A 56,449-nucleotide genomic window follows, 5' to 3' on the forward strand; every position below is an offset into this window, starting at 1 on the left:
ATCCGCCGCGCCGCCTCCGGCAGCGGGTCGAACCGCGAAAACACAAAGCTGATATCAAAACCGATCTCGTCGGCCAGCGGCTTGACCACCAGACCGCTGTCCTGGGCCACGAATTCATCGATGATGGTCACGCCCATGCCTTGCTTCACCAGCGCCACCGCTTCCGGCGCATTGGTGAAGTCCAGGAACGAATTCAAGGTCACGCCGCTGCGCTCGATCGCCCGGTTGATCAGTTGGCCGAACGGAATGTCGGGGCGAAACAGCAACATCGGCTCGCGCGCCAGGTGCGCCATTTCGATCACCGGCTGGCTTTCCAGCGCGTGTCCCGGCGGCAGCACGCACACCATGCGCCCGCGCATGAAGGGCAGCGAGTACAGGTGGTCGTGCAGCACCGGCAAGGCCGAGATGGACAGGTCGACTTTCTTGCCCAGCAACTGCACGGGCATGTCGCTCATCAGGGTGGTGTGCCACTCGATGTGCATGGCAGGCACCTGGCGTTTTAGCTCGGCCAGGGCGTGGGGCAGTACCACGGTAGACAGCGATGCGCTGCAGCACACCCGCAGTTGGCGGTTGGGGGTGGTGGCCAGGGACTGGGCGCACTCGTTCACCCACAGCGCCGCCTGGTACACACGCTCCACTTCACGGTACAGCGCCTGAGCCTCGCTGGTGGGCACCAGGCGGTTATTGATGCGGTCGAACAGGCGCAAGGCCAGGCGGCTTTCAATGTACGCGATCAGCTTGCTGACCGCCGGTTGCGAGACATAGAGCATCTTCGCTGCGCCGCTGATGGAGCCGGTGAGCATCACCGCACGGAAGACCTCCATGTGACGCAGCTTGAACGCCATGTTGCCGGCTTCGGGGGTGTCCGCGGAGGGCAGAGTCTGGGCCATGAACGGGTAATTAACCTTTGGTTATGGTTTGCGCCATCTGAGTATGAGCCATGGGCGGGGGTTTTTTGTAGCCTGTTGCCATTCCCACCCGGTGCAGGCCGTGCAATGAGCATTTTTGACGAACCCAAGATCGACTGCCACAACCACCTGTTCGACCCGGCTCAGTTTCCCTACCTGGCCAATACCATTTACCGCCCGGCCGGCCAGGAAGTCGGCACCCTCAACCAGTTCAACCGAGTGCTCGACGCCTATGGAGTGCGGCACGCGCTGCTGGTGCAACCCACCAGCGGCTACCGCGGCGACAACCGCTTGCTGCTGCAGGCCCTTGCCACTGGCGAAGGCCGCTACAAGGGTGTGGTGGTGGTCGACCACGACATCAGCCTGGAAGCCTTGGCCACCTACCAGCGCAAAGGGGTGGTAGGCGTGGCATTCAACCCGGCCACCGAAGGCCTGACCGTGATGGCGGGCGCCGAAGCGCTGCTGCCCAAACTGGCGGAATTGGGCATGTTCGCGCAGATCCAGACGGTGGGCGACCAACTGGTCCAATTGCTGGAACTGATCGACCAGAGCGACGTGCGCCTGCTGATCGACCATTGCGGGCGCCCGGAGATCGAACAGGGCCTGTACCAGCCCGGCTTTCAGGCCTTGCTGCGCCTGGCCGAGCGGGGCCGCGCCACGGTGAAGATCTCGGGCATGCAGAAATTCGCGCCCATGGACAGCGTGTTCGAAGACACCCTGACCTACGTTCAAGCCCTGTTGGGCGCGTTTGGCCCCGAGGCCTGCGTGTGGGGTTCGGACTGGCCGTTCCTGCGGGCCCAGCAACGTGTCGACTATGGCCCGCTGCTCAAGCTCGCCGAACAGTTCATGCCTGACGCCCATGTGCGGCGCCAGGTGATGTGGGAAACACCGCGGCGCCTGTTCGGGTTCCGCTGAACGCTGTACTGAAATGCCTGTGCAACAACAATAACAAGAGGTAAACCTCATGAGTGCCGACCGCAACTTCGAACTCCCTGCGTACCGCGCCGCCGCCCCGGCGGTGGAAGCGCGCAGCCGCACCCGCTTCATGATCCTGGCGCTGATCGCCGGCGGTACCACCATCAATTACCTGGACCGCAGCGTGATGGGTATCGCCGCCCCAAGCATCAGTGCGGACCTGGGCCTGAACGCGGCGATGATGGGCCTGATTTTCTCGGCGTTCTCCTGGACCTACGCCGCCGCGCAAATCCCCGGTGGCATCCTGCTCGACCGCCTGGGCACCAAGCTCACCTATTGGCTGGCGTTGACCCTGTGGTCGCTGTTCACCGGCCTGCAAGGCCTGGCCACCGGCTTCGCCTCGCTGCTGGGCATTCGCCTGTTGATCGGCGCCACCGAAGCGCCCTGCTTCCCCACTAACAGCCGGGTGGTGGCCACCTGGTTTCCCCAGAGCGAACGGGCCCGTGCCACCAGCATCTACACCCTGGCCGAATACTGCGGCCTGGCGTTTCTGACGCCCTTGCTGTTCTGGGTGTTGCATGCTTACGGCTGGCGCTTCCTGTTGATGGCCGTGGGCATTGTCGGGGTGCTGTATGGGTTGGTGTGGTGGCGCAAGTTCCATGAGCCGCACCAGTCCAAACAGGCCAACCAGGCTGAACTGGACTACATCGCAGCCGGCGGCGGGGTGGTCGACGGTGGGCAGAAGGCCACGCGTTTCGCCTGGTCGCAGATCCCGCAACTGCTCAAGCAGCGCAACATGCTGGGCATTTGCCTGGGCCAGTTCGCCTGCAACTCCACCAACGTGTTTTTCCTGACCTGGTTTCCGACCTACCTGGTCACCGAGCGGCACATGCCCTGGCTGAAGGTAGGTTGGGTGGCGGTGCTGCCCTTCATCGCGGCCTCGGCGGGCACCCTGGTGGGTGGCTGGCTGTCGGACAGCATGCTGCGCCGCGGCATTTCCCTGAACCTGGCGCGCAAGGTCCCGGTGATCACCGGGCTGCTGGCGTCCTCGGTGATCGTGCTGGCCAACTACGTGCAGTCCGATGCCCTGGTGGTCGCGATTCTGTGCGTGGCCTATTTCGCCCAGGGCATGTCGGCGCTGGCCTGGATGATCGTGTCCGACATCGCCCCCAAAGGCCTGATCGGCCTCAGCGGCGGCCTGTTCAACCTGTTTGCCAACGCCGCCGGCATCGTCATCCCACTGGTGATCGGCATCATCGTCACCCTGACTGGCTCGTTCGTCTGGGCGCTGGCCTTTATCTCGCTGGTGACCCTGTGCGGTGCCGGCTGCTACCTCTTCCTGGTGACAGACCTCAAGCGTCTGCCCGATATCCCGAACCTTTGAAAGGAGCGTCACATGAGTCAACATCTGGAAGGCCAGACGGCCATCATCACCGGCGGCATGCGCGGCATCGGCCTGGGCATCGCCAAGCGTCTGCGCCAGGCGGGTGCCAACATCGTGATCTGGGACTTGAACGTCGACCATTGGGACGCCAGCGCTGCCGGCTTCACCCCCGCGTTGCGTCAGGCCGTGAACGTGGCTTCGCTTGAGTCGGTGGAAACAGCCTTTGCCGAGGTGGTCAACCAACTGGGCCGGGTCGATATCCTGGTCAACAACGCCGGCATCAACGGCCCGGTGGTGGAGTCGTGGAACTATCCGGTGGAGGCCTGGGACCAGGTGCTGGCCATTGACCTGACCGGTGTCTTCTATTGCTGCCGCACTGCCATCCCGCACATGCGTGAACGCAAGTACGGGCGTATCGTCAATGTCGCCTCCATGGCCGGCAAGGACGGTGTGCAGTACATCTCCGCTTACTCGGCGGCCAAGGCCGGTGTGATTGCCTTCACCAAGTCGGCGGCCAAGGAACTGGCCCAGGACGGCGTGCTGCTCAACTGCATTGCCCCGGCCATGGTGGAAACCGGCCTGATGGCGGAAATGACCCCTGAGCACATCGCCGCCAGCAAGGCCAAGATCCCGATGGGCCGCTTCCTGCAGATCGAGGAAATCGCCAACATGGTGACCTGGATCGCCGGCCCGGAGTGCAGCTTCACCACCGGCTTTGTCTTTGACCTCAGCGGCGGCAGGGCCACGTACTGATGGCCCTTGGCGTGGCTCATCTGACCGCGCTGCAACTGGCCCCCGCCGACCTGGTTCGCCAGGCCGCGGGGGCTGGTTTTTCTGCGGTAGGCGTGCGTCTGCACCCCGCCATGGCAGGGGGGGTGTGCTACCCGCTGGAGGCGGCCGCGCGGCGCAGCCTGAAGGCTGTGTTGGCGGAGGAAGGCATGCGGGTGGCGGACATCGAGTTCGTCGAGCTGACGCCTCAGGTGGATATTCAGGCGTTGGCACCGCTGCTGGAGGCCGGCGCCGACCTGGGTGCCGGCAGCCTGACGGTGTCTGGGGACGATCGCGAGTTTTCCCGGCTGACCGACCACTACGCAGCCCTGTGCCAGTTGGCGGCGGGTTACGGTGTGCGGGTGGAACTGGAATTCATGCGCTGGCGCGCGGTGGCGAACCTGGCGCAGGCACGGCAGATCGTCGAAGGCGCCGGGCAGGATAACGGGGGCATTTTGCTGGATGCCCTGCACCTGTTTCGCAGTGGCGGGACGGTGGCCATGCTCGAGGAAGTCGACCCACGCTGGCTGCGCAGTGTGCAACTGTGCGATGCGCCGCTGCAGGCACCGCCCGAAGAGGGGATTATCGCTGAAGCCAGGGAGGGGCGGTTGCCACCGGGCCAGGGGCAATTGCCCTTGGCCGAGTTGATGGCGGCGTTGCCGCAAGGTGTGCACGTGAGTGTGGAAATGCCCTACGGGACGTTGGGGAGCGTTGAACGGTTGGCATTGGCCTATCACGCCACCCGCGCCCTGTTGACCCCACCGCGCCCGTAGCGCTCACACCGTGCCGGAGCGCGGTGTGCCTGATAGTACGCCGCGCCTTGGACGCGCGGCCCATCGGTCAGGCAGACCGCGTTGCTCTTTTCGCCAGCAAGCGGTGCTGCAACCCGTGCGTCATGCCTTACAGCGAGGCATCACTCCACTCACCATTGACCAGACGCTTGAGCCCCAGCGGGTTGCTGTTGCGCAGGGCCTCGGGCAGCAGCGCCTCGGGGTAGTTCTGGTAGCACACCGGGCGCAGGAAACGGTCGATGGCCAGGGTGCCCACCGACGTGCCGCGCGCATCGGAGGTGGCGGGGTACGGGCCGCCATGGACCATGGCATCGCAGACTTCCACGCCAGTAGGATAGCCGTTGACCAGAATACGCCCGACCTTCTGTTCCAGCAGAGGTACCAGCCACTGGTAGGCCACCAGGTCGTCGTTCTCGCCGATCAAGGTGGCGGTCAGTTGGCCGCGCAGGCCCTGCAGGGCGGCCTTGAGTTGGGCGTCGTCCTTGGCTTCGATGACGATGGTGGTCGGCCCGAACACTTCTTCCTGCAGCAGTTCATCGCCCTTGAGCAGCAACGACACGTCCGCCTTGAACAGCTGCGGGCGCGCTTGACTGCCCGATTGCGGTTCGCCGGCCAGGTGAGTGACGCCCGGGTGGGCCGCCAGGTGTTCCAGGCCTTGGGTGTAGCTGCGCAGGCCGCCTGCGTTGAGCATGGTCTGCGGCGCCTGGGCGGCCATCTGTTCCTGCAACTGGCTCAGGAAGGCGGTGAAGGCCGGCGAACTGACGCCGATGACCAGGCCCGGGTTGGTGCAGAACTGACCACAGCCCATGACCACCGAAGCCGCCAGCTCCTTGGCCACGGCCTCGCCACGGGTGGCCAGGGCCTGGGGCAGCAACACCACGGGGTTGATGCTCGACATTTCGGCGAATACCGGGATCGGTTGCGGGCGTTCGGCGGCCATCTTGCACAGGGCGTTGCCGCCGCTCAGGGAACCGGTGAAGCCCACGGCCTGGATGGCCGGGTGCTTGACCAGCCACTCGCCAACGCCACCGCCGTAGATCATGTTGAACACGCCCTTGGGCATGCGGGTCTTTTCCGCGGCGCGGATGATCGCGCTGGCGACCTGGTCAGCGGTGGCCATGTGGCCACTGTGGGCCTTGAACACGACGGGGCAGCCAGCGGCCAGGGCCGCGGCGGTGTCGCCACCGGCGGTGGAGAAGGCCAGCGGGAAGTTGCTGGCACCGAACACGGCCACCGGGCCCACGCCCACGCGGTATTGGCGCAGGTCCACGCGGGGCAGTGGTTTGCGGTCCGGCAGCGCCTGGTCAATGCGTGCACCCAGGAAGTCGCCCCGGCGCAGCACCTTGGCGAACAGGCGCATCTGGCCGCTGGTGCGGCCGCGCTCACCTTGAATGCGGCCGGCGGGCAGGGCAGTCTCGCGGCATACGATAGCCACGAAGTCGTCGCCCAGGGCGTCGATTTCATCCGCAATGGCATCCAGGAACTCGGCACGGCGAGCTGGGCTCAGGTGGCGGAACTCATCGAAGGCCGCTTCGGCGGCGCGGCAGGCAGCGTCGACTTCGCCTTCGGTGGCTTGAATGAAGGCATAAGGTAGCGCTTCGCCGGTGGTGGCGTCCAGGCTCTGCAACTGTTTGCTGCCCTGGGCGCTGCGGCTGCCGGCGATGAAGTTATGGCCGAGAAGGGTGGACATCGTGATCTCCTGGTTCTTCAGATTGTTCTGAGAAAGCCTGACGGCTTGATGTTGACGGACATCGTACAACTAGGCGAAAGGATGTGCAATCGGTAGCCTCGTTGCATGAGCGCGCGTGCCAATGAGCGTGCCGAGGTAACGAACGGCTGGGTGCGTGACGTGGCTGTTTGATGCAGAGCCCCGGGGTTTGCCTACCTGTAGCGACCCCCTCCAGGTATCGACTCCGCCAATACCTCGCCTGCACCGAAATCGATTAGTCACTGCCCCCCACCCGCAATACGGTATCGGCTGGCCCTCTTCGAACCCGGATCCCCTCCATGCGCTACCACCGTCTCGACCTGAACTTGATGGTTGCCCTCGAAGCCCTGCTGTCCGAATGCAATGTCACCCGCGCCGCCGAGCGGCTGAACCTGGGCCAGTCGGCCACCAGTTCGGCGTTGGGCCGGCTGCGCGAGCATTTCAATGATCCGCTGCTGGTGCCCGTCGGCCGTCGTCTGGAGCCCACCGCGCGGGCGCGGGGGTTGTTGCCCAAGGTGCGCGAAGCGCTGGCGTTGACTCGTGCCCTGGTCGACCCTCCCGCAGCGTTCGACCCACGCCAGTGCCAGCGCCGGTTTACCGTGGTGGCATCCGATTATGTGGCGGCGGTATTGATGCCAGCGGTCAGCCGGGCAGTGGCGCGGGCGGCGCCAGGGGTACGCCTGGCCCTGCGTGACCTGCCGTTGCCGCGTGGCGGCGATGCGGTCAGCGAAGCGCTGGACTACCGCCGTAGTGACTGCGTGATCGTGCCCCAGCGGCGCCTTAATAACGAATACCCCCATGCGCCATTGCTGGTGGACCAGTGGTGCTGCATTGTCTGCGCCCAGGCGCCGGTGTATGAACGGGGCCTGACGCTGGCCGCGTACCGCGAGGCTGAGCACGTGGTACGCGAATTCGCAGATGGCCGCACCCTGGCGATGGACGCGGTGTATTTGGCCGAGCGAGGCATCGAGCGCAAGGTGGGTGTAGCGCTGGAGAGTTTTTCCCTGATGCCGGCCTTTGTCACCGGCAGCCAACGGGTGGCCACGGTGTTTCGCCGCCAGGCTGAACAGTTTGCCAGCACCTACCCGTTGCGAGTATTGCCGGCCCCGCTGGACTTTCCCGAGGCGCTGCAAGTGCTGCAGTGGCATCCCTACCAGCAGGATGACCCGGCGCTGGCCTGGTTTCGCGGCCTGTTGGCAGAACAGGCGGCGGGGTTGAATCAGACCTGAGCGTCACCGGTATCGGCCACCAGCCCGGCGTTGTCGATAGCGGCAAGAGCAGCGCGTTCGTCGTTGTCGGAGGTGTCGCCGCTGATGCCGATGGCCCCCAGCAGCAGCCCTTGGGCATTGCGAATGAGCACGCCCCCCGCCACTGGGATCACCTGACCATCGGTGAGGCTGTTGATGGCGTCGAAGAACGCCGGCATTGCATGGGCCCGGCGCGCCAGTTCGCGGCCACCCAGGCCCATGCCCAGACAGCCGCGGGCCTTGCCGGTGGCGATCTGCGGGCGCAGAAAACTGGCGTGTTCGTCGCGCAGCACCACCAATGGGTGGCCAGCGGCGTCGAGCACGGCGGCAGCCAAGGGGCGCAGGCCCAGCTCGCGGCCACTGGCAATGGCCTGGCGGGCGATCAGGGTGGCGGTGTGCAGGTCGAGAAGGTTCATACGGTCCATTTTCCCAGTTGGGTGACACGGTCGCGGGTGTAGAGGTCGGTCCACTTCAGCGAGTTGAAGTCCGACACCTGTTTGGGGTTGTAGGGGCTGCGCGTCAGGTTCACCGCTTGCCCGGCCTTGTACACGGCCTTGAAGCGGCTGCGGTCCTGGAGCAGGCGGATGTCGTCCAGCGGCGAGCCATCCAGCACCAGGAAGTCGGCCTGTTTGCCCACCTCCAGCGTGCCCAGTGTGTCGCCCTTGGGCATGCAGCGTGCGCCAACGTGCGTGGCGGCGAACAGGGCTTCAGCCGGGGTGAACCCCAGGCGCTTGACCAGCAGTTCCAGCTCCCGGGCATGCCATTCGCCATAGGGCGTCACGGCGAAGCCCGAGTCACTGCCGCAGGCAAAGGGAATACCGGCGGCCTTGGCGCGCTTGAGCACTGCCGAGCCCACCTCCAGGGTGCGCGCGCAGTAAGCGGCATACCCCGTGCTGATCGCCGGGTCGTGGGGTTGGCAGAAGTCCACGGTGTTCTGCGGGAAGGTCATGGTCGGCGCCAGAATGCAACCGGCTTGCAACAGCGCCTCGATGCAGTCGTCGTCCATGTAGAAGGCATGGAATACCAGGTCCACCCCGGCCTTGGCGGCATACAGCACTGCCTCGCGACCATAGGCGTGGGTGGCGACCTTGCAGCCCAGGCGGTGGGCTTCGTCGACCATTTCGCGGGTCTCGTCGGCGGTGAAGGCCGCGACGATCGAGCCGTCGGGGCGGCGGTGGGTGCCGTCCATGGCGATCTTGATCAGGTCGACGCCGTCCTTGGCCTGGGTGCGGATCTCGGCGATGGCCTCGCTGCGGCTGGTCACCAGGCGCGCGGTGAAATACTCCGGCGCACCGACGCGGCTGGGGAACCAGTCGTTGAGGCTCTGGCGGTTGGTGATCACCCGGCTGCTGGCCGCCACCCGGGGGCCATCGAACAGTCCGGCATTGATGGCGTTGCGCACGGAAATGCTCAGCTGGCCGCTGTCGCCGGGGCACACCATGCTGGTGACGCCCGCCGCCAGCACATGCTGGGCGAAGAACATGCCACGCAGGGCGCGGAATTCGTCGCTGGTCCAGATATCGATGTCTTCCTCGCTCTGGGCGTTGCCGAAGGCCAGGTGGGTATGCACGTCCACCAGGCCAGGCATGACGAAATGCTCGCCGGCGTCCACCCGGGTATCGCCGGCCCGGGGGGCGGGTGCCTGGGCGGTGGGGCCCACGTAGGTGAGCACGCCGTGCTCGGCGACCAGGGTCTGCTGGGTGCGGGGCGACAGGCTGGTGCTGTCGAACAGGGTCTTGCAGTGCAGGTGAAGGGCGCTCATCGGACCGGCTCGCTGTCATCATGGGTACGAGGCGAGGGTAGGGGCGCTTGGGGGGTGTGGGGAAACAGATTAGGTTGATGGGCAAGTATTGATGGCATCGAAACCTGGCGGCCAGGTGCATGCAGATGTTTCGCGACAACCCGGGGGAAACACCTGCATGGCTCTGGCCACCGCCAGCATTCAAGCCGCCAGCCGCTGCTCCAACCCTTGGATGATCCCGCCGATCTGCTCGCGCAGCCACCGGTGCATCGGGTCGCCTTCCATGGTCCGGTGCCATAGCATGAACTCGCGCATCAGCGGTATCTTCACCGGCGTGGGCAATATCCGCAGGGGCAGGTGCTCGGCATACAAGCGTGCCAGCCGGCCATGCATGGTGGCGATGCGCTGGGTGCCGATGATCAGTTGTGGCAGGGTGTTGAAGTCGTTGGTGATCACTTCCAGCCGGCGGCTGACGCCATACTGGTTCATGAACCATTCCTCGATGCTCAGGTGCCGGGTGCGACCGAAGCCTACCGACACGTGGCCCATGTCCAGGTACTGCTCCAGGGTCAGGCTGTCACCCACCTGGTGGTTGCCGGTCCACACGGCGCACACGTGCTCTTCCTCGAACAGCAATTGCGAGGGGTGGTCCTCCAGCACGTAGCGCTCAGGCACGATCATCAGGTCCACCTCGCCGCGGATCAGCAGTTCGCTGGAATTGTCGCCCGGGCCGAGCATTTCGAAGGTGATGAAGGGGGCCTGGTGGCTGATGCGCTCGATGACCCGGGCCAGCAGCACGGTGATCAGGTAATCGGAGGTCACCAGGCGGAAATGGCGTTTGCTGGTGGCGGGGTCGAAGGCCGGTTTGCTGGTGATGGAGGAGCGAATCTTCAACAGCACATCGCGCACCGGTTCCATCAGCTCCTCGGCATAGGGCGTGGGTTGCATCTTGCGGCCGACCTGCACCAGCAATTCGTCCTCGAAGTAGGTGCGCAACCGGCCCAGCACGCCGCTGGTGGCTGACTGAGTCATGTGCAGGCGCTCGGCGGCGCGGGTGATGTTCTGTTCCTCGAGCAGAATGTCGAGGGCGACCAACAGGTTCAAGTCCAGGTGGTTGAATCGCATGGCTCGGGCTCACGGTTTTTTGTAGTTGTTTTCACGATACCTTCACGGCAAACCATCGCCGCGTCAAGACCCCGGACGAGTATCGCGTTTGCCGATACATCCCATCCCCACACACGATTAGTCAGCTGCCAGGCCCCGCGCCACTCTGTGCCGCAACCCGGTGCGCCGGGCATGCCACCGGCCGCCACTCGCGGCTCGACAATCATTTCAATGGAGTGGTCTGCATGAACATCCTAGGCCTTGATGCCCTGGTTTTCGGCGTCGACGATATCCCTGCCTGTACCGCCTGCCTGACCGACTACGGCTTGACGCCAGTGGATGTCAGCGCCCAGGGCGGCCGATTCGAAGCCCTGGACGGCACCGCCATCGTCATTCGCCGCGCCGATGACCCCGCGCTACCGGCAGGTTTCGGGCCATCACCGTCCATTCGGGAAACCGTGTATGGCGTGGCCCGCGCCGCTGACCTGGATGCCATCGAAGACGAGTTGGGCCGCGACCGGGCCGTTACCCGTGGTGCCGACGGCGTCTTGCGCAGCGTCGACGACATGGGCTTCGCCATCGCCTTTCAGGTCACCGTGCGCCGTGAGCTGTCCGCCAGTGCAGACCTGACCAACGCGCCGGGCAGCGCGCCCCAGCGGCCGATCAACCAGATCGGCATCAGCCCCGACATGCCCGCGTTGCCGCGAACCCTTTCGCACGTGGTGTACTTCGTGCCGGACTCGGCCAAGGCCGAAGCCTTCTACCAGCGCCTGGGCTTTCGTACCACCGACACCTTCGTTGGCGTGGGGCCGTTCATGCGTCCGGCCGGCGCTGATGACCACCATTGCCTGTTCATGATCCAGACCCCGCCGCACATGAAGGGCTGTGAGCACTTCACGTTTCACCTGGGCAGCGGTACCGAGGTGCTGCTGGCCGGCACGCGCTTCGCCGCCAAGGGCTGGACCAGTTTCTGGGGGCCGGGCCGCCACCTGCTGGGCTCCAATTGGTTCTGGTACTTCAACAGCCCGCTGGGCTGCCACATCGAATTCGACGCCGACATGGACAAGCACGACGACGAATGGGCCGCCCGCCAGGCGCCCATGTCGGCCGATAACTCGCAGTTGTTCCTGTTCACGGGCCGCGAGAAGTGGGCGCCCGGCGGCCCGCCGCCGAAGCAGGGCTGACCATGGCCATCGCCTTGTGCCCGCTGGACCGGCTGGTGGAGGGCCAGTCCCTGGGGTTCGACCCCCAGGGCGAGGGCAGCGACACGGTATTTGCCCTGCGCCATGGCGGCCAGGTACGGGTGTTTCGCAACCGTTGCCCGCACCTGGACGTGCCGCTGCAGTACCGCAAGGACCGTTACCTGTCCGCCGATGGCCAGCGAATCATCTGCTACGCCCATGGCGCGCAGTTCCTGCCGCACACCGGCGAGTGCATCCACGGACCGTGCCTGGGGGAAAGCCTGCAGGCGCTGGCGCACCGCGTCGAAGACGGCTGGTTGCTACTGGAACACGCCTGAAAAGGCGGCTGGGGAGGTATCGCGCAGGCCGATACATCGCATCCGAACATGCGATTAGTCAAATCCCTCGCCAGCCTCGAAGCTCATTGCACGACAGTGGAGACAATAATGACTCATCCATCGATCGAAACGCCCTTTGCCCTGGGCACGTTTTCCGCCGCCGGTAGCCCGCGTTTCGCCGGGCTGGTGATCGCCGACCAAGTGGTGGCCGTGGGCGCCCTGGCGCACCTGGCCGACCTGCGAGGCACCCATAGCGTGCTGGGGCTGCTGGAGGACTGGCAACACAACTTCACCCACCTGGACCGCCTGGCCAGCCAGCTCGCCGCCGACCGCGCCGGCCTGCCATTCCTGAACCTCGGCCAGGTGCGGTACCACCCACCGGTGGACCTGCCTCGGCAAATCTTCTGCTCGGGTGCCAACTACCACAAGCACGTGGTGGACCTGATCGTCGATGACCCGCAGTTCGAAACCGACGGCATGGACAGCACCCAGCGCCGCGCCTATGCCGAGGACCTGATGAACAAGCGTGCTCGCGAAGGCAAGCCGTTTGTGTTCAACAAGGTGGCGTCCAGCGTGACCGGCCCGTTCGACCCGATCATCATTCCCGCCGGCTCGAAAAAGCCCGACTGGGAGCTGGAATTGGGGGTGATCATCGGCCGGCCCACCTACCGGGTCAGCCGCGACCAGGCCCTGGCCCACGTAGCCGGGTATGTGGTGGTGAACGACCTCACCGAGCGTACCAAGGTGTTTCGCCCCGACATCCCGCAAATGGGCATGGACTGGCTGAGCAGCAAGAACGCCCCGACCTTCTTGCCCATGGGCCCCTACCTGGTACCGGCTGCCTACGTGGGCAACCCCCAGGAACTGCAACTGACCCTGCGCCTGAACGGCCAGGTGATGCAGGACGAAAGCAGCGCCGACATGATTTTCGACGTGGCGCGCCTCATCGAATTCATCTCCCAGAGCGTGAAGCTGCTGCCTGGCGACCTGATCTGTACCGGCTCGCCCTCGGGCAACGGCACTCACTACAACCGTTTTCTGCAAGCCGGCGACGTGATGGAAGGCACCATCGCCAAGCTGGGCACCTCGCGCAACCCCTGCATCGACCCGGCCTGACGCCCCCATGACAAGCATACGGAGCAACGCCATGACAGCAGTGAGCAACGTCCTGATCGTGGGCGGTGGCATCGGTGGCCTGTGCGCCGCCATCGCCCTGCGGCGCAAGGGCATCGAGGTCGAGCTGGTGGAACTGAAGGCCGAATGGACCGTGTACGGCGTCGGCATCATCCAGCAGTGCAACGTGGTGCGCGAAATGGCCCGCCTGGGCGTGCTGGACGGTTACCTCAACGCTGCGTTCCCGTTCGAGGACGTGGCGCTGTACAACGCTGACGGTCACACCCTGGCGCGCATTCCCGGGCAGCGCCTGGCCGGGCCGCATTACCCGGCCAACGTCGGTATCTCGCGCCTTGCCCTGCACCAGGTGCTCAGCACCAGGGCTGCCGAACTGGGTACAAGGATTCGCCTGGGCACCAGCGTCGAGCGCCTGGACCAGGACGAGCAGGGCGTGGACGTTACGTTCACCGACTCAAGCCAGGGCCGCTACCACCTGGTGGTGGGCGCCGATGGCCTGTTCTCCAAGGTGCGCGGCCTGCTGTTCGGCGATACCTACACCCCGCGCCACACCGGCCAGTCGGTATGGCGTCACAACTTCAAGCGCGCCCCCGGTATCGACCACCTGGCCAACTATGTGGGCCCGGATGGCAACGCCGGCCTGTGCCCGCTGGCCGACGACCTGATGTACCTGTACCTGACCAGCTACGAGCCCGGCAACCCGTGGATGGACAGCGCCACGCTGGCAGAGCAAATGCGCCAGCGCCTGGGGGGCTTCGGCGGCCTGATCGGCGAGCTGCGCGAGCAGATCACCGACAGCAGCCAAGTGGTCTACAAGCCCATGGAAGTGGTGTTCGTCAGCGAGCCCTGGTACCGCGGCCGGGTTTTGCTGATCGGCGATGCCGCCCATGCCACTACCCCGCACCTGGGCCAGGGGGCCGGCATGGCCATCGAGGACGCGGTGGTGCTTGGCGAATTGCTGGGCGAGCAGCACGGCCAAGGCGTGGAGGCGCTATTGCAGCGCTTCATGGCGCGTCGCTACGAACGCTGCAAGTTCATCAGCGAAAGCTCGATCCTGGCCGGCGACAAGGAAATCGAGCACGACCATGCCTTCGACCGCGTGGGCCTGGTGCGCAAGATGCTGGCCCTGACCGCAGAGGAAATCTGAACCACCCCTTGTGACACGACTGCGTGCCCGCCCACCTGAGGCCCGCAGCGAACCTGATAACAAGAACAACAGAGAGGTTTCACCCATGGTACGTCTGCACACCGTGCTGCGTGGCGCGCACCCGCCGTACGCCCTGAGCCTGATGATGTTCGGCTTGCTGGCGAGCAACGCCCAGGCCTTCCAGTTCGACACGGGCAACCCCGATATCAGTACCCGCTGGGACAACACCCTCAAGTACAGCGCCGCCTGGCGCACCGAGGGGCGCAGCGACCGGCTAACGACCGGCACTGCGGCGGTCAATGGCGACGACGGTGACCGCAACTTCAGCGGCGGCATGATTTCCGACCGCCTGGACCTGCTGTCCGAGTTCGACATCAGCTACAAGAATGTCGGCGCCCGGGTGAGCGGCGCGGCCTGGTATGACGATGTCTATAACAAGAGCAATGACAACAACTCGCCGGGTACCAACAACAGCACCTCGGTAGACTACGACCACTTCACCGACCAGACCCGCAAGCTGCATGGCCGCGAGGGCGAGATCCTCGATGCGTTCATCTACGGCAAGGCCGACTGGGGCGATGTGCCAGTGTCCGGCCGCATCGGCCAGTACGCCATGCAATGGGGCGAAAGCCTGTTCTACGGCATGAACGGCATCGCCGGTGGCATGGCGCCCATCGACGTGGTCAAGGGCCTGTCGGTGCCCAACACCCAGTTCAAGGAGCTGATTCGTCCGGTACGGCAGATGTCCGGCCAGTTCCAGTTGACCCCGGACGTGTCGGTCGGCGCTTACTACCAGTTCGAGTGGGAAGCCAACCGCCTGCCGGCGGCGGGCAGCTACTTTTCCAGCTTCGACAGCATCGGCAACGGCAACGAACGCCTGTTCGCCGGCGACGCGGTGATCCCTGGCGGCCAACCGCTGGCGTTCTACAGCGGTGGCAACAAGAACGCCAAGGACTCGGGGCAGGGCGGTGTGCAACTGAAATGGCGCACCGAGACGGTCGACTATGGCCTCTACGCCATTCGCTTCCACGACAAGAGCCCGCAACTGCTGGTGCGGCCGGACTTCGCCAACCTCAACCCGGTCACCGGGCAGGCCGGCGAGTACTACTGGGTGTACCCCGAAGGCGTCGAGGCTTTGGGCGCGAGCTTCTCCACCACGGTGGACCAGTTCAACATCGCCGGTGAACTCTCCACTCGCTGGCACCAGCCCCTGGCGTCCACCAACCAGCGCACGCTGCTGGCCGGCGAGGCGATTTCCAACGAGGCCGATGATGCGCTCTACGCCACAGGCCACACCCTGCACGCCAACCTGTCATGGCTGGCCAGTTTCGGCCCGACCTTCATGGCGCTGGAATCGAGCTTCATCGGTGAACTGGCCTGGAACCGCACCCTGAGCGTCACCCGCAACCCCGATGCCGTGGACCCCAACGCCGACCGCGATGCCTGGAGCTTTCGCACGGTGTACGAGCCCATGTACCGGCAGTTCTTCCCTGGCATGGACGTGAGCATTCCCGTGGGCATCAGTTACACCCACGGCGCGTCGGAATCCTTGGGCACCGCCTTTGGCACCAACCGTGGCGGCGACATGAACATCGGCATCAAGGGCAACTACCTCAACACCTGGAACCTGGGCCTGACGTACACCCACTACTACGGGCCGGCCAACACCTTTCTCGATGCCAACAACAACTACACCTTCGAACAGTCGCTCAAGGACCGGGATTTCGTGGCCTTCAGCGTCAGCCGTACATTCTGAACCGAGGACATGACGATGAAACCAATGATCTTGCTCCTGGCCTCTTCGCTGTTGCTGGCCCATGGCGCCCAGGCGGCGGTGCCGGCGAGCGAAGCCGATACCCTCAAGACCACCCTCACGCCCCTGGGCGCCGAGCGCGCGGGCAACGCCAGTGGCAGCATTCCGGCCTGGAACGGCGGCCTGACCCAGGCCGACCCGGCGTACAAGGATGGCGGCAAGCGCGGCGACCCCTTTGCCGCGGAAAAACCGCTGTTCACCATCAATGCCCAGAACGCCAGCCAATACGCCGACAAGCTGTCCCAGGGCACCCTGGCCATGCTCAAGAAATACCCGAATAGCTATCACCTGGACGTCTACCCGACCCACCGCACCGCCGCCGCGCCCCAAGGTGTGTACGACGCTACCTACAAGAACGCCCTCAACGGCAAGCTGGTGGACGGTGACGCTGGGCCCATGCCCCAGGACGCCCAGGGCGGTATCCCGTTCCCGATCCCGAAAACCGGCGCCGAGGCCATCTGGAACCACCTGCTGCGCTGGCGCGGGGCCTCCTGGCACGCTGACTTTACCCAGTACCTGACCACCGCCGATGGCAAGCACGTGCTCACCAACGACTCGCGCTCCGACCTGCAGATGCCCTGGTACCTGCCCGACGGTGGCAAGAAGGACGGCGTGTTCTGGACCATCCGCATGGTCAATGACGGCCCGCCGCTACGCGCTGGCGAGGCCATCACCGGCCGCGAGAACCTCAACGCCAACAACGCTGGGGTGTGGACGTACCTGCCGGGCCAGCGCCGGGTTCGCCGGCTGCCCAACGCGTGCTGCGACACGCCGACGCCGGCCACCGCCGGGGTGATGAGCTTCGACGAACTGTATGTGTTCAACGGCCGTATCGACGGCTTCGACTGGAAGCTGGTGGGCAAGCAGGAGCTGTACATCCCCTACAACTCCAACAAGGTCTTCACGGTCAGCAACCCCACCGACCTGCTGGGTGAGCACCACCTCAACCCCGCTGATATCCGCTGGGAACTGCACCGTGTGTGGGTGGTGCAAGCCACGCTCAAGGCCGGCAAGCGCCACGTGATGCCGCGCAGCACCTACTACCTGGACGAAGACACCTGGGCCGCCGTGCTGGGCGAACGCTATGATGCCCAGAACCAGTTGGCCAAGGCGCTGTGGACCACGCCTGTGGTACTACCGGACATGCCTGGCGTGGTGACCCTCACCAACGGCTTCTATGACCTGCTGTCGGGCGCCTGGTTTACCGGTGACATCTTCGCCGGCAAGAACGAACAGTACCGGGTGGTACAGGCCTACAAAGACTCGGTGTTCACCCCGGATGCCCTGGCCGGCGAAGGCGTGCGCTGAGATGAACACTTCCCTTGTCGTCAGCGCCCTGTGCCTGGCCTTGGCCGGGCAGGGCGCCCAGGCCGCTGAACTTCTCGACGTGCTCACCGTGCCAGCCGTGCAATCGCAACAGGCCCTGCACGGGGTTTTGCTTGGCATTGGCCGCGCCGGCACGCGGCTGGTGGCGGTGGGCGAGCGTGGCATTATCCTGCTGTCCGATAACAACGGTGTCAGCTGGCGGCAGGCAGCCGTTGCGGTCAGCACCAGCCTCACCGCCGTGCAGTTCGTCGACGCCCAGCGCGGCTGGGCCGTTGGCCATGGCGGCGTGGTGCTGTTCAGCGGCGATGCCGGCGAGCACTGGCAACTGCAACTGGACGGCCGCCGCGCCGCCGCGCTGGAACTGGCGGCGGCGCAACTGGCCGGCGACGACGCGCGCCTGACGGCCGCGCGCCGGCTGGTGGCCGACGGTGCCGACAAACCGCTGCTGGCCTTGAGCTTCAGCGACGCGCGCCATGGCCTGGTAGTCGGCGCCTATGGCCTGGCCCTGGCCACCGAGGACGGCGGCGCCACCTGGGCCTCCTGGGCTGGGCGCCTGCCCAACCCCCAGGGCCTGCACCTGTACGCGGTGGCCCGGGACGGCGGTGAAGTGGTGGTCGCCGGCGAGCAGGGTCTGGTGTTGCGCTCCACTGACAACGGTGCCCACTTCGATGCCCTGGCCAGTCCCTATGACGGGAGCTATTTCAGCCTTGTCCGGTTGCCCTCCGGGGGCCTGTTGCTGGGCGGCCTGCGCGGCCACCTGTTCAGCCTGCGCGACGGGGCCTTCAAGGAAGTCGGCAACCCGGTGCCGGTGTCCATCAACGCGGCCCTGGTCAGCGGCCAGCGTCTGCTGGTGGTCAACCAGGCCGGTGGCGTGCTGCAGGGCCACCTGGATGGCAGCGGCCTGACACCCTTGCCGCTGGCCGCCGCCGCGCCGCTGTCGGCACTGGCCGAGGGCGCCGACGGCAGCCTCATCGGCGTCGGCTTCGCTGGCCCCTTGCGCCTGAGTTCGGCGCCCACTCAAGCTTTAGCGGAGTAAGCCCATGCACGCCCCCAGTGCTTCCCCGGCGCAGCGGCCCAGCGGCCGCCTGGCCGATTTCGACAGCCGTTCCGGCTCGTTGCTGGAACGCGCGCTGTTCAACCAGCGGCGCATCGTCTTGCTCCTGTGCCTGCTGGCCACGGCGGTACTGGGCTGGCAGGCCACGCGCCTGACCCTCAACGCCAGCTTCGAGAAGATGATCCCAGGCGACCAGCCCTTCATCGCCAACTACCTGGCCCACCGTCAGGAGCTGTCGGGGCTGGGCAATGCCGTGCGCATCGCCGTGGTCAACACCCGAGGCAGTGTCTACGACAAGGACTACCTGGCCACCCTGCAGCAACTCAATGACCAGGTATACTTGCTGCCCGGTGTCGACCGTGCCTACATGAAATCGCTGTGGACCCCGGCCACCCGCTGGGTGGGCGTGACGGAGGAGGGCCTGGAAGGCGGCCCGGTGATCCCCGAGGGTTACGATGGCAGGGCCCCCAGTCTGGAGGCCCTGAAACGCAACGTCGAACGCTCCAACGAAATTGGCCAATTGGTGGCATTCGATCAGCAGTCGAGCATTATCTACGTGCCGCTGCTGGCTACCACCGCCGACGGCAAGGCGCTGGACTACAGTGCCCTGGCCACGCGACTGGAGGCGTTGCGCACGCAGTACCAGGGCCACGGCATCGAAATCCGCATCACTGGCTTCGCCAAAGTGGTGGGCGACCTCATCGATGGCCTGCGCCAGATCCTGCTGTTTTTCGCTGCGGCCATCGCCATCACTGCCGTGGTGCTGTACGGCTACACCCGTTGCCTGCGCAGCACCGCGCTGGTGATGAGCTGCTCGCTGGTGGCCGTGGTGTGGCAACTGGGCTTGCTGCCATTGCTGGGCTTTGAACTGGACCCGTACTCGGTGCTGGTACCGTTCCTGGTGTTTGCCATCGGCATGAGCCACGGCGCGCAGAAGATGAACGGCATCATGCAGGACATCGGCCGTGGCATGCACCGCCTGGTGGCCGCGCGCTTTACCTTCCGCCGGTTGTTCATGGCCGGGCTCACGGCGCTGCTGTGCGACGCGGTGGGGTTCGCGGTGCTGATGATCATCAAGATCCAGGTCATCCAGGACCTGGCGCTGATCGCCAGCCTGGGCGTGGCGGTGTTGATCTTCACCAACCTGATCCTGTTGCCGGTGCTGCTGTCTTACGTGGGCGTCAGCGCCACGGCGGCCAAGCGCAGCCTGCGCGGCGAGCAGGCGGATGCCGCGGGCGCCGTGCGCCACCCGGCCTGGCGCTTTCTCGACCTGTTCACCCAGCGTCGCTGGGCCAGCGTTTGCGTGCTGGCGGCGGCGCTGCTGGCGGCCGGCGGCTATCTGGTCAGCCTGCACCTGAAGGTCGGCGACCTGGATGCCGGTGCCCCGGAGCTGCGCGCCGATTCGCGCTACAACCAGGACAACGCTTACCTGACGGCCCACTACGGCGCCAGCAGCGACGTGTTCGCGGTGATGGTCAAGACCCCCGCCGGTGGTTGCTCCACCTATGACACCTTGCAGCGGGTGGACAACCTGGACTGGCAACTGCGCGGCTTGCCCGGTGTGGATTCGACCAACTCCCTGGCGCTGCTCAACCGCCGGGTGCTGGTAGGGCTGTCAGAAGGCAACCCGCGCTGGTACGAGTTGCTGAACAACCAGGCCACCCTGAACATGGTCACCGCAGGTGCCCCCCGTGGCCTGTACAACGAAGACTGCAGCCTGCTGACCCTGTACGCCTACCTCACCGACCACAAGGCCGACACCCTCGCCCGGGTGGTGGACAGCGTCCAGGCCTTCGCCCGGGCCAACGACAGCGACCAGGCGCAATTCCTGCTGGCGGCCGGCAGCGCGGGTATCGAGGCGGCCACCAATATCGTGGTCAAGCAGGCCAGCCATGAAATGCTCTGGTACGTGTATGGCGCCGTCGTGCTGCTGTGCCTGGTGACGTTCCGTTCCTGGCGTGCGGTACTGTGCGCGGTGTTGCCACTGATGCTCACCTCGGTTCTGTGTGAAGCGCTGATGGTGGCCCTGGGCATCGGGGTCAAGGTCGCCACCTTGCCGGTGATTGCCTTGGGTGTAGGCATTGGCGTCGACTACGCGCTGTACGTGATGAGCATCGTGCTGGCGCAGATGCGCGCCGGGGCCAGCCTGTCCCAGGCCTACTACCAGGCGTTGCAGTTCACCGGCAAGGTGGTGATGCTCACTGGCGTGACCCTGGCCATCGGGGTCGGCACCTGGATGTTCTCGCCCATCAAATTCCAGGCCGACATGGGGGTGCTGCTGGCATTCATGTTCGTGTGGAACATGGTCGGTGCGCTGATCCTGCTGCCGGCGTTGGCCTATTTCCTGCTGCCCCGGACGCAGCGCGAGGAACCGCTGGGCGCCGCCCAGGCCACCGCCTCCCGCGCCGAAGCCGTGCGGCCGCTGACCTTGGAGGTGGCCCATGAAGGCTGACCGCCAGGCAGGCCTGCCGCAGTCGCTGCTGTTGTTGCTGGGCAGTTGCCTGCCGGTGCTGGGGGCCGTGTTGCTCGCACCCGTGCTACCGAGGATGCAGGCGCATTTCGCCGACACCCCCGGCGTGGCCGTGCTGGTACCGGTGGCGCTGACCCTGCCGGCACTGATGGTGGCGTTGCTGGCGCCGTTCGCGGGGGTAATCGCCGACCGGGTAGGGCGCCGGCCGCTGCTGCTCTGGGCCATGTTGCTGTACACCCTGTGCGGCACGCTGCCCTTGTGGTTGCAGTCACTGCCGGCCATCGTCGCCAGCCGGGCCGGCATCGGCCTGGCCGAGGCGGCGATCATGACCGGTTGCACCACCTTGATGGGCGACTACTACAGCGGCGCTCGACGCGAACGCCTGTTTGCCTTGCAGATGGTCGCGACCTCGCTGTCGGCGGCGGTGTTCATGGGGCTGGGTGGGCAGTTGGGGCAGGATAACTGGCGTGCACCGTTCGCCCTGTACGCAGCAGGGCTGGTGTTCCTGCCCTTGATGGCGCGCCTGCTGTGGGAGCCCGTCGCCCCGGTACAGGTGGCCCGTGGGCAGCAGGCGCTGCCGTGGCGTGCCCTGGCGCCGTTGTATCTGTTGGCGCTGCTGGCAGGCGCGAGCCTGTTCATCGTGCCGGTGCAGGCCGGGTTCGTCCTTGGCCTGCTGGGTATCGATGCTCCGCAACAGATCGGTCTGACCATGGGCGCTAACCAGTTGGCCGTGGTAGCCGGTGCCTTGAGTTTTCGACTGATCGGTCGAATCTCGCCCGCGCGGCTGCTGCTGCTCGCGTTCGTGCTCGCCGGTTGCGGCGGCGTGTTGATGGGCAGTGCCAGCAGCCATCTGCACGTGGTGGTGGCCGTGGCCATCAATGGCCTGGGCATCGGCCTGATGCTACCCACCTTGATCACCTGGGTCATGGCGCAGGTGGGGTTCAGCCAGCGCGGCCGGGCCACCGGGCTATTCACAGCGGCCATTTTCGCGGGCGAGTTCGTCAGTCCTTTGCTGGTGCTGGCCATCAGCGCAGGGCAGGTGACGGCGGTGCCCCATGCGGTGCTCGCAATCGGTCTGTTGCAGGGGGTGGTGGCGTTGCTGTGCATGGCGCTGCCCCGCCTGGAAGGGCTGCTCGAGGCGGATCAAGGGCTTCACCCATGACCTGTTCTCATCGAGAATCTCCAAGGACTCGTGTATGAAACTAGCCACACTCAAAAACAACGCCCGTGATGGTCAGCTGGTGGTGGTTAGCCGTGACCTGAGCCAGTACTCGGTCGCCACGGGTATCGCGCCCACGCTGCAACATGCCATCGAGCACTGGGCCGAGACCGCGCCCTTGTTGCAGGCCCTCTATGAGCACCTGCAAGCGGGCACCGCTGACGCTGCCCGGCCCTTCGACCCCGCTCAGGCCATGGCGCCGTTGCCCCGGGCGTACCAGTGGTGCGACGCCTCGGCGTTCCTCAACCACGGCACCCTGATGCAGACGGCCTTCAACCTCGATCCCATCGAAGGTGCCGAGCGTATCCCGTTGATGTACCAAGGCGCAGGGGATGATTTTCACGGCGCCCAGGACGACCTCAAGCTACCCAGCGAAGCGCAGGGCATCGACTTCGAGGGCGAGTTCGTGGTGCTGGTGGATGACGTACCTCTGGGTTGCAGCGCCGAGCAGGCGGCCGGGCACGTCCGTCTGATCCTGCAGGTCAATGATGTCAGCCTGCGCGCCCTGGCCCCTCGGGAAATGCTCACCGGCTTCGGCTTCCTGCAGGCCAAACCCTCGTCCAGCTTCGCCCCGGTGGCGGTCACGCCGGACGAACTGGGGGCAGCCTGGGCCCAGGGGCGCGTGCAGTTGCCGTTGCAGGTGGCGCGCGGCGGAGAATGGTTCGGCCACCCTCACGGTGGTGAAATGAATTTCAGCTTCGGCCAGTTGATCGCCCATGCGGCGCTGACCCGTCGCCTGGGGGCCGGGACGCTGGTAGGCTCAGGCACCGTGTCCAATAGCGACCGATCGGTCGGTTCGGCTTGCATCGCTGAACGCCGGGCCATCGAGATGATCGAGCACGGCAGTGCGCGCACCGGCTTCCTGCGCTTTGGCGAGCGGGTGCGCATGGAGGTCATTGGCCTGGATGGCCAGTCGATATTTGGCGCCATTGACCAGCGCGTGGTGTCGGCCCATGACTGATCGCCCAGGCGTTCGGGTGTTGATCACCGGCGCCAACGGCTTCCTCGGCCAGGGCCTGGTCAAGCGCCTGTTGGCGCAGGGCCAACTGCGTGGCCAGCCGATCGCGACGCTGCGTTTGCTGGACATGAACCTGGACGCCGCGCCCGCCGATGCGCGCGTACGCCTGCATATCGGCAGCATCACCGACCCGGCCTTGCTGCGCCGCGTATTGGCCGACGGCATCGATGTGGTGTTCCACCTGGTGGGCATTCCAGGCGGGGCGGCCGAGCGGCAGTACGAGCTGGGCTACGAGGTCAACCTTCAAGCCAGCCTGCAATTGCTGCAGCAGCTGCGCAACCGTGCCCGGCCACCGGTACTGGTGTTTGCCAGCAGCGTGGCCGTGTATGGCGCCGATTTGCCCGCGCGCCTGGATGAAAGCGCCGTACCGGCGCCGCAGTCGTCCTACGGCGCCCACAAGCGCATGGTGGAAATCGCCTTGAGTGACCTGGCCAGGCGCGGTGAAGTGGACGGCCGTGCCCTGCGTTTGCCCGCCATCGTTGCCCGTCCTGGCCCCGGCTGCGGGCTGTGCTCGGCGTTCATGAGTGAGCTGCTGCGCAGGGTCGCCGCCGGCCAGCCGTATCAATGTCCCGTATCACCGGCCGCCACGGCCTGGTGGATGTCGGCCCGCTGCTGCGTCGACAACCTGATGTGCGCCGCAGAGCTGACGTTGCCGACTGACGCCCCGCGGGTCTGGCAGCTACCCGTCCTGCACCTGTCCATCGCCCAGGTCATGAATGCCCTGGCCGAACGCTTCGGTGATGGCTGCCGGGCCTTGGTCAGCTACCACCCCGACGCCCAGCTGGAAGCCCGGTTCGGCCGCCAGCCACCCTTGAAAACCCCCCAAGCCCGCGCCCTGGGCCTGCGCCACGACGGGAGCGCCAGCGCCCTGGTGCGCCGTGCGCTGGAACTGCCGGCCGTGACTCGTCGCCCCGCACAAGGAAACCCCTGCCATGAAGCCTGAACGCCGCCTCATCGACTTGTCCGTGACCCTGGAGAACAACCCCTGGACCGACCCGCCCCCGTTGCTGCCACGCATCGACTACATGGACCACCAGCAGGGCTGGCCGGAGATGGCCGCGATGTTCCCGGGCCTGACCCTGGAGCAGTTGCCGGGCCAGGAATCCTGGGCCGCGGAGCGCCTGACCCTCACCACCCACAGCGGTACCCACATGGACGCGCCCTGGCATTACGCGTCCACCACCGACGGTGGAAAACCGGCCTGGGGCATTGATGAACTGCCGCTGCAATGGTGCCTGCAACCCGGGGTGAAGCTCGACTTTCGGCACCTGCCGGACGGCCATGTGGTCAGCGCCGCCGAGGTCGAGGTTGAACTGCGGCGCATCGGCCACGTGCTGGCGCCCCTGGATATCGTGCTGGTCAACACCCGGGCGGGCGCGCTGTTCGGCCAGCCTGGCTACCTGGACGCGGGAGTGGGCATGGGCCGCGAGGCCACCCTGTACCTGCTTGACCGGGGGGTGCGCGTGGTGGGTACCGACGCCTGGAGCTGGGACGCACCGTTCAAGTACACCCGCGAGCGGTTCGCCGCCACTGGGGATGCCGCGCTCATCTGGGAAGGGCACAAGGCGGGGCGCGACATTGGCTACGGGCAGATGGAAAAGCTCGCCAACCTGGAGCAACTGCCAGCCGATGGCTTCGTGGTGTCCTGCTTCCCCTACAAGATCAAACACGCTTCGGCCGGCTTCGTCCGCGCCGTGGCCATTCTCAACGACTGAGCATCTGCCATGACTGACATCGTATTATTCAACGCAGGTGTTTCCACCTGCAGCCAGCGGGTGCGTTTCGTTCTGGCCGAGAAGGGCATCGCCTACACCGACCAGCGCTTGCGCCTGGACCAGGGCCAGCACCTGACGCCCGACTACCTGGCCATCAACCCCAACGGCTTGCTGCCGGCCTTGGTCCATGACGGCCAGGTCATCGTCGACTCCAGCGTGATCAACGAGTACCTGGATGAAGTGTTCCCCACCCCGCGGCTGGTGCCCGTGCAACCGGTGGCCCGGGCGCACATGCGTGCGTGGGTGGTGTACCTGGACGAAGTCATGACCCCAGCCATCCGCTACCCGTCATTCCAGCAGTTTTTTGGCGGCGGCCTGCGCAACATGACCCCCGAGCAGCGGCAGGCCTTCGCCAGCCGCTTGCCATTGCGCAAGGACTTCGCCCTGGAGATAGGCCCCCAAGGCTTCCCCGACGAGAAGCTGGCGGCGGCGATGGCGCGAATCGAACAGTCGCTGGAGCGCATGGAACGGGCGCTGGCGGACAAACCGTGGATGGCCGACCGGCAGATAACCTTGGCCGACATCGCCATGATGCCCAGCGTCGTGCGCTTGGAAGACCTGGGCATGAGCCACCTGTGGGCCGGCCGGCCCAACGTCGCCCACTGGTACGCCCGCCTGCAGGACCGCCCGGCCTTCGCCGCGGCCTACGGGCCTGGCAGCCGCTTGGGGGCGGGCGCCTGAGCGGCGGTCAGGCACACCGCATGCACCGCCGACGCGACCAGGCAGGATTCAAGTGCACCGCCACAGGTACCACGCCGCCACCGTCCGCCAGGGTGCCCAAGCCTTTCCCAGCTCACGCATCTGCCCAGGCGTGGGCGCCTTGGGCAGCCGCTTGAGGCGCCGATAGCCCTCGCGCACGCCGAAGTCGTCCACCGGAAGGATATCCCCGCGCTCCAGGGTGTAGATCAGGAACATCTCCACCGTCCACCGGCCTATGCCGCGCAAGGCGCTCAAGCGGTTGATCAAGTCTTCATCCGTCAGCAGCACCGCATCGGCGCGGCGTGGCACCACGCCGTCCAGGCTGGCCTGGGCAATCGCCCGGATCGTGGCCAGCTTGGCCGCGGAAAACCCGCAGGCACGCTGCAATGCCGGGTCGGTGTGCAGCAGTTGCCGGGGGCTGGGGAAAGCGGTGTCGGGGTACAACGCCAGCAACCGGCCCAGTATGGCGTCACCCGCCTTGGCATGCAGTTGCTGGTAGGCAATGGCCCGGATCAGCGCTTCATAGGGTTCACGCGCCGGCTTTGGCGCATGCCCACAGGGCCCCACCCGTGCGATGTGGCCGGCCCAGTCGTCGTCCAGGCCGGCCAGGAAAACACTGGCCTGGGCAAGGGCGTCGGCGTCCACGGGTCAGGCTTGCCCGGCGCGGCGCGCGGCGGTGCGCGACAGGGCTGCCCAATCGAGCTGGCCATCGCCGTGGGCCACGCCTTCGATCAGCGCGTCACGCAAGGTGCTCGCCAGGGGCAAGGGCACATTGGCTTTCTCGCCCGCGTCCATGGCCAGGCGCACGTCCTTGAGGCCCAGCGCCAGCTTGAAGCCCGCCGGCTCGAAGCGCTCCTGGGCGATAGCCTCACCGTAGCCCTTGTACACCGGGGCAGCGAACAGGGTGGAGGTGACCAGGTCGATCAGTACCCCCTTGTCCACCTCATAACCCTCAGCCAGTGCAGCGGCTTCGCCGAGGGTGCCGATCGCGCTGGCAATCATGAAGTTCACCGACAGCTTCACCGCATTCGCCTGTTCCGGGCGGTCGCCCAGGGCCCAGGTCTTCTGCCCGAGCACGTCGAACAGCGGCTGCACCGCCGCCAGCGCCGCGGCATGCCCGGCGGCCAGAATCTGCAACTGCCCGGCTTCGGCGACATTGACCCGGCCCAGCACCGGGGCAGCGATATAGGACGTGCCGTGTTGCAGGTGCAGCGCGGCCAGCAAGTTGGCCAGGCCCACCGACACCGTGGCCATGTTGATGTGTATCGCCCCGTGCTTGAGTGCCGGCAGGGCCTGGGCATCGACCAGGGTATCCAGGGTCGCGGCGTCGTCGGCGAGCATCGAGATCAGCACATCGGCATCCTCCACCGCTTCACGCGGGCTGGCGGCCGCCACGGCGCCCAGGGCCACCAGTTTTTCCACCGGCTGCGGCGAGCGGTTCCAGGCACGCACCGAGTAGCCGGCATTGAGCAGGTTGGCGGCCATGGGCAGGCCCATGGTGCCCAGGCCGAGAAAGGCGATCTTCATGACGGGTGCTTCCTTTTTTCAAGACTGGTGGGCAGTACACAGCAGGGGATGGCGTTTGGCAACCCGGGCAAAGGGCGAGCGTCCAGGGCCACCGCACGGCCCACCGCCTGGCCTACTCTGAAAGTGCCAGCAGACGAACTATTTTGCGTGCCGTCGCGCGCTGCAGCATCAAGTCGCGCCACTGCCAGCCGACATCAATCGTGCTGACTGCCCCTTCACCGTTGCCTGCGAGACACCTTGATGAACAGCCTTTCCGCTGACGACCGCGCCCAGGTCTTGCAGGATGCAACCACGCAGTTCTGGAAACACATCATTCCCATCGTCTGGATTGCCTTCGCCATCCATATCCTGTTGTTCGCGCTGTTTCTGTTTCTGAAGATTCCAGTGCTGTTGGGCGCCAACGCCGTCAGCATCCTCGTATATGTTGTCTGCCTGCGCGCCATTGCCCGCGGGCGCCTGCAGACCGCCGGGATGCTGCTGAGCCTGGAGATCATCGGCCACGCCGTCGTCGCCACGTGGATGGTGGGGTGGGACAGCAATTTCTACTTCTACCTGTTCTGCCTGGTGCCGATCATTGCCTTCAGTTTCCAGAACGCGCCGCTGCGTCGCCGGGGGTTGAGCCTGGCGATCGTGGTGGTCGCTGTCGGCGGCTATGCGTTGCGCCGCCAGACAGGCGTGGCCACGGCGATCAGCGACGGGCTGACCGAGGCCTTCGGCATCGGCAATGCGTTGACTGCCGTGGGCCTGTTGCTGCACGCCACCTACCTGTCGGTTCGCTTCACCTTGTCCATGCAGTTGCAGCTGTTTCACACCGCCCACCGCGACAGCCTGACGAGCCTGTACACCCGGCGCCGGGTGCTGCAGCGCTTGCGCCAGATCGGCACCGAACCCCCGGCAGGCTCGACCGCCATCGTGTTGCTGGATGTGGACCACTTCAAACAGATCAATGACCGCCACGGTCACGACTTCGGCGACCGGGTGCTGCAGCGGGTCGCCGACAGCATCGCCGCCTGCGTGCGCGACACGGATATCGCCGCCCGTTGGGGAGGCGAGGAGTTTCTGGTGCTGATGCCCAACACCACCGTGCAGGAGGCCCGGCAGGTGGCCGATAGAGTGTTGGCCCACATCCGAGAATACGCAGGCCAGGTCCAAGGCGCCGGGCTGACCATCACGGCGACCCTGGCCGTGGCAGCGTTGCAGCCCGGGGAGGCGTTTCGGGATGCACTCAACCGCGCCGACCAGACGCTTTATCGCGGTAAGGAAGCCGGGCGTGACCGCGTCATGGTCGCGATTTGACGGAGGAGTCACGGCTGTCACCGCGCTGCAATGAAACTGAAATATTAGCTTGCTAATGTTTTTTCTTTTCGCGGATCCAACAGCCCATGCGTCGTGTTGTGTTTAATCAGAAAGGGGGCGTTGGCAAGTCGAGCATCGCCTGCAACCTGGCGGCGGTCAGTGCCGCCGAGGGCTATCGAACGCTGTTGGTGGACCTGGATGCCCAGGCCAACTCCACTCATTACCTGACCGGGTTGATGGGGGATGACATTCCGGTGGGCATCGCCGACTTTTTCAAGCAGACCCTGTCTGGCGGGCTGGCCAGCAAGAAAAGCCGCGTCGAGATTTGTGAAACCGCCTACGATAACCTCCACCTGGTCACCGCCAGCCCGGAGCTGGCGGACTTGCAGCCAAAACTCGAAGCCAAGTTCAAGATCAACAAGCTGCGCCGCCTGCTGGTGGACCTTTCGCAAGATTACGAACGCATCTACATCGACACGCCGCCGGCGATGAACTTCTACACCTTCAGCGCGCTGATCGCTGCGGACCGGGTGCTGATCCCCTTCGACTGCGACAGTTTCTCGCGCCAAGCCTTGTACAGCGTCATCGAGCAGGTCGCTGATCTGCGTGGCGACCATAACGAGTCGTTGGTGGTGGAGGGGATTGTCGTCAACCAGTTTGTCAGCCGCGCCAGCCTGCACCAGAACCTGATCAACGAACTGGTCGGCGAGCAACTGCCCGTGTTGCCGGTGTATATCAGCAGCTCGGTGAAGATGCGCGAGTCCCATGAGGCGTCGGTGCCGCTGATTCACCTGGAACCGCGGCACAAACTGACGTCGCAGTTCGTCGACCTGCTGACGGTACTCGAACGCGCTAGCTGAGGTGCTGCGCGGGGCCCCGCTCGACGGTGCCGGTTGTAAACCAGCATCACCACAACGGTGGCGGAGCGCTCACGGCTTGGCCGATGACTTCAATGGCGCGGTCGACGTCGGCGTCCGTGGTAAAGCGCCCCAGGCTCAACCGAACACTGCGCTGGGCCTGTTCCGCACTCAAGCCAATGGCCACCAGCACATGGGAGGGCCCGGCGCTGGCCGAGTTGCACGCCGAGGTCGATGACAATGCCAGGTCGTTGGCCAACGTTGCGCTGTTGAACCCCGGCACATCGATGCACAGGTTCAACGTGTGAGGAATGCGCTGGTCCGGACAACCATTCAGACGCACACCCGGTAGTTGCAACAAGCCGTCACGCAGGCGCGCCGACAAACCGTGCAGGCGCTGGGTTTCCTCTTCCTGGTGCAGGGCCGCCAAGGCGTAGGCGCTACCCATGCCGACGATCTGGTGGGTGGCCAGGGTACCGGATCGCAAGCCCTGTTCATGGCCACCGCCATGTATCTGCGCGCGCAGGGCAGGCCGTGCGCGGTCCCCCACGTACAGAGCGCCGATGCCCTTGGGGCCGTAGCTCTTGTGGGCTGACATGGACAACAGGTCCACCGGCCAGCGGGCCAGGTCGATGGCGACCTTGCCGGTGCCCTGGGCCGCGTCCACGTGCAGCAGGGCGCCGTGGTCACGGACGATCTGGCCGATGGTGGCCACGTCGGTGAGGGTGCCCAGTTCGTTGTTGACCAGCATCAGCGAGACCAGCAGGGTATCGTCGGCCAGGGCGCTGGCAACGGCCTGGGGCTGGATCAGGCCGTGGGCGTCCGGGCGCAGGCGGGTGATGCGAAAGCCTTGTTGCTCCAGTTCGCTGACGGTGTCGAGGATAGCCTTGTGTTCCAGGCTGCTGGTGATGATGTGTCGGCGATTGGCCGGGGCGGTGGCAGCGATGCCCTTGAGTGCCAGGTTGTTCGATTCGGTGGCACCCGAGGTCCAGACCAGACTGTCGGCGCCAGCACCGATCAGTTCACCCACCTGGCGACGGGCCAGTTCCACGGCCTGGCGTGCGCGCTGGCCATAGGTGTGCGAGCTGGACGCCGGGTTGCCGAAAGTGCCGCTCTGGCCAAGGCACGCCACCATGGCCGCGATCACGCGGTCGTCGACGGGGGTAGTGGCGGCGTAATCGAAATACAGCGGGTCGGTGGGCATGGGGGCTTTCCCTTTCTTCCAGTGGGGCGATAGGGAAAGCTTACCCGCGTGTGGACGCAAAAAAGTTGATTTTTAGCCGATAAGTTGCGGCGTTATTAGAATATTTTTCGCCTTTTTTCGGTGAAACGAAATAAGCCCCGGCTTGCCAGGGCTTCGAAGGTTTATCGGTCGACGATTTCCACCCAGTTGGCGCCATTGCCCACCGGGTAGCGGCCATTGAGCGTGAGACGTCCGCTGGCCGGATCGATGTCGAACACCGACAGCTGCTGGGACTTCTCGCCACTGCAGATCAGGTGACGGCTGTCGGCCGTGATGGCGAAACCCCGTGGCTGCTGTTCGGTGGCAAAGGTGCCGACCGGGGTCAGGGTGCCGTGGGCCTTGTCGACCTTGAAAGCGGCCAGCACGCTGCTGGTGCGTTCGCTGGTGTACAGGTAATTGCCGTCCGGGGTCACGTGGATGTCGGCGGCCCAGATGTCCTGGCTGTTATCGGCGTGCGGCTGCATGGCCGGTGTGCCCACGCGTGAGGGGCCGCGCGGCGCTCCGGGTTTGAGCGCAGTGTCGGCGGGCAGGCTGCTGGCCACGGCGACCTCGGTCAGTTGGCCGCTGTGGGCATCCAGTGCATAGCTGATGACCTTGGCCTGCAGTTCATCCAGCACATACACGAAGCGGTTGTCCGGGGCGAAGACCAGGTGGCGGGGGCCCAGGCCAGCGGGTGCGGGCAGGTGGTCGGGGGTGTAGGGGGCGAGCGCGCCCGTGTGGCTGTCGAAGTGGTATTGCAACACGCGCTCGCCGCCCAGGTTGGCCACCAGCAGGGTACGGTTCTGTTGGTCGATGCGTACCGAATGGGCATTCTGCGCAGTCTTCAAGGTCTGCAGGGGCTCGGGGGCAACCTTGCCGTCATCGACAGCGGTGACGGTGACGATGTCATTGTCGTAGGACACACCGAACAGGTACCGCCCGGTCTGGTCCAGGGAAATATAGGCATAGCTGTCGGGCGTCGGGCTTTCACTGATTTTGGTCAGGTGGCCGTCGCCGGGGGCGATGCTGAAGGTCTGGACCTTGTAGGGTTTTGAGCGCACGGCGGCGAACAAGTAGTTACCGTGGACAGCCAGCGGCATCACGGTGGGGCCTGCCTGGGTGACGGCGCCTGGGGTGAGCGTGCCGCTGCTGGCGTCCAGGCGGAAAGCAGAGAGGGTGCCATCGGTGGCGTTGGAGACGTAGACGAAGGTAGAGGCCATGGTGAGCTGACTCGACAGGACGAAGAGGAAGGGAAGGGTCCGACGGGCCAGGCGTGCGAGGGGGGAGGGCATGGGCGAACTCCTTGTTATTGTTCCTCCGAGGTTATCAGACGTCGTATGACAATGACCAGCGTTGCAACGCCGCCACGACGCCCCGCTGCAGGGCCGGGCGACGCTCGGGAAAAACGCGGCGCGGTGCTTCAGGCATTTCGCGTCGCCCGTTCCCGGCGCTTCGCCAGGCCCCACAGGGAATGGCCGGCAAGCCAATGACTCAGGTAAAGCCCACCACCGCGTGGGGGATATAGGGCGCCTGCAACTTCTCGATTTCCTCGTCCGTGAGCTTCAACGACAACGCCGCCACCGCATCGGTCAGGTGCTCCGCCCGGGAGGCGCCCACCAGTGGTGCGGTCACGCCTGGGCTTTGCATCACCCATGCCAATGCGACCTGCGCACGGGGTACGCCACGGGCGGCGGCGACCCTGGCCACGGCTTCGACGATCTGCCGGTCACACGCCTCGGTGTGCGGCTGGTACAGGCTTTTGCCGTAGTCGTCGGTTTCGGTGCGTACGGTGCTCTGATCCCAATCGCGGGTCAGACGGCCACGGGCCAGGGGGCTCCAGGGCAGCACGGCGATGCCCGCGTCACGGCACAGCGGCAGCATTTCGCGTTCTTCTTCACGGTTGATCAGATTCAGGTGGTTCTGCATGGAGACGAATTTCGTCCAGCCATGGCGCTCGGACGTCGCCAGGGCCTTGGCGAACTGCCAGGCGTGCATGGACGATGCACCAATGTGCAGGGCTTTGCCGGCCTTGACCACATCGTGCAGGGCTTCCAGGGTTTCCTCGATGGGCGTGGCGTAGTCCCAGCGGTGAATCTGGTACAGGTCGACGTAGTCGGTGCCCAGGCGCCGCAGGCTGTTGTCGATCTCGGCGAAGATTGCCTTGCGCGACAGGCCGCCCACGTTGGGTGCCGCGCGCAGAGGGAAATACACCTTGGTGGCGATCACGATCTCGTCCCGCCGGGCGTAGTCACGCAGCGCGCGGCCGACGATTTCCTCGCTGGTGCCGTCGGAATAGCTATTGGCCGTGTCGAAGAAATTGATGCCCAGTTCCACCGCGGTCTTGATCAGCGGCCGGCTGGTGTCTTCGTCCAGGGTCCAGGGGTGTTTGCCACGGTTGGGCACGCCATAGGTCATGCAGCCCAGCGCCAGCGGCGAGACCTTGAGGCCGGTATTGCCCAGGTTGACGGTGTTCATGCAGCGCTCCTGTCGACGGAAAATGTACCGAAATGTCCATGAAAGCGTTCCAGCCTAGACCCAGCGTGCGACAGGGTGCAAGCAAAGGGCTGATCTGCCCGCGCAGAAATGGCATGATGGGAATCTTTATTGCGGTGGTGTATCCGCTGGCAAGGTATTGAACTGGGGAGTGTTGAACAAATGACTGCGCAACAAACAATCACGGTGATCCCGCCAGGCGTCGCATTGAATGGGCAGGTTTCGCCACCCGGCTCGAAATCGATCACCAACCGCGCCCTGTTGCTGGCGGCCCTGGCCAAGGGCACCAGCCGCCTGGATGGCGCGCTGAAGAGCGACGACACCCGTCACATGTCCAACGCGCTGCGGCAGATGGGCGTGGTTATCGAGGAGCCGGACGACACCACTTTCGTGGTCACCAGCACCGGGCAACTGCAGGTGCCCGACGCGCCGCTGTTCCTGGGCAATGCCGGTACTGCCGTGCGCTTCCTGACCGCGGCCGTGGCCACTGTCGAAGGCGACGTTACCCTGGACGGCGACCACTACATGCAGAAGCGCCCCATCGGGCCGTTGCTGGCATCGCTGCGCGCCGGTGGCGTGGACGTGCACAGCGCCACGGGCTGCCCACCGGTGCAGGTCAAGGGCACGGGCCGCCTGCAGGCCCAGCGTTTCGAAATCGACGGTGGCCTGTCCAGCCAGTACGTGTCGGCGCTGTTGATGGTGGCTGCCTGCGGCACCGCGCCCATCGACGTGGCCCTGACCGGCAAGGACATCGGCGCGCGTGGCTACGTGGACCTGACCCTGGCCTGCATGCGTGCCTTCGGCGCCCAGGTGGCGCAAGTGGACGACGTTACCTGGCGCGTGCAGCCCACCGGCTATGTGGCCGGTGACTACTTCATCGAACCGGATGCCTCGGCCGCCACCTACTTGTGGGCCGCCCAGGCGCTGACCGGTGGGCGCATCGACCTGGGCGTCGCCGACGACGCCTTCACCCAGCCGGATGCGGCGGCGCAGGCCTGCATCGCGCAGTTCCCGAACATGCCGGCGGTGATCAACGGTTCACAGATGCAAGACGCCATTCCCACCCTGGCGGTGCTGGCCGCGTTCAACCGCACGCCGGTGCGTTTCGTCGAACTGGCCAACCTGCGCGTCAAGGAATGCGACCGCGTGGCCGCCCTGGACGATGGCCTGAATGCCATTCGCCCGGGCCTGTCGACGGTGGAAGGCGATGACCTGCTGGTCCACGCCGACCCAGCCCTGGCCGGCACCACGGTGGACGCGCTGATCGACACCCATTCCGACCATCGCATCGCCATGTGCTTTGCCCTGGCCGGCTTGAAGGTGGCGGGTATCCGTATCCAGGACCCGCTGTGCGTAGGCAAGACCTACCCGCGGTACTGGGACGCGCTGGCCTCGCTCGGTGTTACGTACAAGTAACGCCACCCGGTAGCAGCGGACCCGGCCGCGTCACGACCGCCGCGCAGTCACAGGCACACCGCGCCAGCCGTGAATGCGGTGTGCCTGATGGGGGGTGCCTGTGACGCGGCCGGGTCCGCTGCAGGCCATCACGACAGCGCGTCCATGCTATGGCGCAGCCGGCGCCCCTCGATCCACACCCGCAACCCGCGGTACTTGACCATGTAGCGCACCGCCACGGCCGCTGCCAGCAGCCCCGAAGCCGCGCCAATGCCCAAGGCCCAGCGTGGCCCGCAGACATCCGCGACCCAGCCGACGATAGGCGCGCCCAGCGGGGTGCCACCCACCGAAATCGCCAGCAGAATGGCCATGACCCGGCCTCGCATCAGCGGGTCTGTGGACAATTGCACGGTGCTGTTCGCCGTGGTGGTGAAGGTCTGTGCCGACACGCCCACCGCCGTCAGCGTCAGGCCAAACCACCAGTAGCCCGGCATCAGCGCCGCCAACCCGGTGCCCACGCCGAACAAGAGCGCACCCACCAGCAACATCCCCAGGCGCGGGTTGGTGCGGCTGGCCGAGAGCAGGGCGCCCAGCACCGAACCTACCGCCAGGCACGAAGACAGCACCCCGTACTGACTGGGGCCCTGGTGAAACACGCTGACCGACATGGTGGAAATGAAGATGGGAAAGTTCAGCCCGAAGGTGCCGATCAGGAAGTACATCCATAAAATCGCCAGCAGGTCCGGGCGGCTGCGCACGTAGCTGAACCCTTCACTCAGGCTGGCACGGGTGCCCTTGCTGCGCTTGAGGGTGCGCAGTTCATCCAGGCGCAGCCAGCGCAAGGACAGCAGCACGGCACCGAACGACGCCGCATTGAGCAGGAACACCCAACCGCTGCCAATGGCGGCGATCAGCACGCCGGCCACTGCCGGGCCGATCATGCGCGCGGCGTTGAAGGACGTGGAATTGAGGGCCACGGCATTGGACAGGTGCTTGTCGCCCACCAGCTCAGCGACGAAGGTCTGGCGCGCCGTGGAATCGAATGCGCTGACGCACCCGAACAGGAAAGCGAAGACGTAGACATGCCATAGCTGCACCATGCCGGTCAGGGTCAGTACCCCCAACGCCAGCGCCAGGACGCCGGACAATGCCTGGGTGGTCATCACCAGCCTGCGCCGGTCGAAGTGGTCGGCGGCCAGGCCCGTGAAGGGCATCAGCAGCAGGTAAGGGCCGAACTGCAGCGCCATGACGATACCCACGGCGGTGGCGCTTTCATGGGTCAACTGCACCAGCACCAGCCAATCCTGTGCGGTGCGTTGCATCCAGGTGCCAATGTTGGAAATCAGCGCGCCGCCGGCCCAGACGCGGTAGTTGTAATTATGCAGCGAGCGGAAGGTGCCTTTCACTGACCGGTTCCCGAATGCAGAGCTGAGGACGGGAAGCCAACGAAACCGTTAGCTTCCTATCTTCGATCTTCAGTGCCACGGGATCAGGCTGTCAAGCCGTGTGGCTCAACGAATGGCGGCCGCCTTGTGTTCCAGCCGGCCCACTGGCCCCAACCATTGCCCGGCCTGCTGGTCGAGCCACTGCTGGGCCGCGGGGGTCTGTTTGACCGTGGCGTCCAGCCAGGCGGTGGTAATGGCCGCGACGCTGGCGGCCTGGCGGCGGTCGACGCCTGGGTCGGCAGGTTTGCCTGCGCCATGGCGGTCACCGCCACCGCCACCGCCGCCGGGGCCGCCAGGGCCGCCGCCCTCGCCACCTTCGTCATGGGCGCGGCCAGCGGGCTTGCCGGCATGCACCAAGGTACCCGACAGGTCCTTGTGGCTGGCGTCCTGCAGCCGTAGCTGGTAGCCACCGCTGGCGCCCAGGCCGTCAAACAGGGCGAAGCGCTGCTGGGCACTGGCGACCCAGCTGAACGGGTCTTCGTCCAGCGGCCCGGTGACCGACAGCAGCGGGGTGTCGATATGGGCGAAACGGGCGGGGTCCGCACCGGCCGCCACATACGGGCTCAGCACAATGGCCCCCAGCGGGCGCCATTGGCTCAGGCGCGCCTGGCCATCGTCGTGCTCGCCTGCCAGGGCGGCGGCGGTCTGCGCGCCCAGGTCATAACCGGCGACCACGGTGCGTTGCACGTCCACGGCGTTGAAGCCGGCTTCACCGGCCAGGCCGCGGCGGCGTACCTCGGCCAGCACCGTGACGACTTCAGCGACCCGCGCTTGCAGCGCCGCATCGGCGTAACTGTTGGCGGCAATGCCGCGAAAGGCGCCGGCCTGGGCATCAGGGGTTTTATAGACCGAAGAGTCGTAACGGGTCGGTTGCACAGTCAGCACGGCGTAGCCGGCGTTGCCCCAGCTCTGACGCCACAACTGGCCGGCGCTGTCGTCTTCACCCAGGCCGGGCAAGTAGACCACCAGCGGCACGTTTTTCTGGCCTGCTGGCACCAGCAACGACAAGTCGATCTGGTGGTTGCCCCAGGCCCAACGGGTGGCCCAGCCGTCCAGTTTGTTGGCCACGCCGGGGTTATAGGCGGTCTTGAGGTATTCCTGCAGCGAGACCATGCCGTCATCGTCGGCAGGTGGCGGGCTGCTGCAAGCGGCCAGGGCGGCCAGGGCTACGCTCAGGGCGAGAGGGCGGGCAAGACGGGCAAAGGAAAACGGCAGTAATGACATGACTATTCGGCTTTGACAGGATGAAAGGCCCGATTATGCAGAACCTGCGCCGCACGCGGGGCGCCCGAGGGGTAAAACCTGGGTAAATTTTTGGTACACAAATATTTGGGAGTCGATACAGGCGGCGCGGCTTCAGGCAGGTCATCGGCGGTCCGGCCCCTTGCGTGTCAGGCAAGGTCGCCTAAGCTTCACCGCAGCAAGACCAAAAAACTTACAAATTCAACGCACTAAGCCGGACCTTTCGCCCAGCCCTGTAGTCTCTAGGGCGTCAATTGGAAATGGAGGTATACATGCTCATTCGGTCTCTGGCCTTCGCTGCCCTCGTTGCTGTCGCCGGTCCCGTGCTGGCAGTCGATAGCGACTCGCCGCTGGCCCAGGAGCAGGGCAAGACCCGGCCCTTGATCATCATTGCGCGCAGTTCCGTGGACCCGGACCTGGTGCATTTGAAGGACGCGCTCAAGGAACCGGCCAATCAGCAAGGCTTCACACAGCGCAACATGGTGCTGTACACCGTGGTCAATACCATCGGCCAGCGTGACGGCAAGAACCTCGACCCGCAGGCCACCATGGCATTGATCCGCAGCCTGAGCCTGGGGGCCGGCGAATTGCCGAAAACCATTCTGGTAGGCAAGGACGGTGGCAAGAAGCTGGAGAAGAGCGGGCGCGTCGAGCTCAAGGAAATCTTTGACGCCGTAGACGCCATGCCGATGGCGGAGAAGGAAGCTGCAGCGCCCGCGCAGGCGGCGCCGGCCGCGGAGCCTGCCAGCGGCAAGCCTGCCAAGGGCGCCAAGGCCAGCAAGGCCGCGCCGCAGTCCCTGGACGACTGAGCCAGCGGCTCTGGCTGAAGAACAGCAGCGCCAACTCGGGAAGGGGACCGCGCCGCTGGCCTGGCGGGCTTCTTCCCGAGCTTCGTCCGGCCTCAGGGGATCAGGCGCTCCACACGTAGCTGCGCGAACACGTCGAAGAAGGCCTGGTCACTGGCCTGGAAGTCAGTGAAGCCCAGCCGGCGGCTCTTGGACATGTCGGTCACTACCTCCACCGGCCGCCCCAGGTCGGCGTCCGTGTGCCACGGCGAAACCAACCGTTGAATATCCTTTTCCACCAGCCCATGGTCGGCGGCCAACTGGCTCCACACGGCCTGGTCGTCGGCCATCTGCGTGGCCAGCGGTTGCGGTTGCTCCGGGAAAGGCGCCGCCTCCAGGCCAAACCATTCAGCGATGCGTGACCACATCCAGCTCCAGCGGAACACGTCGCCGTTGGTCACGTTGAACGCTTCGTTGGCGGCCGCTGGCGTGGTCGAGGCCCACAGCAGTTGCCGCGCCAGAATGCGCGCGTCGGTCATGTCGGTGAGGCTGTCCCACTGTACCCGCGAGCCCGGGAACACGAACGGCCGGCCGGTGGCCTTGCAGACACTGGCGTACACCGCCAGGGTGGTAGCCATGTTCATGGCATTGCCGACCGCCACGCCCGTGATGGTGTGGGGGCGGTGCACGCTCCAGGTGAAATGGTCGCGCTTGGCGGCGGCGAATACTTCATCTTCCTGGGCGTAATAGAAATTCTCCACGTCGAGGCGGGGCTGGGTTTCGCGGAATGGCGTCTGCGGCAGCGTGCCTTGGCCGTAGGCCTCGAACGGCCCCAGGTAGTGCTTCAAGCCGGTCACCAGCGCCACATGGCGCAGGCTGCGCGAACCGCGCAGGGCATCGAGCACGTTGCGCACCATGGCAGCGTTCACCCGAATGTTCTCGGCTTCGGTGGCCTGGCGCGACCAGGTGGTGATGAACAGGTGGGTAGGGTTGAGGCCGGCGAGGGCGCCGGCCACGGCGGCTGGGTCTTGCAGGTCGGCGGCTACCGGGATGATACCAGGGGCCAGTTTGGGCGCGCGGGACAGGCCCGCGACTTTCCAGTTGGTGTTCTCGGCCAGTACACGGGTGACCGCGCTGCCGACGATGCCACTGGCGCCCACTACCAATGCAATTTCAGTCATGTCTGCCTCTGTGCAACAAATGTTGTCACACCTTAACGGCAGATGGCCGTTGAACCAAGCCGCAAGGGGCGACCGATTGCCGCTGCAGGACAAGCAGCGGCTTCACGCCAGGGGGTCTGCGCTCAGTTCATGACCACCGCGGCACCGGCGCGCTGCAGCAGGCGCTGATTGCGCTCGGACAGCTGTTCCAGGGCAAAACCCTTGCCGGCCTTCTCATAACGCGACGCCAACGCCTCCAGCGCGGCAATGGCCGAATGATCGGCCAAATGCAGGTGCCGGCAGTCGACGATGACCTCGTGCGGGTCGTTGCGCGGGTCGAACAGCGCTTGAAAGTGCGTGGTCGAGGCAAAGAACAGCGTGCCGTGCGGTGTGTAACGCTTGCGCCCAGGCTGGCTGTCATCGGCGTCGGCGCGGATTTCCCGGGCGTGCTGCCAGGCGAACGCCAGCGCGGCAATGAGAATGCCGCACAGCACAGCGGTGGCAAGGTCAGTGAACACGGTGATGACCGTGACCGCGACGATCACCACGGCATCCTGGCGCGGCACCTTGCCCAGCACCCGCAACGAACCCCAGGCGAAGGTCTGCTGGGCGACCACGAACATCACCCCGGCCAGGGCGGCCAAGGGGATGCGCTCGATCAGCGGCGACAGGAACAGAATGAACAGCAGCACCATGATGCCGCTGACCACCCCGGACAGGCGCCCGCGGCCCCCGGAACTGAGGTTGATCACGGTCTGGCCGATCATGGCACAGCCGCCCATGCCGCCGAACAGCCCCGACGCCACGTTGGCCACGCCCAGGGCCACGCACTCGCGGTTGGGTTGGCCACGGGTTTCGGTCAGTTCATCGGTGAGGTTGAACGTCAGCAGGGTTTCCAGCAGCCCGACCATGGCCATCAGTACGGCGTACGGGGCGATGATCTTCAGCGTCTCCAGGGTCATCGGCACGCTGGGCCAGTGCAGGCTGGGCAGGCCGCCGGCGATGTGCGCCATGTCACTGAGGGTGCGCGTGGGCAGGCCCAGTGCGTACACCAGCAGGCTGACGCCGACGATGGCGACCAGGGCCGGTGGCACGGCGCGGGTCAGGCGCGGCAGCAGGTACACCACCCCCATGGTCAATGCCACCAGGCCCAGCATCACCGCCAGTGGCGTACCACCGAGCCATGCGTCGCCCACCTTGAAATGCTCCAGTTGCGACAAGGCGATGATGATCGCCAGGCCGTTGACGAAACCCAGCATCACCGGGTGGGGCACCATGCGCACCAGCTTGCCCAGGCGCAACAGGCCGAACAGCACCATGATCAGCCCGCCCAGCACCACGGTCGCCAGCAGGTACTGCGCACCGTGCTGCACCACCAGCGCGACGATCACCACCGCCATGGACCCGGCCGCGCCGGAAATCATCGCTGGGCGGCCGCCAAACAGGGCGGTCAAGGTACAGATGATGAAGGCGCCGTACAGCCCCATCAGCGGGTTGACCTGGGCCACCAGGGCAAAGGCAATGCACTCCGGTACCAGGGCGAAGGACGACGTCAGGCCGGCCAGGACATTGTTGCGGATCGAAGACAGCGACATGGGGTTCCTTGCGTAAACAGCCACCCCGCACAGCACGCCGGTGCGCCTTGGCCCTTGCGGGGCGCGTGCGGCCGGGCCATTCGGGTTGTTTGAATAGGAGAGGCGCACAGTTTAAGAAATATGGACCGTTTCGACCACTCGTTTTGACCATCGGCAGTTGTCGTACCACCCCGGCAATCGTATAGACTCGGCAACTGCTGCCTTCCTGCCCCATAAGAACAATCCTCTGCAACAGGAGTCGCACCATGGAGCACCTTTCGCTGGGCCTCGTCGGCTACGGCAAGATCGCCCAGGACCAGCACGTGCCGGCCATCCTCGGCAACCCCGCGTACCAGTTGCGCGCGGTGGCCACCCTGGGCCAGCCTTGCGCGGGCGTGGCCAATCATTCCAGCCTGCAGGCGTTGCTCGCCGAAGGTCCGGCGGTGGACGCCGTGGCCTTCTGCACGCCGCCCCAGGGCCGTCACGCGCAGGTGCGCCAGGCCCTGCTGGCCGGCAAGCATGTGCTGGTGGAGAAGCCGCCCTGTGCCAGCCTTGGCGAGGCCATGGACCTGGTGGAGCTGGCCCGTGTGCAAGGGGTGACTTGCCTGTTCGCCTGGCACTCACGCTTTGCGCCCGCCGTTGAGCCGGCGCGCCAATGGCTGCGCGGGCGAACCCTGCGCAGCGTGTCCATTACCTGGAAGGAGGATGTGCGCAAATGGCACCCCGGCCAGGCCTGGATCTGGCAGGCGGGCGGGCAAGGGGTATTCGACCCGGGTATCAATGCCTTGTCGATCGTCACCGCCTTGCTCCCCGAGCCCCTGTTCATCACCGCCGCCGAGCTGGCGGTACCGGCCAACCACCAGGCCCCGATCGCGGCGCGCCTGGAAATGGCCGACGCCCATGGCTTGGCGGTGAGTGCGGAATTCGACTGGGATCATTCTGAACCCGACATCTGGCGCGTGGTCATTGTTACCGAGGACGGCGAGCTGCGCCTGGAGAAAGGCGGCGCTGCGCTGTTCATCGACGACATTGCACAGCCACTGCCTGCCGAGGCAGAGTATCCGTCGCTGTACCGGCATTTCCGGCATTTGATCGCCACCGGGGCCAGCGATGCCGACCTGCAACCACTTCGGCTGGTGGCAGACGCTTTCATGGCGGGCAGCCGTACTCAGGCGCCCGTCTTCGTGGATTGACACCTACCACTCTCATCGACCGAGGGATTCCCATGTACCCTAACGTGCAGCTCTATATCAATGGCCAATGGCGCGATGCCGCCGACGGGCGCAGCATCGCGGTGGTCAACCCCGCCAACGGTGAAACCCTGGGCAGCGTGGCCCACGCCGACATCGCCGACCTGGACCAGGCCCTGGCGGCCGCGCAGCAGGGCTTCGAGACCTGGCGCAAGGTGAGCGCCTTCGACCGCTACAAGATCATGCGCAAGGCCGGCGAGCTGATGCGCGAGCGCGCCGACCACATCGCCCGGCTGATGACCCTGGAGCAGGGCAAGCCTCTGGCCGAGGCGCGTGCCGAAACCCTGGCCGCCGCCGACATCATCGACTGGCTGGCCGAAGAAGGCCGTCGCAGCTATGGCCGCATCGTCCCGTCCCGTGCCCAGGGCATCGAACAACGGGTCATCAGTGAGCCGGTCGGGCCGGTGGCGGCGTTCACGCCGTGGAACTTCCCTATCAACCAGGTGGTGCGCAAACTCAGCTCGGCCCTGGCCGCCGGTTGCTCGATCATCGTCAAGGCCCCGGAAGAAACCCCGGCGTCGCCTGCAGAACTGATCCGCGCCTTCGCCGACGCCGGCGTGCCGGCCGGGGTCATCGGCCTGGTATATGGTGTGCCCGCGGATATCTCCAATTACCTGATCCCGCACCCGGTGATCCGCAAGGTCACGTTCACCGGCTCCACCCCGGTGGGCAAGCAACTGGCGGCTATGGCCGGCCAGCACATGAAGCCGGCGACCATGGAGCTGGGTGGCCACGCCCCGGCGATCGTGTTTGCTGACGCCGACGTCGAAAAGGCCGTGCAGTTGCTGGCGGCCTCCAAGTTCCGCAATGCCGGGCAAGTGTGCGTGTCGCCCACGCGGTTTCTGGTGCAGCGTGAAGTGTTCGAGACGTTCCTCACGCGCTTCGTCGAGCTGGCGGGCAAGGTCAAGGTTGGCAACGGCCTGGAGGAGGGCGTGACCATGGGCCCACTGGCCAACGACCGCCGCGCCCCGGCCCTGCAGGCGCTGGTGGATGACGCCCGGGCCAAGGGCGCCACCGTGCACCTGGGCGGCGCGGCCATTGACGGGCCGGGGTACTTCTTCGCGCCGACCGTGATCAGCGGCCTGAACACCGGCATGCGGTTGATGAACGAAGAGCCGTTCGGTCCGGTGGCGCTGGTCGTGCCGTTCGATACCCTGGACGAGGTGATCGCCGAAGCCAACCGCTTGCCGTTCGGGCTGGCGTCCTATGCGTTCACGGCCTCGTCGAAGACCGCGCAGGCGTTGAGCGATCGGGTCGAGGCCGGAATGTTGTCGATCAATCACATGGGCATTGGCCTGCCGGAAACGCCGTTTGGCGGGATCAAGGATTCCGGCCATGGGTCGGAAGGCGGGACTGAGGCCATCCAGGCGTACCTGGTGACCAAGCTGGTAACGCATTTGGGGTGAGGCTGCTGGGCTTCCGGTTATATGGCGTGCCGCTTTCATTGTTCCTGAGGTCGAGCGCCGCTTGCGCGGCGCTCGATTTCGAGCCCCCCGGAAAGCACACGCCATGCGCCCCGGTTCCACCCACCTTTACGCATATTACCTTATGCATTAAATGAATTTAGCCTATAACCCGCCAGGTGGTAAGGTTCTAAGAAGGTCGCCAGACCGATCAAAACCTTATTAGCCACCCTCGGCGACCGTACGCGCGGACCCGAACCCACCCTCGCTCAGGAGAGGTTCGACGATGCGCCCTCAACCCCCGTTCAATACCCTGTCTCGCCGCCGTCTGCTCGGCCTGGGCGCCGTCGCGCTCGCCAGTCCGCTGTTGCTGTCGTGGCCCGGCCGCGTCTGGGCAGATGAACATGACCACATGCAAATGGGCACGGAACCCCAGGGTACCGGCGATTTCATCAAGCTTGACGCGCCGCGCAAGCTCAAATTGGCCATCAACCTCAATGCCGTCTGCCTGGCCCCGGTGGTTATTGCCCATGGCGAAGGGTTCTTCACCCAACACAACCTGGACGTGGAGTTCGTCAATTTCGGCAACTCCACCGAGGTGCTGCTCGAAGCCATCGCAACCGGCAAGGCCGACGCGGGTATCGGCATGGCATTGCGCTGGCTCAAGGCGCTGGAGCAGGGCTTCGACGTCAAGCTTACCGCCGGTACCCATGGCGGCTGCCTGCGCCTGCTCAGCGCTACCAACGGCCCCATCACCCGCCTGGAAGACCTCAAGGGCAAAGCCATTGGCGTGACCGACATGGCGGCGCCCGACCGCAACTTTTTCTCCATCCTGCTCAAGAAGCACGGGGTCGACCCGGTGCGCGACGTGGAATGGAAGCTGTTTCCCGCCGACCTGCTGGGCACGGCCCTGGACAAGGGCGAAGTGCAGGCCATCAGTGGCAGCGACCCGTTCATGTACCGCCTGATCAAGGGGGGGCAGGCGCGCGAACTGTCCACCAACCTGGTGGACGAATACGCCAACCTGTCGTGCTGTGTGGTCGGCGTGACCGGCAAGCTGGTGCGCGATGATCGGCGTGTCGCCGCGGCCCTGACCCAAGCCATTCTGGAAGCTCACGACTATGCCGTGCAGCACCCGGAAGCGGTGGCCAAGGGTTTCCAGAAGTTCGCCATCAACACCAGCGAGGCCGAAGTGCAGGCCATTCTCCACGACCATACCCACGGCCACCATGCCGTAGGCGCGGCGCTGGCCACGGAGATCGTCACCTACGTGGACGACCTGAAGACGGTGGAGGTGTTCGATGCCAGCACCAACGCCGGCGAGTTCGCCAAGGAGATCACCGCCGATGTCTTCAGTTGAGTTGACCCGTGCGGGCCCCCCGGTAGCCCTTGAGCGGCCACGGATCGGCTGGCGATCGGCCGCGGCAGTACTGGCGTGGCTGGCCGCGGCGCTGGTGACCCGACTGTACCCGGACGCTACCCGTCATTGGCCGTTGACCGAGGGGCTGGCCAACCTCGAACTGGCGCTGGCTGTGGTGATTGGCGCGTTGGCGCTAGTAGCACCACGCGCGCCCAGGCTGGCCCGTCGGTTGCGCCACCTGGCGCCGTGGCTGGTGGCGCTGGCGTTGCTGCTGGGCGCCTGGGAACTGCTGACCGCCAAGCTGGGCGTGTTGCCGGTGCCGTTTTTCGCGCCGCCCCAGGCCTTGCTCAATGTCTACCTCAGCGACTGGCCACGCCTGCTCGACAGCCTCTGGCACTCGGCGGTGCTGTTGGGCTTTGGAGTTGGCCTAGGGGCGTTGTTCGGCTTCATCGCCGGGGTGTCTATCGGCTGGTCCGCGAGTATCGGTTACTGGTTGCACCCGGTGTTGCGCATCCTCGGCCCGGTACCGTCCACGGCCCTGTTGCCGCTGTGTTTTTTCCTGTTTCCGAGCAGTTGGAGTGCCAGCGTCTTTCTGATTGCCCTGGCCACCTGGTTCCCGGTCACCGTGTTGACGTGGTCGGGGGTGGCCAGCGTCGACAAGGCTTACTACGACGTGGCGCGCACCCTGGGGGCGAAACCTTCGTTCCTGATTTTTCGCGTGGCGATTCCGGCGGCCTTGCCCCATGTGTTCGTCGGCTTGTTCATGGGCCTGGGCGCCTCGTTCTCGACCCTGGTGGTGGCCGAGATGATGGGCGTCAAGTCGGGCATCGGCTGGTACCTGCAATGGGCCCAGGGGTGGGCGGCCTACGCCAACATGTATGCCGCGCTGCTGGTGATGGCGCTGGCCTGTTCGGGGCTGATCTCGGCCCTTTTCCTGGTACGTGACCGGCTGTTGGCCTGGCAGAAAGGAGCGGTGAAATGGTAGCGCTGCAGAAACCCGCAAACCCGGGGCTGGCCGTGCATATCGAAGGGCTCAGCCATGCGTTTCACCTTGACGGCGAACCGCTGCCGGTGCTCGACAATGTCAGCCTGGACGTGGCCCCCGGCGAATTCGTCGCGTTGCTGGGGCCTTCTGGCTGCGGCAAGTCGACCCTGCTGCGCCTGGTGGCCGGGCTGGAGCCGGCTGACCGGGGAACGCTGGAGGGAGACGGTGACGCCATCACCGGCCCGGACCCGAGCCGTGTAGTGGTGTTCCAGGACCCCACGCTCTACCCCTGGCGGCGGGTGTGGGACAACGTCGCCGTGGGCCTGCAGGCCCAGGGGCTGCTCAAGACCCAACGGGGGCGTGTGGATGCGGCCTTGGCGAAGGTGCACCTGAGCGAATTTGCCCGGGCCTGGCCGCGCCAGTTGTCCGGCGGCATGGCGCAACGGGTCGCCCTGGCCCGGGCGCTGGTCAACGAACCCCGTTTGCTGATTCTCGACGAGCCGCTGGGCAAGCTCGATTCGCTGACCCGCATCGCCATGCAGAAAGAGTTGATCGAACTATGGCAGCGCCAGGCCTACACCGCGCTGCTGGTCACCCACGACGTGGAGGAGGCGTTGTTGTTGGCCAACCGTATCATCGTGTTCAGCGAACGGCCGGCGCGGGTCAAATCCGAGATCCAGGTGGAGCGCCCGTATCCACGGCGTCGGGATGACCCTTATCTGGTAGAGCTGCGCACCCGCATCCTGGCCTCGTTGGGCCTGGCCGACGCCTGATGCGATCCCGGTCCTGCAACGTTACCGGGTAGCAGCGGACCTGCGGCATGCCTTTAACTGCGCGCCGTTCGTGACGCAGCCTGGTGGCAACCCTGTGGGACCGGGCGCAAGCTCGGGAAGCAGACAACGCGATCGATCTGGCGGGTCCCTTCCCGAGCTTCGCCTGGTCCCACAGGGTTGCGGTGGCCCCGTCGGGGCGGTCAGCCCCCGGCCCGCGTGCGCGCCAGGGCAAACACCCCATCCATGCGCCAGTGTTCATTCTGGTGCGCGGGATTGCCTGCCCATTCACCCCAGCCCGAATCTCGCCGGTATTGGCCCAGCAACCCGCTGGCAGCGATCTGCGCGGGGTCCGGGTGGTGCAGGCGTTCGGGGTCGGGATCAACGTACAAGGCGTCCTCGGGGCAATACAGCTCGCACATGAAGCACGTCTGGCAAGCCTGGGGGGCGCTGATCTGCGGCGCGTTGCCGGTGAAGGTCAGCACGTTGGTGGGGCAGACGCTGGCGCATTGGCCGCAGCCGCTGCAGCGGTCGTTGAAGATCAGTTCAAGCATCAGGCGTGTGCCTCCAGCGGGGCAAAGGCGTCCAGGCGTGTCCAGGGTTGGTCGAGGCCGCCGGTTCGCAGGTGGCCATCGAAGGCCGGGGATTGCGCAGGGGTGTCGCTGCGTTGGTGCATGCCACGGCTTTCCCGCCGTGCCGCCGCCGCGCCGTAGCACCAGCGCGCCGTGGCGGCCATGGCGACGATCTCCCGCGCGCGCAGGGGGTTGTCGTCGGCGCCGGGGCCTTGCTGCACCTGGTCCCATACGTTGTCCAGTGCACGCAATGAGCGCTCCAGTTGGCTGCCACGACGAAACAGGTTGCGGTCAAGCGGGTGAACCTCGGCCTGGATACGGGCGAGCAGGGCGCTGCTGTCCTGGCCGCGGCCCTGGCCCAGCCCAAGGCCGTTGAAGCCCTGCAGGGGGCCTTGTGGCGTGCCGGTGGCCAGGGCCTGGCGTGCGGCACCGCGCCCCGCCCATTGCCCTGAGGACAACGCCCACGCCGAGTTCTGCGCGCCGCCACCCGAAGTGGCCCCGGCGATGAGTTCTCGGCTGGCGGCATCGCCCGCGGCGAACAGGCCGGACAGGCCTGTCTGGCAGTCCGAGTCCACTACCCGCAGGCCACCGACACCGCGAATGGTGCCTTCCGGATGCAGGGTCACCTCGAACCGCTGGCGATAGGGGTCGATCCCCCGGCGGTCGAACGGCAGCATCAGGTTGGGCTGGATACTGGGCAGGCGCTCACGCAAATCCGTGGGCACGGCGCCCAATTGACAGAAAACCGGCCCACGCAGCAATGCGCGGCCCAGCGCATCGGTGAAGCCAGGGCCTTGCGGCAGGTCCACGGGCCGGCCGGCACTGTCGGTGTATTCGCCGAAGCCATAAACCATGGAACGAGTCATGGTGCTATGGGCCGCAGCGATGCAGTAGTAGTTGGAGAACTCCATGCCCGACAGTTCGGCGCCCGCTTCGGCCGCCATCAGGTAGCCGTCACCGGTGTTGGTGTGGCAGCCCAGCAACCGTGACAGAAAGGCGCAGCCGCCGGTGGCCAGCACCACGGCGCCGGCCCGTACCTGCCACTGGCCGCCAGCCTGGCGCCGCCAGCCACGGGCCCCTGCCAGCCCCCCGTGGTCGTCGCGCAACAGCTCCAGGGCCGGGCAGTGGTCCAGAATCGTCACCCCGCTGTCCAGCACCCGGCTACGCAGTGCGCGCATGTATTCAGGGCCACGCAGGCCTCGGTACTGGGTCACACCTTTCTCGTCGCGGGGGAAATCATAATAGCCGGCCAAGCCCGGCAGGCTCGTCCAGGTGGTATCGATGATACGTGCCATCCAGTGCCGGTCAGCCAGGCCGAAGGCTGTGCCCAGGCGCTTGTCGATGGCTGCTTCGCGAGCACCTGGCACAGGGGGCACCCACCAATGGCCGGGCCCGGCCGTGGCGGTGACACCACTGGTGCCGCAGTAACCCTTGTCCACCAGCACCACCCGTGCACCTTCGCGGGCGGCGCCGATGGCCGACCAGGTACCGGCCAGGCCGCCGCCGATGATCAGCACATCGGCGGTCAGCGTCAGCGTTGGGGTGTTTTTTCTCACGGCGGGTTTCCTTGTTTCCCGTAGGGGTGGGCGCACGCTATAGCGTTCAGGGACAGGAAGGGAAATGTCGGTTAGTTATATGAATATATTGCATATAAAAAGTATTTTATAATGCTTGTGGTTATTCTATTTTCGCCGCGCATCGATCCTTCGCGCTGTGCGGCGCGTTGGACGGGTCCGGCTTTGCATGAAACTCCGTCGGCCTGCGCGGGTCAGTCTTTTCATACCGACCTGAAACCGGTTTCAATGTAGCTTTACTCGCCCGTCAAGGAGACTTGCAATGCCTGCCACTGTTCCCTCCATTACCCTCAACGATGGCCATACACTGCCAGCCGTGGGTTTCGGCACCTACCGGCTCAATGGCCGGGAGGGTGTCGAAGCCATCGTCAACGCCACCGCCAGCGGGTACCGCCTGCTCGACGGCGCGGTGAATTACGAGAACGAAGGCGCCGTGGGTGAAGCCGTGCGCCGCAGCGGGGTGGCCCGCCAGGACCTGCGCATCGCCTCCAAGCTGCCCGGCCGCCACCAGGCGTACGATGACGCGCTGGTGAGTATCGAGGAGTCACTGTTTCGCACCCGGCTGGACTACTTCGACCTGTACCTGATCCACTGGCCCAACCCCAGCAAAGGCCTTTACGTGGAAGCCTGGCGGGCGCTGATCGAGGCCCAGCGGCGTGGCCAGGTGAAGTCCATCGGGGTGTGCAACTTCCTGCCGGACCATCTGCAGCACATCATCGACGCCACGGGCGTCACGCCTGCCGTCAACCAGATCGAATTGCACCCCTACTTTCCTCAGCATGAGCAGTTGGCCTGGCACCGTGAGCACGGCATCGCCACTCAATCCTGGAGCCCGCTGGGGCGCGCCAACCATTTGCTCAAGGACCCGGCGCTGCAGGGTATCGCCCAGCGGTTGGGCAAAACCCTGGTGCAAGTGATCCTGCGCTGGCACCATCAACTGGGCACCATCGCTTTGCCCAAGGCGGCGTCGGTGCAGCGTCAGCGGGAGAACCTGGCCATCTTCGATTTCGAGCTCAGTGCCGAGGACATGGCGCTCATCGCCACCTTGGCGACGCCCGACGGGCGTACGTTCGACCAGGACCCGGCGCACTACGAAGAGTACTGACTGGCCCTGGAGGGGCCGCAGCAGGTGTCATGGAGACATCAAGGGGCCGCGAGGCTGCGCTTGATCCAGTTGTACAGGTTCAGCCCATCGGCGGACAGCTCGGTGGCTGAACGCCGGCACAGGAAATACGCTCGCCCATCATCGATCTGCAGCGGCGACAGCCGTACCAGGTCGCCGCTGGCCACCAGGGGCGCCACCAGGGGCGGGCGCAGCAGCGCGCACCCCAGCCCGGTCAGGGTGGCGGTCAGTGCCAGTTGGCCATCCTCGAACAGCAGCCCGTTGAGGGCCGCCGCGTGCTTGACCTCGGCGGCCTGGAACCACTGGGCCCAGGTGCCGCGCTCTTCATCATGCAGCAGTGGCAAGTCGGCCAGCGCCTGCTCGTCCTCGAACGGCCCGTGCTCGGCGCCGAAGGCTCGGCTGCAGTAGGGGCTCACCGCACCGCTGAGCAGCAGTTCACTGTGGTAGCCCGGCCAGTGCCCGGTACCGAAGCGAATCGAGAGGTCTGCCGCGTCGCTGGGATAACTGCGGTGGTTGGCGTAGGTGACGTTGATGTCCAGCCCGGGGTTTTCCTGCAGGAAGCTGCCCAGCCGGGGAATGAACAGGTTGAAGCCGAACATGGGGATCAGGCTGATGGTGACCTGGCGCGTGGCGGATTTCTCCAGCACGTGCTCGGTGGCACTGCGCAGCACCGCGAACGCGGAGCGAATGGCGCGGTAATACTCGCGGCCTTCTTCGGTGAGCACCAGGTTGCGGCCCTGGCGCAAGGTCAGTGGCTGCTGCAGGAACGTTTCCAGCAGGCGCAACTGGTGGCTCACCGCCGAAGCGGAGATCCCCAGTTCCCTGGCAGCGGCGTTGACGCCGCCATGCCGGGCAAAGGCTTCGAAGGTGCGCACGGCACGCAAGGGAGGATCGTTGGGTAACTGTTCTAAATTATTCATGTATTGAATTTAGCATGGGTGTTGTAGCGACTGAAACCCCCGTTTTTATTCAATTGTTGAAGTTAAAGTAGACCATTTTCGATTGGAATAAGCATATAAACTTCTGATAGTTGATAAAAACAGAATAGATAATTACCGTGCCGCCTTCTCGCTTCTCGGAATTGATCGATTCACATGGATACTTTCATCCAGCAAGTGCTCAATGGGCTCCTGCTCGGCAGTCTTTACGCGCTGATCGCCCTGGGCTACACCATGGTCTACGGCATCTTGCGCATCATCAACTTCGCCCACGGCGACCTGCTGATGGTCGGCGCGCTCGTGGGCCTGTCGGTGCTGCATGGGGTACAGGCCGCGTTCCCGCACTGCCCAGGGGTATTGATGCTGTTGGTGGCGACCCTGGTGGCCATGGCTGCCTGCGCCTTGTTGGCCATGCTGATCGAGCGGGTGGCTTACCGTCGGCTGCGCAACGCGCCGCGCCTGGCGCCGCTGATCAGTGGCATCGGCGTGTCCCTGCTGTTGCAGACCGTGGCCATGCTGGTGTGGTCGCGCAACCCGCTGATGTTTGCACAGCTGTTGCCCCTGGACCCGATCCAGGTCACGCCGGGGCCCACGGGCGCCATCACCAATGCCACAGCCCTGACCACCATCGCCGTGGCGTTGCTGGTGATGGCCGGCCTGTGGTTGCTGGTGGAGCACACCCGGTTGGGCCGTGCCATGCGCGCCGTGGCCGAGAACCCCCAGGTCGCCAGCCTGATGGGCATCAACCCCAACCGGGTCATCGTGCTGACGTTCGCCATCGGCGGTGCGCTGGCGGCGTTGGCCGGCATCATGATGGCCAGCAACTACGGCAGCGCCAATTTCTACATGGGTTTCCTGCCGGGCATCAAGGCCTTCACCGCCGCCGTGCTGGGCGGCATTGGCAACCTGCGTGGCGCGATGCTGGGCGGCATTCTGCTGGGGCTGATCGAAGCCTTGGGCACCGGTTACCTGGGCCAGGCCACCGGCGGCGTGTTCGGCAGCAACTACCAGGACGTGTTCGCCTTCGTGGTGTTGATCGCGGTGCTGGTGCTTCGGCCTTCGGGCCTTCTCGGTGAACGCCTGGCGAGTCGCGCATGAATCTTTCAACGACATTGACCCTGCCACGCGCCAAGGCCCGCCTGGGGGCGCTGCTGTTCGCCCTGGCGATTGTGCTGGCGCCCTGGCTGTTGGGCCAGGCGGGCGGCAACGCCTGGGTACGGACCCTGGATTTTGCCTTGCTGTACCTGATGCTGGCGCTGGGCCTGAACATCGTGGTGGGTTACGCGGGGCTACTGGACATGGGCTTCATCGCGTTTTACGCGGTGGGCGCTTACCTCACCGCGTTGCTGGCCTCGCCGCACCTGACCAGTCAGTTCGCCGTGCTGGCGGCGTGGTTCCCCCAGGGGCTGCATGTCAGCGTGTGGCTGATCGTACCCCTGGCGGCACTGCTGGCCGCCGGGTTCGGGCTGTTGCTGGGGGCGCCGACCTTGCGCCTGCGGGGTGACTACCTGGCCATCGTCACCCTGGGCTTCGGTGAAATCATCCGCATCTTCATGCGCAACCTGGACCGGCCGCTGAACATCACCAATGGCCCCAAAGGCATTGCCTCGGTGGACCCGGTCAGCCTGTTCGGCGTCAACCTGGCACGCACCCAGGACCTGTTCGGCCTGCGCGTGCCCTCGGTGTATCTCTATTACTACCTGTTCGCGGCATTGGCCCTGGTGATCGTGTTCGTCTGCGTGCGCCTGGAACACTCGCGCATCGGCCGCGCCTGGGTGGCGGTGCGCGAGGACGAACAGGCCGCCAGCGCCATGGGCCTGGATACCAAGCGGCTGAAGCTGCTGGCCTTCGCCATGGGCGCGGCCTTCGGGGGTGTCAGCGGGGCGATGTTCGCCTCGTTTCAGGGCTTTGTCTCGCCGGAATCATTCAGCCTCAATGAGTCCATCGTAGTACTGGCCATGGTGGTGCTCGGCGGCATGGGGCACATTCCCGGTGTCATCCTCGGCTGCCTGTTGCTGGCCGCCTTGCCGGAACTGCTGCGCGCCAGCCTTGGCCCGTTGCAGCAAAGCCTGTTTGGCCAGGTGCTGGTGGACCCGGAAATCATCCGGCAATTGATCTACGGCCTGGCGCTGATCCTGGCGATGCTGTATCGCCCGGCGGGCCTGTGGCCGGCTTCCCGAGGTGGCCAATGAGCACTCCCTTGTTGCAGATTGACCAGGTGCGCAAGCAGTTCGGCGGAGTCGCCGCGCTCAATGGCGTGAGCCTGACCATTGCCCCCGGGCATGTCCACGGCCTGATTGGCCCCAACGGCGCTGGCAAGACTACCTTCTTCAACGTGATGACCGGGCTGTACACCGCTGACAGCGGCCGCTTCATGCTCGATGGCCAGGCCTATGCACCGACAGCGGTGCACAAAGTGGCCCAGGCCGGCATTGCCCGTACGTTCCAGAACATCCGCCTGTTCAATTCGATGACAGTGCTGGAGAACGTCATGGTTGGCCGCCATGTGCGCACCCGCAACGGCGTGTGGGCGGCACTGAGCCGCCACCGCCGGGCCCGGGAAGAGGAACGCGAGACCGAAGCCGTGGCCCGGCACCTGCTGGACTATGTCGGTATTGGCCAGTGGGCTGACAGCCGCGCCGATGCTTTGTCCTACGGCCACCAGCGGCGCCTGGAAATTGCCCGGGCACTGGCCACCGAGCCACGCTTGCTGGCCCTGGATGAACCGGCTGCCGGCATGAATGCCACCGAGAAACAGCAGCTGCGCGGGCTATTGGAGAAGATTCGTGACGATGGCCGCACGGTGCTGTTGATCGAGCATGACGTGAAGTTGGTGATGGGCGTGTGCGACCGTATCAGTGTGCTCGACTACGGCACCCTGATCGCCGAAGGCTCGCCGCAGGACGTGCGCCGCCATCCCGCCGTGATCAAGGCTTACCTGGGGGGCGCTGCCCATGTCTGAAGCGTTGTTGCACATCAAGGGGCTGAAGGTGCGCTACGGCGCCATCGAAGCGGTGAAGGGCATCGACCTGCAGGTGCAGGCCGGGGAGCGCGTGACCCTGATCGGCGCCAATGGCGCTGGCAAGACGTCCACCCTCAAGGCCCTGGCAGGCTTGCTGCCGGCGGCAGCGGGGGAGATCCGCTTCGGCGGGCGCTCGATCGCCGGCACGGCGGCCCACCGGTTGCCTGGCCAGGGCATGGCCCTGGTGCCGGAGGGGCGGGGCATCTTCACCCGCATGAGCGTGCTGGAAAACCTGCAGGCCGGTGCCTACCTGCGCCGCGACCGCGAGCAGGTGGCCAGTGAAATGGACGGCTTGTTCGTCCACTTTCCGCGCCTGCGCGAGCGCCTGGCGCAGCCGGCGGGCCTGTTGTCCGGGGGCGAGCAGCAGATGCTGGCGCTGGCCCGCGCGCTGCTGTCCAGACCGCGCCTGCTGATTCTCGATGAACCGTCCATGGGCCTGGCACCGTTGATGGTGGAGAAAATTTTCGAGGTGATCGATAGCGTCTGCCAGGCCGGCATGACCCTGTTGCTGGTGGAGCAGAACGCCCGCCTGGCCTTGCAGGTCACCGACCGCGCGTACGTGATGGACAGTGGCCGTATCACCCTCGGCGGGCCGTCTGCGCAGTTGCTGGACGATGCGCAGATTCGCGCGGCGTACCTGGGTGAATGAATTGATTTGAACCCCGACGCCACCGGACCGCCGGCGTGTTCCCTCCTTGCAGTGTGGCTGGCAGCAGCCGCGATTTTTTACAGGAAATGACCATGAACAACTTTTTCAAACGTGCGGCCCTCGTGGGTTTGGCCCTCAGCAGCGTGGCCAGTGCCGTGGCCCAGGCCGACCAGGAAGTCCTGATCGGCCTGGCGGGCCCCTTGACCGGCCCGTCGGCCCGGATCGGCAAGGACCTGGAAAACGGCGCTCAACTGGCCATCAGCGACGCCAACGCCAAACACCCCACCCTGGGTGGCAAACCGGTGACCTTCAAGCTGGTCAGCGAAGACGACCAGTCCGACCCGCGCACCGCGGTGACTGTCGCCCAGCGCCTGGTGGACGCAGGGGTAGTCGGGGTGGTGGGGCACTGGAATACCGGCACCAGCATTCCGGCGGCGCGGGTGTACCATGACGCCGGTATCGCCCAGGTAGCACCGGTCGCCACCGGCCATGCCTACACCCAGCAGGGCTTCGACACCAGCTTCCGCATCATGGGCCACGACGATGACGGCGGCCAGGTCGCGGGGCAATACGCCCTGCAAACCCTCAAGGCCCAGCGCATCGCTGTCATCGACGACCGCACGGCATTCGGCCAGGGCCTGGCCGACCAGTTCATCAAGGCCGTGGACGCCCACGGCGGCAAGGTGGTGGCCCGTGAGTACGTGGACGACAAGACCATCGACTTCAGCGCCGTGCTTACCACGATTCGCGCGCAGAACCCGGACCTGATCTTCTTTGGCGGCGTCGACTCCCAGGCCGCGCCCTTGGCACGGCGCATCAAGCAGTTGGGCATCAAGGCTACCCTGATGGGGGCGGGTGGTTTCGTCAGCCAGACCTTCCTGCAACTGGCGCAGAACGATGGCGAGGGCGTGACTGCCCTGGAGCCAGGCCTGGCCGTGGCGCAGATGCCCGGCGGCAAGGCGTTCGAAGCCGCCTACCGCGCGCGCTTCAAGGCCCCCATCGAGCTGCACGCGCCATTTGCCTACGACGGCGTGGGCGTGCTGATCGCCGCCATCGAGAAGGCGGGTTCCACCGACCCGCAGCAGTACCTGCCGGTGCTGCGTGCCAGCAACTACGCGGGTGTGACCGGCACCATAGCCTTCGACGCCCAGGGCAACCTGAAAAACCCGTCGTTCACCGTGTACCAGGTCAAGGCCAACCAATGGCAGCCGGTCAGCGTGGCACACGGCGGGCAGTAATCATTTCATCACGGCGCGGGCAGCCCCCGCGCCTTCGCAGGAGACACGCGCATGAGCAGTCATGACGGTGAACTGGGCATTCTGGCCCGTCGGCGCATTGAAGCCGAAATCATCAAGCCCATCTACGAGATTCTCGTCCGGGAGCATGGCAAGGCCCACGCCGCGGCCGTGATTGGCGAGGCGGTGGGCAACGCCGCTATCGAGGCCGGGCGCAGCTTTGCCGCCAAGGAAGCCAAGGGCGCCGACTTGCAGAGCTTTGTCGAGCTGCAGGTGCTGTGGGAGAAGGATGACGCCCTCAAGGTCGAGGTGATCGCCAGTGACGCCCAGCACTATGACTACGACGTCAAACGCTGCCGTTACGCCGAGATGTACCACGAGATGGGCCTGGGCGAGATCGGCCACCTGTTGTCGTGCAACCGTGATGAATTGTTCATCGTCGGCTATAACCCCGATATTGAACTGACCCGTACCCAGACCATCATGGGTGGGGCGCCACGGTGTGATTTCCGCTACCGCGCCAAGCCCGAGGGCGGCCAGCCATGAGCCAGGCACCGCGGGTGAACGGCGAGCGCCTGTGGCAGACGCTGATGGACATGGCCCAGCATGGCGCCACGGCCAACGGCGGCGTGTCTCGCCTGGCCCTGAGTGAAGAAGACCGCCTGGGCCGTGAGCTGTTTGTACGCTGGGCGGAGGAGGCGGGGTGCCAGGTCCGTGTCGATGCCATGGGCAACATTTTCGCGCGCCGCGAAGGCCGCCACCCGCAATTGGCGCCGGTGGTCACTGGTTCCCACGGTGACTCGCAACCGGCGGGGGGCAAGTTCGACGGTATCTA

52 protein-coding genes (1 of these 52 cut by a window edge) are annotated in these 56,449 nt (G+C 65.6%); 35 read left to right on the top strand and 17 right to left on the bottom strand.

What is annotated here, in order from left to right; genetic code table 11:
* On the bottom strand, nucleotides 1-890 hold an 890-nt coding region (locus QBK88_RS26525; RefSeq protein ID WP_277964374.1), incomplete at its 3' end, for a LysR substrate-binding domain-containing protein.
* A gap of 105 nt (nucleotides 891-995) precedes the next feature.
* On the opposite strand from QBK88_RS26525, the gene QBK88_RS26530 reads away from it, so the two are divergent.
* From QBK88_RS26530 to QBK88_RS26545, 4 genes are read left to right on the top strand one after another with little or no spacing between them, the layout of a single operon-like run.
* Nucleotides 996-1,823, top strand: a complete 828-nt coding sequence (locus tag QBK88_RS26530) for an amidohydrolase family protein (RefSeq protein ID WP_268142082.1) — start codon at nucleotides 996-998, stop codon at nucleotides 1,821-1,823.
* 49 nt (nucleotides 1,824-1,872) lie between these two features.
* Entirely contained in the window at nucleotides 1,873-3,207 is a 1,335-nt protein-coding gene (locus QBK88_RS26535) for an MFS transporter (RefSeq protein WP_445765005.1), read from the top strand.
* Nucleotides 3,208-3,219: 12 nt separating this feature from the next.
* Nucleotides 3,220-3,960 carry an SDR family oxidoreductase gene (locus QBK88_RS26540; RefSeq protein ID WP_277964375.1) on the top strand — a complete coding sequence of 247 codons (741 nt, stop codon included), beginning with the start codon at nucleotides 3,220-3,222 and terminating at the stop codon, nucleotides 3,958-3,960.
* Entirely contained in the window at nucleotides 3,957-4,748 is a 792-nt protein-coding gene (locus tag QBK88_RS26545; RefSeq protein ID WP_277964419.1) for a sugar phosphate isomerase/epimerase family protein, read from the top strand. The genes QBK88_RS26540 and QBK88_RS26545 overlap by 4 nt, the downstream gene beginning before the upstream one ends.
* 127 nt (nucleotides 4,749-4,875) lie before the next feature.
* Here the strand turns inward: QBK88_RS26545 and QBK88_RS26550 are convergent, their stop codons facing one another.
* Nucleotides 4,876-6,456, bottom strand: coding sequence for an aldehyde dehydrogenase (NADP(+)) (locus tag QBK88_RS26550; RefSeq protein WP_277964376.1), 1,581 nt, complete (start codon nucleotides 6,454-6,456; stop codon nucleotides 4,876-4,878).
* A 317-nt stretch (nucleotides 6,457-6,773) separates the two neighbouring features.
* On the opposite strand from QBK88_RS26550, the gene QBK88_RS26555 reads away from it, so the two are divergent.
* Nucleotides 6,774-7,703 (top strand): LysR family transcriptional regulator, encoded by a 930-nt coding sequence (locus QBK88_RS26555; protein WP_277964377.1) that lies wholly within the window; start codon nucleotides 6,774-6,776, stop codon nucleotides 7,701-7,703.
* On the opposite strand, the gene QBK88_RS26560 is transcribed toward QBK88_RS26555, so the two are convergent.
* From QBK88_RS26560 to QBK88_RS26570, 3 genes are all read right to left on the bottom strand, one after another.
* Complete coding sequence (locus QBK88_RS26560; RefSeq protein WP_277964378.1) at nucleotides 7,694-8,137, bottom strand: heme-binding protein; 444 nt, start codon at nucleotides 8,135-8,137, stop codon at nucleotides 7,694-7,696. The genes QBK88_RS26555 and QBK88_RS26560 overlap by 10 nt on opposite strands.
* Nucleotides 8,134-9,483 carry an amidohydrolase family protein gene (locus QBK88_RS26565; RefSeq protein WP_277964379.1) on the bottom strand — a complete coding sequence of 450 codons (1,350 nt, stop codon included), beginning with the start codon at nucleotides 9,481-9,483 and terminating at the stop codon, nucleotides 8,134-8,136. The genes QBK88_RS26560 and QBK88_RS26565 overlap by 4 nt, the downstream gene beginning before the upstream one ends.
* Before the next feature lie 180 nt (nucleotides 9,484-9,663).
* Nucleotides 9,664-10,587: a LysR family transcriptional regulator gene (locus QBK88_RS26570; RefSeq protein ID WP_277964380.1), complete on the bottom strand. Its 924-nt coding sequence runs from the start codon at nucleotides 10,585-10,587 to the stop codon at nucleotides 9,664-9,666.
* Between the two features lie 224 nt (nucleotides 10,588-10,811).
* On the opposite strand from QBK88_RS26570, the gene QBK88_RS26575 reads away from it, so the two are divergent.
* From QBK88_RS26575 to QBK88_RS26635, 13 genes are all read left to right on the top strand, one after another.
* Nucleotides 10,812-11,750, top strand: coding sequence for a VOC family protein (locus QBK88_RS26575; RefSeq protein WP_268142089.1), 939 nt, complete (start codon nucleotides 10,812-10,814; stop codon nucleotides 11,748-11,750).
* Between the two features lie 2 nt (nucleotides 11,751-11,752).
* Entirely contained in the window at nucleotides 11,753-12,085 is a 333-nt protein-coding gene (locus tag QBK88_RS26580) for a Rieske 2Fe-2S domain-containing protein (RefSeq protein ID WP_277964381.1), read from the top strand.
* 108 nt (nucleotides 12,086-12,193) lie between these two features.
* Nucleotides 12,194-13,201, top strand: coding sequence for a fumarylacetoacetate hydrolase family protein (locus QBK88_RS26585; RefSeq protein WP_277964382.1), 1,008 nt, complete (start codon nucleotides 12,194-12,196; stop codon nucleotides 13,199-13,201).
* 31 nt (nucleotides 13,202-13,232) lie between these two features.
* Entirely contained in the window at nucleotides 13,233-14,363 is a 1,131-nt protein-coding gene (locus tag QBK88_RS26590; protein WP_277964383.1) for an FAD-dependent oxidoreductase, read from the top strand.
* Nucleotides 14,364-14,505: 142 nt separating this feature from the next.
* A complete protein-coding gene (locus tag QBK88_RS26595; protein ID WP_445765006.1) occupies nucleotides 14,506-16,119 on the top strand; it encodes a DUF1302 domain-containing protein in 1,614 nt (537 codons plus the stop codon).
* Nucleotides 16,120-16,128: 9 nt separating this feature from the next.
* A complete protein-coding gene (locus QBK88_RS26600) occupies nucleotides 16,129-17,484 on the top strand; it encodes a DUF1329 domain-containing protein (protein ID WP_268142094.1) in 1,356 nt (451 codons plus the stop codon).
* 1 nt (nucleotide 17,485) lies between these two features.
* Entirely contained in the window at nucleotides 17,486-18,538 is a 1,053-nt protein-coding gene (locus QBK88_RS26605) for a YCF48-related protein (RefSeq protein ID WP_277964385.1), read from the top strand.
* A gap of 4 nt (nucleotides 18,539-18,542) precedes the next feature.
* A complete protein-coding gene (locus tag QBK88_RS26610; RefSeq protein WP_277964386.1) occupies nucleotides 18,543-21,008 on the top strand; it encodes an MMPL family transporter in 2,466 nt (821 codons plus the stop codon).
* A complete protein-coding gene (locus QBK88_RS26615) occupies nucleotides 20,998-22,188 on the top strand; it encodes an MFS transporter (protein WP_277964387.1) in 1,191 nt (396 codons plus the stop codon). The genes QBK88_RS26610 and QBK88_RS26615 overlap by 11 nt, the downstream gene beginning before the upstream one ends.
* Nucleotides 22,189-22,222: 34 nt before the next feature.
* Nucleotides 22,223-23,206, top strand: a complete 984-nt coding sequence (locus tag QBK88_RS26620) for a fumarylacetoacetate hydrolase family protein (RefSeq protein WP_277964388.1) — start codon at nucleotides 22,223-22,225, stop codon at nucleotides 23,204-23,206.
* A complete protein-coding gene (locus tag QBK88_RS26625; RefSeq protein WP_277964389.1) occupies nucleotides 23,199-24,206 on the top strand; it encodes an NAD-dependent epimerase/dehydratase family protein in 1,008 nt (335 codons plus the stop codon). Before QBK88_RS26620 ends, QBK88_RS26625 begins: the two co-directional genes overlap by 8 nt.
* Nucleotides 24,196-24,978, top strand: coding sequence for a cyclase family protein (locus tag QBK88_RS26630; protein ID WP_277964390.1), 783 nt, complete (start codon nucleotides 24,196-24,198; stop codon nucleotides 24,976-24,978). The genes QBK88_RS26625 and QBK88_RS26630 overlap by 11 nt, the downstream gene beginning before the upstream one ends.
* A 9-nt stretch (nucleotides 24,979-24,987) precedes the next feature.
* A complete protein-coding gene (locus QBK88_RS26635) occupies nucleotides 24,988-25,719 on the top strand; it encodes a glutathione S-transferase family protein (RefSeq protein ID WP_277964391.1) in 732 nt (243 codons plus the stop codon).
* 48 nt (nucleotides 25,720-25,767) lie between these two features.
* Here QBK88_RS26635 and QBK88_RS26640 read toward each other — a convergent pair whose 3' ends face one another.
* Both QBK88_RS26640 and QBK88_RS26645 read right to left on the bottom strand, forming a co-directional pair.
* Nucleotides 25,768-26,382, bottom strand: coding sequence for a DNA-3-methyladenine glycosylase family protein (locus tag QBK88_RS26640; protein ID WP_277964392.1), 615 nt, complete (start codon nucleotides 26,380-26,382; stop codon nucleotides 25,768-25,770).
* 3 nt (nucleotides 26,383-26,385) lie between these two features.
* Nucleotides 26,386-27,264 carry an NAD(P)-dependent oxidoreductase gene (locus QBK88_RS26645; RefSeq protein ID WP_268142103.1) on the bottom strand — a complete coding sequence of 293 codons (879 nt, stop codon included), beginning with the start codon at nucleotides 27,262-27,264 and terminating at the stop codon, nucleotides 26,386-26,388.
* A 240-nt stretch (nucleotides 27,265-27,504) separates the two neighbouring features.
* Between QBK88_RS26645 and QBK88_RS26650 the strand changes: the two genes are divergently transcribed.
* Complete coding sequence (locus QBK88_RS26650; RefSeq protein WP_277964393.1) at nucleotides 27,505-28,560, top strand: diguanylate cyclase; 1,056 nt, start codon at nucleotides 27,505-27,507, stop codon at nucleotides 28,558-28,560.
* Between the two features lie 86 nt (nucleotides 28,561-28,646).
* The gene (locus tag QBK88_RS26655; protein ID WP_277964394.1) at nucleotides 28,647-29,420 is read left to right on the top strand and encodes a ParA family protein; all 774 of its coding nucleotides are present in this window, start codon (nucleotides 28,647-28,649) and stop codon (nucleotides 29,418-29,420) included.
* A gap of 46 nt (nucleotides 29,421-29,466) precedes the next feature.
* On the opposite strand, the gene QBK88_RS26660 is transcribed toward QBK88_RS26655, so the two are convergent.
* The 3 genes from QBK88_RS26660 to QBK88_RS26670 all read right to left on the bottom strand — a co-directional run bounded on the left by QBK88_RS26660 (nucleotide 29,467) and on the right by QBK88_RS26670 (nucleotide 33,114).
* Entirely contained in the window at nucleotides 29,467-30,621 is a 1,155-nt protein-coding gene (locus QBK88_RS26660) for an aminotransferase class V-fold PLP-dependent enzyme (protein ID WP_277964395.1), read from the bottom strand.
* Between the two features lie 161 nt (nucleotides 30,622-30,782).
* On the bottom strand, nucleotides 30,783-31,931 hold the full coding sequence (locus QBK88_RS26665; RefSeq protein ID WP_277964396.1) for a beta-propeller fold lactonase family protein: 1,149 nt from the start codon (nucleotides 31,929-31,931) through the stop codon (nucleotides 30,783-30,785).
* A gap of 199 nt (nucleotides 31,932-32,130) precedes the next feature.
* Nucleotides 32,131-33,114, bottom strand: a complete 984-nt coding sequence (locus QBK88_RS26670) for an aldo/keto reductase (protein ID WP_277964397.1) — start codon at nucleotides 33,112-33,114, stop codon at nucleotides 32,131-32,133.
* Between the two features lie 180 nt (nucleotides 33,115-33,294).
* Here QBK88_RS26670 and QBK88_RS26675 point away from each other — a divergent pair, with 180 nt between their 5' ends.
* Nucleotides 33,295-34,548 (top strand): 3-phosphoshikimate 1-carboxyvinyltransferase, encoded by a 1,254-nt coding sequence (locus QBK88_RS26675; RefSeq protein WP_277964398.1) that lies wholly within the window; start codon nucleotides 33,295-33,297, stop codon nucleotides 34,546-34,548.
* Nucleotides 34,549-34,676: 128 nt separating this feature from the next.
* Here the strand turns inward: QBK88_RS26675 and QBK88_RS26680 are convergent, their stop codons facing one another.
* Nucleotides 34,677-35,933, bottom strand: coding sequence for an MFS transporter (locus QBK88_RS26680; RefSeq protein ID WP_277964399.1), 1,257 nt, complete (start codon nucleotides 35,931-35,933; stop codon nucleotides 34,677-34,679).
* A 105-nt stretch (nucleotides 35,934-36,038) separates the two neighbouring features.
* Nucleotides 36,039-37,196: an alpha/beta hydrolase gene (locus QBK88_RS26685; RefSeq protein ID WP_277964400.1), complete on the bottom strand. Its 1,158-nt coding sequence runs from the start codon at nucleotides 37,194-37,196 to the stop codon at nucleotides 36,039-36,041.
* 290 nt (nucleotides 37,197-37,486) lie between these two features.
* Between QBK88_RS26685 and QBK88_RS26690 the strand changes: the two genes are divergently transcribed.
* A complete protein-coding gene (locus tag QBK88_RS26690) occupies nucleotides 37,487-38,023 on the top strand; it encodes a DUF4174 domain-containing protein (protein ID WP_268142112.1) in 537 nt (178 codons plus the stop codon).
* Nucleotides 38,024-38,115: 92 nt separating this feature from the next.
* Here QBK88_RS26690 and QBK88_RS26695 read toward each other — a convergent pair whose 3' ends face one another.
* Nucleotides 38,116-39,180 (bottom strand): SDR family oxidoreductase, encoded by a 1,065-nt coding sequence (locus tag QBK88_RS26695; protein WP_277964401.1) that lies wholly within the window; start codon nucleotides 39,178-39,180, stop codon nucleotides 38,116-38,118.
* Between the two features lie 122 nt (nucleotides 39,181-39,302).
* Nucleotides 39,303-40,754, bottom strand: a complete 1,452-nt coding sequence (locus tag QBK88_RS26700; protein ID WP_277964402.1) for a SulP family inorganic anion transporter — start codon at nucleotides 40,752-40,754, stop codon at nucleotides 39,303-39,305.
* A 245-nt stretch (nucleotides 40,755-40,999) separates the two neighbouring features.
* Here QBK88_RS26700 and QBK88_RS26705 point away from each other — a divergent pair, with 245 nt between their 5' ends.
* The 5 genes from QBK88_RS26705 (at nucleotide 41,000) to QBK88_RS26725 (ending at nucleotide 46,504) form a co-directional block, all read left to right on the top strand.
* Nucleotides 41,000-41,926 (top strand): Gfo/Idh/MocA family protein, encoded by a 927-nt coding sequence (locus QBK88_RS26705; protein ID WP_277964403.1) that lies wholly within the window; start codon nucleotides 41,000-41,002, stop codon nucleotides 41,924-41,926.
* Between the two features lie 32 nt (nucleotides 41,927-41,958).
* Entirely contained in the window at nucleotides 41,959-43,389 is a 1,431-nt protein-coding gene (locus QBK88_RS26710) for an NAD-dependent succinate-semialdehyde dehydrogenase (RefSeq protein ID WP_277964404.1), read from the top strand.
* A 283-nt stretch (nucleotides 43,390-43,672) separates the two neighbouring features.
* Complete coding sequence (locus QBK88_RS26715; protein ID WP_277964405.1) at nucleotides 43,673-44,746, top strand: ABC transporter substrate-binding protein; 1,074 nt, start codon at nucleotides 43,673-43,675, stop codon at nucleotides 44,744-44,746.
* Nucleotides 44,733-45,731 carry an ABC transporter permease subunit gene (locus QBK88_RS26720; RefSeq protein WP_277964406.1) on the top strand — a complete coding sequence of 333 codons (999 nt, stop codon included), beginning with the start codon at nucleotides 44,733-44,735 and terminating at the stop codon, nucleotides 45,729-45,731. Before QBK88_RS26715 ends, QBK88_RS26720 begins: the two co-directional genes overlap by 14 nt.
* A complete protein-coding gene (locus QBK88_RS26725; RefSeq protein WP_277964407.1) occupies nucleotides 45,725-46,504 on the top strand; it encodes an ABC transporter ATP-binding protein in 780 nt (259 codons plus the stop codon). The genes QBK88_RS26720 and QBK88_RS26725 overlap by 7 nt, the downstream gene beginning before the upstream one ends.
* Before the next feature lie 200 nt (nucleotides 46,505-46,704).
* Here the strand turns inward: QBK88_RS26725 and QBK88_RS26730 are convergent, their stop codons facing one another.
* Together QBK88_RS26730 and QBK88_RS26735 are read right to left on the bottom strand one after the other, a co-directional pair.
* Complete coding sequence (locus QBK88_RS26730; protein WP_277964408.1) at nucleotides 46,705-47,055, bottom strand: 4Fe-4S binding protein; 351 nt, start codon at nucleotides 47,053-47,055, stop codon at nucleotides 46,705-46,707.
* Entirely contained in the window at nucleotides 47,055-48,629 is a 1,575-nt protein-coding gene (locus QBK88_RS26735) for an FAD-dependent oxidoreductase (RefSeq protein WP_277964409.1), read from the bottom strand. The genes QBK88_RS26730 and QBK88_RS26735 overlap by 1 nt, the downstream gene beginning before the upstream one ends.
* 280 nt (nucleotides 48,630-48,909) lie before the next feature.
* Here QBK88_RS26735 and QBK88_RS26740 point away from each other — a divergent pair, with 280 nt between their 5' ends.
* The gene (locus QBK88_RS26740) at nucleotides 48,910-49,752 is read left to right on the top strand and encodes an aldo/keto reductase (RefSeq protein WP_277964410.1); all 843 of its coding nucleotides are present in this window, start codon (nucleotides 48,910-48,912) and stop codon (nucleotides 49,750-49,752) included.
* Nucleotides 49,753-49,790: 38 nt separating this feature from the next.
* Here QBK88_RS26740 and QBK88_RS26745 read toward each other — a convergent pair whose 3' ends face one another.
* Entirely contained in the window at nucleotides 49,791-50,690 is a 900-nt protein-coding gene (locus QBK88_RS26745; RefSeq protein ID WP_268142123.1) for a LysR substrate-binding domain-containing protein, read from the bottom strand.
* A gap of 174 nt (nucleotides 50,691-50,864) precedes the next feature.
* Here QBK88_RS26745 and QBK88_RS26750 point away from each other — a divergent pair, with 174 nt between their 5' ends.
* From QBK88_RS26750 to QBK88_RS26780, 7 genes are all read left to right on the top strand, one after another.
* Nucleotides 50,865-51,806, top strand: a complete 942-nt coding sequence (locus tag QBK88_RS26750; protein WP_277964411.1) for a branched-chain amino acid ABC transporter permease — start codon at nucleotides 50,865-50,867, stop codon at nucleotides 51,804-51,806.
* On the top strand, nucleotides 51,803-52,900 hold the full coding sequence (locus QBK88_RS26755; protein WP_277964412.1) for an ABC transporter permease subunit: 1,098 nt from the start codon (nucleotides 51,803-51,805) through the stop codon (nucleotides 52,898-52,900). Before QBK88_RS26750 ends, QBK88_RS26755 begins: the two co-directional genes overlap by 4 nt.
* Nucleotides 52,897-53,670, top strand: a complete 774-nt coding sequence (locus QBK88_RS26760; RefSeq protein ID WP_277964413.1) for an ABC transporter ATP-binding protein — start codon at nucleotides 52,897-52,899, stop codon at nucleotides 53,668-53,670. Before QBK88_RS26755 ends, QBK88_RS26760 begins: the two co-directional genes overlap by 4 nt.
* Nucleotides 53,663-54,379: an ABC transporter ATP-binding protein gene (locus QBK88_RS26765; RefSeq protein ID WP_277964414.1), complete on the top strand. Its 717-nt coding sequence runs from the start codon at nucleotides 53,663-53,665 to the stop codon at nucleotides 54,377-54,379. The genes QBK88_RS26760 and QBK88_RS26765 overlap by 8 nt, the downstream gene beginning before the upstream one ends.
* A gap of 92 nt (nucleotides 54,380-54,471) precedes the next feature.
* Entirely contained in the window at nucleotides 54,472-55,617 is a 1,146-nt protein-coding gene (locus tag QBK88_RS26770) for a branched-chain amino acid ABC transporter substrate-binding protein (protein ID WP_277964415.1), read from the top strand.
* Nucleotides 55,618-55,668: 51 nt separating this feature from the next.
* On the top strand, nucleotides 55,669-56,160 hold the full coding sequence (locus tag QBK88_RS26775; RefSeq protein ID WP_277964416.1) for an L-2-amino-thiazoline-4-carboxylic acid hydrolase: 492 nt from the start codon (nucleotides 55,669-55,671) through the stop codon (nucleotides 56,158-56,160).
* Nucleotides 56,157-56,449, top strand: partial view of a Zn-dependent hydrolase gene (locus QBK88_RS26780; RefSeq protein ID WP_277964417.1) — the 5' end (the start) only. Its footprint extends 949 nt past the window's final position; 293 of the gene's 1,242 nt are visible here — the first part of the coding sequence; the start codon lies at nucleotides 56,157-56,159; its stop codon lies beyond the right edge, outside the window. Before QBK88_RS26775 ends, QBK88_RS26780 begins: the two co-directional genes overlap by 4 nt.

This window comes from Pseudomonas sp. RIT-To-2, from assembly GCF_029623465.1.
GTDB lineage: Bacteria > Pseudomonadota > Gammaproteobacteria > Pseudomonadales > Pseudomonadaceae > Aquipseudomonas > Aquipseudomonas silvicola.

Coding starts and splice junctions, on each gene's coding strand:
- QBK88_RS26530 (WP_268142082.1), top strand. CDS start 996: ATGAGCATTTTTGACGAACCCAAGATCGACTGCCACAACCACCTGTTC.
- QBK88_RS26535 (WP_445765005.1), top strand. CDS start 1,873: ATGAGTGCCGACCGCAACTTCGAACTCCCTGCGTACCGCGCCGCCGCC.
- QBK88_RS26540 (WP_277964375.1), top strand. CDS start 3,220: ATGAGTCAACATCTGGAAGGCCAGACGGCCATCATCACCGGCGGCATG.
- QBK88_RS26550 (WP_277964376.1), bottom strand. CDS start 6,456: ATGTCCACCCTTCTCGGCCATAACTTCATCGCCGGCAGCCGCAGCGCC.
- QBK88_RS26555 (WP_277964377.1), top strand. CDS start 6,774: ATGCGCTACCACCGTCTCGACCTGAACTTGATGGTTGCCCTCGAAGCC.
- QBK88_RS26560 (WP_277964378.1), bottom strand. CDS start 8,137: ATGAACCTTCTCGACCTGCACACCGCCACCCTGATCGCCCGCCAGGCC.
- QBK88_RS26565 (WP_277964379.1), bottom strand. CDS start 9,483: ATGAGCGCCCTTCACCTGCACTGCAAGACCCTGTTCGACAGCACCAGC.
- QBK88_RS26570 (WP_277964380.1), bottom strand. CDS start 10,587: ATGCGATTCAACCACCTGGACTTGAACCTGTTGGTCGCCCTCGACATT.
- QBK88_RS26575 (WP_268142089.1), top strand. CDS start 10,812: ATGAACATCCTAGGCCTTGATGCCCTGGTTTTCGGCGTCGACGATATC.
- QBK88_RS26580 (WP_277964381.1), top strand. CDS start 11,753: ATGGCCATCGCCTTGTGCCCGCTGGACCGGCTGGTGGAGGGCCAGTCC.
- QBK88_RS26585 (WP_277964382.1), top strand. CDS start 12,194: ATGACTCATCCATCGATCGAAACGCCCTTTGCCCTGGGCACGTTTTCC.
- QBK88_RS26590 (WP_277964383.1), top strand. CDS start 13,233: ATGACAGCAGTGAGCAACGTCCTGATCGTGGGCGGTGGCATCGGTGGC.
- QBK88_RS26595 (WP_445765006.1), top strand. CDS start 14,506: ATGATGTTCGGCTTGCTGGCGAGCAACGCCCAGGCCTTCCAGTTCGAC.
- QBK88_RS26600 (WP_268142094.1), top strand. CDS start 16,129: ATGACGATGAAACCAATGATCTTGCTCCTGGCCTCTTCGCTGTTGCTG.
- QBK88_RS26605 (WP_277964385.1), top strand. CDS start 17,486: ATGAACACTTCCCTTGTCGTCAGCGCCCTGTGCCTGGCCTTGGCCGGG.
- QBK88_RS26610 (WP_277964386.1), top strand. CDS start 18,543: ATGCACGCCCCCAGTGCTTCCCCGGCGCAGCGGCCCAGCGGCCGCCTG.
- QBK88_RS26615 (WP_277964387.1), top strand. CDS start 20,998: ATGAAGGCTGACCGCCAGGCAGGCCTGCCGCAGTCGCTGCTGTTGTTG.
- QBK88_RS26620 (WP_277964388.1), top strand. CDS start 22,223: ATGAAACTAGCCACACTCAAAAACAACGCCCGTGATGGTCAGCTGGTG.
- QBK88_RS26625 (WP_277964389.1), top strand. CDS start 23,199: ATGACTGATCGCCCAGGCGTTCGGGTGTTGATCACCGGCGCCAACGGC.
- QBK88_RS26630 (WP_277964390.1), top strand. CDS start 24,196: ATGAAGCCTGAACGCCGCCTCATCGACTTGTCCGTGACCCTGGAGAAC.
- QBK88_RS26635 (WP_277964391.1), top strand. CDS start 24,988: ATGACTGACATCGTATTATTCAACGCAGGTGTTTCCACCTGCAGCCAG.
- QBK88_RS26645 (WP_268142103.1), bottom strand. CDS start 27,264: ATGAAGATCGCCTTTCTCGGCCTGGGCACCATGGGCCTGCCCATGGCC.
- QBK88_RS26650 (WP_277964393.1), top strand. CDS start 27,505: ATGAACAGCCTTTCCGCTGACGACCGCGCCCAGGTCTTGCAGGATGCA.
- QBK88_RS26655 (WP_277964394.1), top strand. CDS start 28,647: ATGCGTCGTGTTGTGTTTAATCAGAAAGGGGGCGTTGGCAAGTCGAGC.
- QBK88_RS26660 (WP_277964395.1), bottom strand. CDS start 30,621: ATGCCCACCGACCCGCTGTATTTCGATTACGCCGCCACTACCCCCGTC.
- QBK88_RS26665 (WP_277964396.1), bottom strand. CDS start 31,931: ATGCCCTCCCCCCTCGCACGCCTGGCCCGTCGGACCCTTCCCTTCCTC.
- QBK88_RS26670 (WP_277964397.1), bottom strand. CDS start 33,114: ATGAACACCGTCAACCTGGGCAATACCGGCCTCAAGGTCTCGCCGCTG.
- QBK88_RS26675 (WP_277964398.1), top strand. CDS start 33,295: ATGACTGCGCAACAAACAATCACGGTGATCCCGCCAGGCGTCGCATTG.
- QBK88_RS26685 (WP_277964400.1), bottom strand. CDS start 37,196: ATGTCATTACTGCCGTTTTCCTTTGCCCGTCTTGCCCGCCCTCTCGCC.
- QBK88_RS26690 (WP_268142112.1), top strand. CDS start 37,487: ATGCTCATTCGGTCTCTGGCCTTCGCTGCCCTCGTTGCTGTCGCCGGT.
- QBK88_RS26695 (WP_277964401.1), bottom strand. CDS start 39,180: ATGACTGAAATTGCATTGGTAGTGGGCGCCAGTGGCATCGTCGGCAGC.
- QBK88_RS26700 (WP_277964402.1), bottom strand. CDS start 40,754: ATGTCGCTGTCTTCGATCCGCAACAATGTCCTGGCCGGCCTGACGTCG.
- QBK88_RS26705 (WP_277964403.1), top strand. CDS start 41,000: ATGGAGCACCTTTCGCTGGGCCTCGTCGGCTACGGCAAGATCGCCCAG.
- QBK88_RS26710 (WP_277964404.1), top strand. CDS start 41,959: ATGTACCCTAACGTGCAGCTCTATATCAATGGCCAATGGCGCGATGCC.
- QBK88_RS26715 (WP_277964405.1), top strand. CDS start 43,673: ATGCGCCCTCAACCCCCGTTCAATACCCTGTCTCGCCGCCGTCTGCTC.
- QBK88_RS26720 (WP_277964406.1), top strand. CDS start 44,733: ATGTCTTCAGTTGAGTTGACCCGTGCGGGCCCCCCGGTAGCCCTTGAG.
- QBK88_RS26725 (WP_277964407.1), top strand. CDS start 45,725: ATGGTAGCGCTGCAGAAACCCGCAAACCCGGGGCTGGCCGTGCATATC.
- QBK88_RS26730 (WP_277964408.1), bottom strand. CDS start 47,055: ATGCTTGAACTGATCTTCAACGACCGCTGCAGCGGCTGCGGCCAATGC.
- QBK88_RS26740 (WP_277964410.1), top strand. CDS start 48,910: ATGCCTGCCACTGTTCCCTCCATTACCCTCAACGATGGCCATACACTG.
- QBK88_RS26745 (WP_268142123.1), bottom strand. CDS start 50,690: ATGAATAATTTAGAACAGTTACCCAACGATCCTCCCTTGCGTGCCGTG.
- QBK88_RS26750 (WP_277964411.1), top strand. CDS start 50,865: ATGGATACTTTCATCCAGCAAGTGCTCAATGGGCTCCTGCTCGGCAGT.
- QBK88_RS26755 (WP_277964412.1), top strand. CDS start 51,803: ATGAATCTTTCAACGACATTGACCCTGCCACGCGCCAAGGCCCGCCTG.
- QBK88_RS26760 (WP_277964413.1), top strand. CDS start 52,897: ATGAGCACTCCCTTGTTGCAGATTGACCAGGTGCGCAAGCAGTTCGGC.
- QBK88_RS26765 (WP_277964414.1), top strand. CDS start 53,663: ATGTCTGAAGCGTTGTTGCACATCAAGGGGCTGAAGGTGCGCTACGGC.
- QBK88_RS26770 (WP_277964415.1), top strand. CDS start 54,472: ATGAACAACTTTTTCAAACGTGCGGCCCTCGTGGGTTTGGCCCTCAGC.
- QBK88_RS26775 (WP_277964416.1), top strand. CDS start 55,669: ATGAGCAGTCATGACGGTGAACTGGGCATTCTGGCCCGTCGGCGCATT.